The sequence below is a fragment of the Vibrio sp. R15-SG3-ISO1B genome, assembly GCF_059833835.1.
This window is the reverse complement of record NZ_JCBDGG010000025.1, coordinates 1-41,122: the sequence shown is the minus strand read 5'-3', so window position 1 is coordinate 41,122 and position 41,122 is coordinate 1. Positions and strand designations below refer to the sequence as shown.

The window sequence follows — 41,122 nt, the reverse complement described above, 5'->3', positions numbered from 1 at the left end:
CAGTAAGGAACTTTGACAATGTAGACACGGTCTAAGAACGCCTCATTGTTTTTGTTATTGCGGAAGGTCTGCCATTCGGATTCGTTGGAGTGCGCGAGAATCATGCCATCAAACGGCAGCGCAGATAGCCCCTCAGTACCGTTATAGTTGCCTTCTTGCGTTGCGGTAAGCAGCGGGTGAAGCACTTTGATTGGCGCTTTAAACATCTCAACGAATTCCATTAAGCCTTGGTTTGCACGACACAAGGCACCGGAATAGCTGTAAGCATCGGGATCGTCTTGGGAGAAGTGTTCTAACTGACGAATATCGACTTTACCGACCAGTGATGAAATGTCTTGGTTGTTTTCATCGCCGGGCTCAGTTTTGGCAATCGCACGTTGGTCCAAAATGGATGGGCGCACTTTCACAACTTTAAATTTGGAGATGTCACCGCCGAATTCATGTAGGCGCTTGGCTGCCCAAGGCGACATGATGGAGCGTAGGTAGCGGTTTTCGATGCCATACTCTTTTTTCAGAAGCTCACCATCTTCATTGACGTCAAACAGACAGAATGGATGGTCGTTGACTGGGCTACGGACACCGTTGGCAGAGAGCACGTAAATGGGCATCTGTTGCATCAAGGCTTTAAGTTTCTCCGCGAGTGACGATTTACCACCGCCCACAGGGCCGAGTAGGTAAAGAATCTGTTTGCGCTCTTCGAGACCTTGCGCCGCATGCTTGAGGTAGGAGACGATTTGCTCGATGGCTTCCTCCATACCGTAAAAATCTTTGAATGTTTCATAACGAGAAATCATCCGGTTGGAGAAAATACGGCTGAGACGGGGGTCTTTCGCTGTATCGATTACTTGTGGCTCACCAATAGCCATCAATAGACGTTCAGCCGCGTTTGCGTAAGCACTTTTGTCGTCCTTACACAGGCTAAGGAATTCTTGCAGTGATAACTCCTCATCCTTGGAGGCTTCGTAGCGTGCTTGGAAATGGTCGAAAATACTCATAATGAAATCCCCTCTGAACCTGTCAAAATGACATTAAACCCGCATTGAAAAGCGTTTCCTCTCTTCCTATAAGACTAGCCCGTATTTGGAATTCTGCTTAAAAAATATGTGTTTAATTGCAAATTGTGATTTTGGGCAGATTCAGCCGCTCTCTTTTCCGACAAGTCCAAAGTGGTGAAATAATCAAGGCGTGAATCATTAATATTTACGACCTATCGATGAGGGGAATGCGTCAGGAAAAGCGCTGGTAAAACTCACCATCTAAACAGAGCGTTAGCCGCTCTTGAGTGTCAACCTTGTGATGAAGGCAGCAAATTAAAACAAAAAGAGTGCGCTCGCTTCCACAAACAAAACACTTTTTTCAAGGCTTTCGACGTGCGTCATGATTTATTTCTATGCGCAAAATATAATGACTGAGATGATCCCATCGCAATCACATTAGAATGAAAGTAACTGCTATATGTTCAATAAAATTTCGTTAAAAAATAAACTCGCGATTTCAGCGAGTGTTGCCATTGTAGTCGGGGGGCTCTTGGTGGAAGCGATCTCTTTTCGTTCCTCATTGGAACGGTTGGATTTTGAGGTCGAGCAGCGCCTAGAGAGTACCGTCTCATCTTACAATCAGTACGTGACAGACTGGATAGGGTCGAAGGGGCGAGCCCTGACGTCTTTATCTCAAGAGTCGGAGAAGGGCGCCATTGTGACCCATCTCAAGCAGTTGCGTGACTCCGCGGCGTTTGACAACGTTTTTCTCGCCTACGCCGATGGTTCGCAGGACAACGCCAATGGAGTGGTACTGCCGCCGGGTAATAATGACCCGCGCAAATGGGGTTGGTATCAGAACGCAGTAAAGCAGCCATCGAAAGTGTTTATGGATAATCCTACCGTCGCTGCGGCAACCGGCGCGAACGTGGTGTCGCTGGGTAAGGCGTTGACGCTGCATGGCGAACAAGTGGTGTTGGGCGCGGATGTTGAAATTACCGATATCCTCACTAGTATGGAGCATGTCATTTTGCCGGGTGAAGGCTACATGTTTATTGCCAACGCGCAAGGCAACGTCTTTGTCCACGCCGATACCAAACTGCTCAATAAACCTATTTCTCAACTAGGCCTTAATATCGATGCGGTTAAGCAAGCAACGCAACGTAGCCAAGTTTCGATGCAAGTCATCAACGGTCAAGAATCGGTCTTGTTTGCACGCAATATTCAAGGCACTGAGTTGTCGACGGTAGTCGTGCTCAATTACGATTCCCTTGTTGCGCCACTGACTAGCGCAGTTTGGGGGCAGCTATTGGTGACCTTAGTGGTCGTGATTGTCTGTGTTGCGCTGTTTAACTGGTTGTGCAACATCTTATTCCGCCCTCTCAACAACGTTTCTAACGCACTCGAGCAAATTGCAAACGGGAGTGGTGACCTTACCCAGCGTATCAAGGTGGAGTCACAAGACGAGGTGGGTCGCTTAGCGAATAACTTTAATACCTTTGTTGGTAGCTTGCAGTCGCTTATTGGCCACATCCGTGAGCAGTCACACCAGCTCAAAGATCAATCAGAACAGAGTGCGTTACGTGGTCAAGATGCAGTGAAAGATATTCACCTGCAACAGCAAGAGATCACCATGGTGGCCACTGCGGTCACCCAGCTCGCCAGTGCGACCCATGAAATTGCTTCTCATGCAGAGCAAACCGCTCAGGCAGCTCACGAATCGACGCAAAGTACCGATAACGGTTATGCGCTGGTGGCGGATACCAAAGGTTCAATCAACAAACTGGCGGCGGAGCTCGATAGTGCAGGATTGGTTGTCAGTGAATTGGATAGACACGCACAAGAGATTTCCACTGTGTTGCAAACCATTCAGGGAATCGCTGAGCAGACCAACTTACTTGCGTTGAACGCGGCGATTGAAGCTGCGCGTGCAGGTGAACAAGGTCGCGGGTTTGCCGTTGTTGCCGATGAAGTACGTGTGTTGTCTCAACGCACACACTCCTCGACTGAAGAGATCAAACACACCATCGATGTACTGCAAGGTACAACGAATAAAGCGGTTTCGATTATGAAGAGCAGCGCAGCGCTCGCCGCTCACTCGGTACAAGACGCGGATCGCGCTGCGAGTGCGTTGGAAGAAATCAAAACCGCGGGTGCACTCATCAGTGACATGGCGACACAAATCGCCACTGCGGCAGAAGAGCAAACGCATGTGACGAGTGAGATTACGCAAAATATCACGTCCATCAAGAATGTGGCGGACCAGTTAGTGGCAGGTGCGGATACCAGCTCGAAAGAGGCGTATCAGGTGAAAGCCAATGCGGAAGCGCTCACCTCGAAAGTGGCCATGTTTAAGCTGAGCTAATCGGCTAACCAACTAAAAAGGGGCGTACGCGCCCCTTTTCTGTTTCTCTATGTCTCTATGTCTCGCTATGCTCTAGTCGCTGGTTGCGCGAGAGCAGTATCGTGCTTGTCTTACGCGCGGAAGATCTGTTTTAGCTCGTTAGCGCAGAGATGGTACTGACGAGGACAGTTGCGCCAAGTGGTCAACATGCGGCGATATTTCTCTAGCATCGGCATCTGCGCATTAAAGTAGTGATCACCTTTATCAAACTGTGGGTAGAGACCTTCAGAGTCCGTTAGGAAACGCACATAGTTGACGAGCTGCGCTTCTGAAGCGATGTCAAAGCCTAGGAACGTAAGACGGCGTTGGTCGACATCTTTTTGCTCTTGCGCCTCTAGCATGCGGTAGGATTCCTGCATGGCATGGTACATTTCCATGATGTCGATAATCTCACGACAGTGTGCTTCGCTCAAACAGCCAAAGTTCTTGTTCAGCTCGTTCATTTGTAGCTCGTAGCCACGTTCAACGATCACCTGCAAACGCTGGTATTTCGCGGCGTTTTCTGGGTCCATTTGTGACATCAAGTAGTATTGGTTTGAAAGAATCAAACGTTGAGCGTTTGTCATTTCCATGCTGGCCTCACTTAAAGAATCTAATACATTTTTAATGTGCTTAGGTTATCCGTTCATTACAGGATGAAACATGATCTCAACACAGGTTTGTGATGAAAAATGATCAGATTTAAACAAAAACGGGGCTTTTTTACCGATTACTTTTTGTGGTAGTGGTTATAAATGTAGTCTCTATCGGAGAACACGCGTAGCCACTCAGGTTTGAATACCGCGAACATTGCCGCGGCCATACCGTTTAATAGCCCTTCTGGAAAAGCGAGGAGAGGTAGGAAGACCAAATAGTGTTCGACGATGGTCGGCCAATCGTGAGGGCCAAGCCACCAATGATGTACGGCGTTGATGAGTAGGTGAGCGCTGCCTGTGACGGCGCCGTTTAGAAAGCCAGCAACGAAAATAAAGACAAAGATATTACGTGGCAAAAAGCGATAACTGACTAAAAACACCCCGTGGCTTATCACGATTGGACACAATACCGAGAAGAGCAAATAGCTAGGGAGCATCGTGAGGGGTAATTCGCCAAACAGAGTCACGGCAAGGGCGGTGAACAGGCCGATGGCGTAAGCACTTCGCCATCCGTAGAGTAGCGATAATGTGGTTAAGCCCAGAAAGTGAATGGAGAGACCTGCTTTAACGCCTGCTTGCGCAGACCACAGCAAGGCCAGCGCGGCGACCACCGCAAAGGTAAAGTGTTGGAAGCCTGATTCATTGCGCAGTTTGGGCAGCAGTACAGTGCGAACATCTCGCCATATCAGCCCGAAACTGGCGAGAGCGATAAACCAAAGATAGAGTTCACTGAGTGCCACATTATCCCCAAAAAAATACCAACCATGCCTGCGTTATGGTTGGTATTTTTTCTGAATTAGGAAACAAATAAAACTAATATTTTACATTTGAGTGATATTGCTCAAGGATGCCAACAATCTTATCCATGGTTTCCTTTGATGGCGGGTTGACACCTTCAAGGGGGTAATCAAGACCGAGCGCTTCCCATTTGTGCGCGCCAAGTTTGTGGTATGGCAGCAGTTCGATTTTCTCGATGTTGTCCATATCCTTGATAAAGTCACCGAGCATGTGTGCGGCTTCTTCATCGTCGGTATAACCCGGGACAATCACGTAACGAATCCAGGTTTTCTGGCCGATTTTGTGTAGGTAACGAGCAAAGTCGAGGGTACGTTTGTTGGAGACGCCGATGAAATCATGGTGAATTTCATCTTTCATGTGTTTCAGATCGAGCATCACCAAATCGGTCGCATCGAGTACCTCATCAATCACCTCTGTGTGCTTACGGATGTAGCCATTGGTATCCAGGCAGGTATGAATGCCTTCGGCTTGTGCGGCACGGAAGAAATCGCGCACAAACTCAGGCTGAAGCATGGCTTCACCACCTGAGCAGGTGACGCCACCACCCGATGCATTCATAAAGTGACGATAACTTTTCGCTTCTTTGATGATCTCTTCAACGGTCACTTCTTTCCCATCATGGGTATCCCAAGTATCTCGGTTGTGGCAATACATGCAGCGCATTAGGCAGCCTTGCATAAACACAATGAAACGAATACCGGGACCATCAACAGTACCACATGATTCGAAAGAATGAATTCGACCAGTTGTAGACATGAGCTCATCTCTTATAAGTGATTTGTTCGTTATTTTATTACAAATGGTAGGGTTTATATAGTGAATTAGCCATTTAATAGAGAGTTTTTATAAATAGCGAAATTGTGCTTTTTTCGTCTAAAATGTATGTTATAAAAAAGTAAATAATGATAATAAAATCAAAATAAGTAGTGGAATTCAACAGGTCAGTGCTCTACACATTCACCTGATGTTAAAGGACTTTTTATGGACAGGCTTGCACTATCACAAAAACAGAGAGGGATTCTCTTTCTTGCAGTGTTGACGATTGGATTTGTTGCACTGGCACTTTTTACCTCTTCCAGATTGAGCGAAATGAGCCGCCAATACCACGCCAGTGGGGATATTGCGGTTGGCTCGCTTTCGATTTATCAAACTCAAGCAAAAATACTGACTCTGAGTAGCAACTTAGACAATTTGAGCGGTGCTCAAGTCGACAGCGTGAAAGGGGAGATTCAGACCATCGTTCAGGATGTGGAGGCCAACATTGGCTTTCTTCAATCCCTCGGTTTTCGCCAAGAGAGCCAACAGCTTGAGCAGGACATTGCCGATTTTGAAGCCGCCGTCACGCCTTGGTTAACCATCAAACAAGAGCTGGGGTTCACTATTGATGAAGGCAAATTGGGTGAGCTTGGGCAATTGGCCACCATCATAGAACAAAAAATCGCCGAGACAGGTATGGTGACGCTCAACTCGGACTTTCAGGCGATGATCAAATCGCAGCAGAACTATTTGCTGCAACCCAATGAAGAGAACTTAAAGCTGTTCAATCGCGCGATGGGCAGCTTTGAAAGTATGTCGAACGTTTATGCGATGTTGGACTTGTATGAAAAAGAGATTGAACAATATAAAGAGACCTTTATTCGTGTCGCCGAGCTATCCGAGCAAGCCGGTGCGATTGAGCAGCAGTTACTGACCACAAAAGAACGCCTCGCTGACTTGATTGCCGCCATTACATCGCAACTTGGCGGAGTGAGTATGAGATATCAAAGCAGCGCGGAAAAAACCTCTGACCAAACCTTGTGGTCGATTATGGCGGCGTGCGTGGTATTGGCGTTATTTACCATTCTTATCTTTGTCTTGCAGAGCTCGTCGCAATCTCGCTTGGTGAATACGACACAGAAGATTTTGCGCAAGCTTTCTAAAGGGGATTTGTCGAGTCGAATGGCTCTCACGAATAACCCAAAAGATGAATTCAACCAACTGGCGAGCAGTATCAATGAAAGTTGTGAAAATCTCGGCTCGTTGGTGAAAGCGGTGCAAAGTAACAGCGATGCGTTATCCGGTAACGCTGCTGAGTTGAACCAGGGCTTGGATTTACTCGCCCACCACCAAAGCGAAGTATTGGGCCAGACGCAGTTGCTCGCCTCTGCCACGGAAGAAGTGAGCGTGACGACCCACGAAGTGTCCAATTCATTGGAGTTTGTCTCGGATTTAAGTCGTCAGTCCAATCAAGCGGCCGAAGAGGGGGCGCAGGTCATTCGAGCCGCGATTGGGTCCCTAGAGGAAGTCGGCGGCATTTTGACCTCGGCGGCCAGCCATATTAAACAACTTGAGGAAGCCTCCTCGAAAGTTGACTCTGTAATGGTGATCATTAACGGTATCGCGGAGCAAACTAACCTCTTGGCGCTTAATGCAGCGATAGAAGCGGCTCGAGCGGGCGAGCAAGGTCGCGGCTTTGCGGTGGTCGCCGATGAAGTGCGCAGCTTAGCAGTGCGAACTGTGGACGCGGTGGGTGAGATCTCGGAAACCATCGATACGATGAAAAAAGAGAGCGCAGAGGTGATTCAATATATAGGGAAATCGGAAGTGACGATGCAGTCGGGCCAGCAGCGAGGTCATGAAGCGATGACAGCACTACGCACTATTACCGAAAAAGCCGACGAAGCATCGCATCAAACAGAGGTGATTTTCTCATCCATTAAAGAGTTGGCGACCACCAGTCAATCGATGGCCGACAGCATGACGCAAATCTCTTCGGCGATGAAAGAGTTAGAAGAAAATAACGCCCAGCTCAAATCCGTCAGTCAGGTGGTAGAAGAGCGCGCCAGCAGCCTAAACCAAGACTGCCAACGCTTTACCGTCTGACGCTAGAAAAACGTGTAGAAATTGATGCCCCCGGCGCCGTAGATGGAATCGGGGGCTTCTTTATAATCGGGGGTTTTGACGGTGGTCGCTAAGGTCGCGCCAAAGCTCTGATTATACCAGGCAACGCCAGCAACGGCGGTCGCTTGCACCTTGTCTAAGGTGACATCGTATAGCGATGGATCGCTAACATCGGGATTATGACGGATGCCTGGTCTATCCCCTTCAATGGTGATGTCATTGAAGCGGTAGCGAGCTTCAATGCCGGCAAAAACAAACCAGCCCTGCTTTGACCCACCCAGCATACCAGCGCGAAATGGATTCTCATTGTCAATATTGGCAGCCCCTAAGCTGCCCGATAGATCTTGTCCCCAACGCAGCATGACACCGGTTGACACATCACTACGAAAATTACCGACGTTGGCTTCAGAAACGCTCGACACTTCCCACTCGGTATTCGCCAACAGCGGCTCGCGCCATAGGTTGATGTGGGTCAGGTAACCGACACTCCCAGCAAACCCTTCATCCACTTGGTTTGCCCAACCGTTAGGATCATCAGAGCCAGTGATGCTGTGGACGAATTTTTGTGCCTCTTCCGACAGTGAGTTTTCACCCACGGTGCCCAAGGTCAGGTTAAAGCGCTGAGCTTGCATTGGATGGAGACTGATATAATTGAACTCGGTGTGAAGATAACCCGCATAAGGGCGATCGTTTTGCAGGGGCTCTACGGCTTCAATATCCGATGGCGTATACATTTTGTGAGCTAGGGTAAATTCCCATTTGTCCAAAGAGGCGGCGCCCCAAAAAGACAAACTTAGCGGCCCAACCCACGAAGGCGGGCGAATCCCTGCGGAGGTGTAAGTGAGGAAAATGCCATTGGTATAGTCTTGATCAACACCAAATACCCCGTCGTTGTCGAGTGAAAAGGCGAGGGTTGACTGCTCTGAAGCCAGTGCAGTGGTGGAGAGAAGAAGCAACGAAAAAGGGAGATAGGAAGAGCGAGCCATAGTGTTCTGTTTTGACGAATAGTGCGGATGATAGTACCGCAATTCGCTAAGGCCACTATAGGAATTCACTGATTGATGTGGGGAAATGTGCGCAAACTCTAAAGCTTACCGAGGAACGATAAGTACAAAAAATGCAGCCCCGCACTAGGCGGGGCTGCATCAATCATTCAACAGCGCTTCTTATAGAGATTCTGTAAATGTACGTGCGATTACGTCAGCTTGTTGCTCTGCAGTTAGAGAGTTAAAGCGTACAGCGTAACCAGAAACACGGATAGTTAGCTGAGGGTATTTCTCAGGGTGCTTAACTGCGTCTTCTAGAGTGTCACGGTTAAGAACGTTCACGTTCAAGTGCTGACCACCTTCGATGCCCGCTTCATGGTGGAAGTAACCATCCATTAGACCTGCAAGGTTAGCGCGCTGTGAACCTTCGTCTTTACCTAGTGCGTTAGGCACGATAGAGAAGGTGTAAGAGATACCATCTTTCGCGTGAGCAAACGGCAGTTTACCTACAGATGTTAGAGATGCGACCGCACCTTTCTCATCACGACCGTGCATTGGGTTTGCACCTGGAGCAAACGGAGCACCTGCGCGACGACCATCTGGCGTGTTACCTGTCTTCTTACCGTACACAACGTTAGATGTGATAGTAAGGATAGACTGAGTAGGAACGGCATCACGGTAAGTCTTAAGCTTACGGATCTTGTTCATGAACACTTCAACAAGTTCACAAGCGATGTCATCTACGCGTGAATCGTTGTTACCGAATTTAGGGTAGTCGCCTTCGATTTCGAAGTCGATCGCTACGCCATCTTCGTCACGGATTGGTTTCACTTTCGCGTACTTGATTGCAGATAGTGAGTCAGCCGCGATAGATAGACCCGCGATACCACAAGCCATAGTACGGTACACGTCACGATCGTGTAGCGCCATCAGTGCAGACTCGTAAGAGTACTTGTCGTGCATGAAGTGGATTGCGTTTAGTGCAGCTACATACTGCTTAGCTAGCCAATCCATGAAGTGGTCTAGGCTGTTCCACACTTCGTCGAAGCTTAGGACTTCTGAAGTGATCTTCGGCATGACTGGACCAACTTGCATTTTCAGCTTCTCATCAACACCACCGTTGATTGCGTAAAGCATGGTTTTTGCAAGGTTTGCACGAGCGCCGAAGAACTGCATTTGCTTACCAACAACCATTGGAGATACACAACATGCGATTGCGTAGTCATCTGATTCCATGTCTGGACGCATTAGGTCGTCGTTTTCGTACTGGATTGAAGAGGTATCGATAGACACTTTCGCACAGAACTTCTTGAAGCCTTCAGGTAGCTGCTCAGACCAAAGAACCGTGATGTTTGGCTCTGGAGAAGGACCCATAGTGTATAGAGAGTTAAGGAAACGGAAGTTCGTACGTGTTACTAGCGTACGGCCGTCAAGACCCATACCACCCATAGATTCTGTTGCCCAGATTGGGTCGCCAGAGAATAGGTCATCGTACTCAGGAGTACGTAGGAAACGAACCATACGTAGTTTCATTACGAAGTGGTCGATCATTTCCTGAGCTTGTTCTTCAGTGATCTTACCTGCAGCAATATCACGCTCGATGAAGATGTCTAGGAACGTCGAAGTACGACCTAGAGACATCGCTGCGCCGTTTTGAGACTTAACCGCTGCTAGGTAGCCGAAGTAAGTCCACTGTACCGCTTCTTGTGCAGTTTCTGCTGGGCGAGAGATATCGTAACCGTACTTAGCAGCCATTTCTTTCATTTGGCCAAGTGCACGGTGTTGCTCTGCGATCTCTTCGCGAAGCTGCATTGTCATTTGAAGATCTTCGCCATTCTCGAACTTCTCTTGTAGAGAAGCAAATTGAGCCAGCTTGTCTTTCATTAGGAAGTCGATACCGTATAGCGCAACGCGACGGTAGTCACCGATGATACGACCACGACCGTATGCGTCAGGAAGACCAGTCAGAACACCTGATTTACGACATTTTAGGATGTCAGGAGTGTAGATATCGAAAACACCTGCGTTGTGTGTTTTACGGTATTCAGTGTAGATTTTTGAGATTGCTGGATCGAGTTCACGACCGTAAACTTTACAAGAACCTTCAACCATGCGGATACCACCGTTAGGGATGATAGCGCGCTTAAGAGGAGCGTCAGTTTGAAGACCAACGATAGTTTCAAGATCTTTTTCGATGTAGCCTGCGTCGTGAGCAGTGATGGTAGAGATAACGTCAGTATCGAAATCAACAGGAGCGTGCGTTGAGTTTTCGATCTTGATACCTTCCATTACTTTAGCCCAAAGCTTGTTTGTCGCTTCAGTACCTTCAGAAACTAGGAAAGATTCGTCGCCTTCGTATGGGGCATAGTTTTTCTGAATGAAATCACGAACGTTTACTTCGTTTTGCCAGTCACCCGCTGCAAAACCTTCCCAAGCTTTAGCAAATTGCTCTGCCATGACATACCTACCTTTTTAGTAGTAAAAACACGTACTGTACTGAACTTATAGTCAACGTGTTGACCATTCAGCATCCTCATTACTGAGGCAGTACACTCTAATGAATAACAATAGGTATAGTCTTAAACCAAAGGAACGCAAAGGACAGGAAAAACTATAACTATTGTCACTAAAAATAATATGGTTATTTCTTACTGTAGTTTCAAGGTTAACTTAAAAAAATCTTACAAACCTTAAACTAAATCAATAAATGCTAAAAAAAGTTGATAAAAATGGGGTGGCTATTTAAGCCACCCACACAAATGTTGAATCTTTATAGCCAGGCTGGAATGCCGTACTGAGCTTCCAGCATACCTACTGCTAGCATAGCAACAAGACAGATAACAAACACGCCTACTGGGATAATGATTTTGTCTGCGAACGACAAACGAGACGCGCGCTCTTTATCACCAATGAGACCGTTGTTATCTAGGAACATAGTCAGTGCCCATGCCAACACAGGGTTAGCGACAACAGATGCAAAGATACAGATACCTGCTGCTTGTGAATCTTTAGTGTCCTTAACCATCTGCATGCCTGCTTCAAGAAGTGGCAAGAATACGCCCACTAATAGTGCAACACGCATCACCGGTGGCCACACCGCGACGTCCATTGGGAAACCAAGAATCGCAACGATGATACACAGTGAACCAAGCAAGATGGCACCCGCTGGGATAGGACGCTTAGCGATCGCTGCTGGGATCATGTAGGTACCCCAAGAAGAGGTAATGTTACCACCACCAACGGCAGTACCAACCATTTGGCGGACTGAACACATGGTCATGGTGTCGTCCACATCCATTAAGACTTTTTCTGTCTTACGAGGGTAGTTCAGCTCTTGGAAGATACGGTGGCCAAGGAAGTCAGGCGACCACATCGCGACAGCCAAAATCGCAAAAGGTAGAGACGCGATAAAGTGTTCAAGATTTGGTAGACCTAGCATCCAACCTTGCTCAGTGCTGCCCCACCAGTAAACAGGGTTAAGGTTTGGCAGACCCATCTCGGTTTCGAAGGTTAAGTCGAAGCCCGCACCCAGACCTAGGGCAATCAAAAGCCCGGTAAAGGCACACACGGGAATCGCCAACCAGCGCATGTTGATTTTTGCTAGGAAAGCGTAAATACCGATGGTGATACCCAATACAATCAGACCCACATAGCCCATGCTACCTGCCGCAACATCAGCAGATTGGAGCCCTGTTGCCCATGACTGAATGGAACCGATCTGGCTCATGGTACCGGTAAAGCCCAAGAAGATAAGCAAGCCGCCGGCGGTGCCTTCTGAGGTGAGGTTGACGAGCTTGGAGCCACCTTTAAAGTAGCTGAGTAGCAAGCCGAATACACCCAAAAGAATCGCAAGTGCAAGAGGGTGAGCACCGGCAAGGGCAATCGAGCCGATCAATGGAATCATCGGACCGTGGTTACCCGCAAGGTTTGCTCGTGGGTTTAAGAAACCGGATGAAATAATACAGAACAGCAGGGCTGGGATGAGCATTTCCACACGAGCCACTTCGATGGCGAACTCTTTACCGAGGTTCACGTGCTCCCATGCGGCGGATAGGCCGTCTGCCCATGACATCATTACCGCTGAGTACATTGCGATAATGCCGATGGTACCTGCAAGTGCAGGGACTAAGTCCTCCAGCTCGAAACGGAAGTCGCGACCCGGAAGGTTAAGACCAAAACGACGAGGCTTCATAATTTGAAGCTCGTGGTCTAGATAATCTGAACGGGTTGCAAACTCAGAGGCAGGGCGGTGCAGCTCCTGGTAGCTCTTGTTTTCGATATCCGAATCAGAGTGCGGTTTGTTCACTGCGTCTGACATAGATTCCTCATATTTCAAAATGTTGATAATTCCAAAAGCTACTCGATAGTGATGATTGTCGATAGCTCATAATCTTGCAATTTGGCTTGCTGCGCTGCTCTTACCTTGTAGCTCGAACATTATGTGCCTAAGAATAGACAAAAGAAAAGGCAGTAAGTCAGTCAAATTAGGCTTTTATGGATGAGGCGAGTTTAACGTGCTAACCCCTTAGAGTGATTGATTTAGATCACTTTAAGAAAGAATGTGAAAGAAAACTACACAACGCCGCATATGCACGTAAGTTACTGTTCATACGCCTGAAAATTAATTTCACATTGCTATTTTTACTAGATATACAACCATTTGCGGCGTGTATGTTTCAGATAAAATTATCAATTACTTGAAGTGGATCTTCTTTTTATAAAATTGTTAAAGGGTCGGGTTGGATATAGTGATGGCGAGATATTTCATTTATGCGCATAAACAAGGTGAATAATCTAAAAGTTGAATAAAAAGTCATATTTTGTAACTTAATATCCCACAATGTCAGGTTAATAATTTGTTGCATGTTGTCCGGACTAGTGCTAGTTTGTAGCGAATGTGGGCCATAGCCCAAGCAGTCAACCGGATTGACGTGAACGTTTTCGTTTATGGGGCACAGTTTTTGCTATCACAGAGGCAAGTGTCGTTCTCAATTTCGCCGCTAGATGGTTTTTGTCAACACAGATGAGCCATAGCTGCGCGAGCGCCGACTCGGAATCGTCATTCGGACAAGAAAAAGAATACAGGGAGTTTGCGCGCATGAAAGATGTACCCGCGCTGGATATTAAAGAACTGCATAAAACATTTGGACAAAATGAGGTCCTAAAAGGCATTTCGCTTGAGGCACACAAAGGGGATGTGATTTCCATCATTGGCTCTTCCGGTTCAGGAAAGAGTACCTTCCTACGTTGTATCAACCTGTTAGAAACGCCTACCGCTGGCGAGATATGGGTAAATGGTGAACTGATTCAGATGAAGCACAATCGTCAGGGGGAAGCCGTTCCCGCCAACGAAAAGCAAGTGCAACGTATTCGATCTCGTCTCGCCATGGTCTTCCAAGGATTCAATCTGTGGTCTCATATGACGGTACTGGAAAACGTGATTGAAGCGCCAGTGCACGTCCTTGGCGTCCCTAAGGCGCAAGCGATTGAAAACGCAGAAATGCTACTAAAGAAAGTGGGCCTTTACGAGCGAAAGGACTATTACCCAGGTCACTTGTCGGGTGGCCAGCAGCAACGTGCGGCGATTGCCCGTGCGTTGGCCGTTGACCCGGAAGTGATGCTATTTGACGAACCGACGTCAGCACTCGATCCCGAGCTTGTCGGTGAAGTTCTCGGGGTTATGAGAGATTTGGCAGAAGAAGGGCGCACCATGTTAGTTGTTACTCACGAAATGGCGTTTGCTCGCGATGTCTCAAATCATGTCATGTTTTTGCATCAAGGATTGGTGGAAGAACAAGGAGACCCAGCTAAACTGTTTACCAACCCAGACTCAAAACGTCTAAAGCAGTTTATCTCGTCTATCTATTAAGGCTTCTTTAATCAAAACAGTCTTTATTATAAGGACACAACAATAAACACAACATACAAAATCACAGGAGTATGGAAATGAAAAAGTGGTTAGTCGTTGCAGCATTGGCTGCGACAGCAGCAACTGGTGTGGCTCAGGCAAAAGAATGGAAAACCGTTCGTTTTGGTATTGAGGGTGCGTATCCTCCGTTTAGCTGGACAGAATCTGATGGTTCTCTCAAAGGCTTCGACGTTGATATGGCCAACGCGCTGTGTGAAGAGATGAAAGTTGAGTGTAAGATCGTACCGCAAGACTGGGACGGCATTATCCCATCTCTGCTAGCACGTAAATACGATGCGATCATCGCTGCGATGTCGATTACAGAAGAGCGTAAAAAGAAAGTGGACTTCACTGGCAAATACGCACAAATCCCAAACAAATTTATCGCTAAGAAAGGCGCAGGTCTTGATTTCGATAGCCTAAGCGGCGCTAAAATCGGTGTTCAGCGTGCAACAACGCACGACAAGTACCTGACAGACAACTACGGTGACCAAGTCGAAATCGTGCGTTACGGTTCATTTGATGAAGCGTACCTTGATCTTGCCAACGGCCGTATCGTTGCAGTACTAGGTGATGCTTCAGCATTGGAAGAAGGCGTTCTGAATAAAGCGGGTGGCGAAGGCTACGAATTCGTTGGTCCTTCTTTGACTGATCCAAAATGGTTTGGTGACGGCATGGGCATTGCCGTTCGTAAACAAGATAAAGATCTAACGCAAAAACTCGACGCAGCTATCCTGTCTCTACGTGAGAAAGGTGTGTACCAAGAGATTGCGGCTAAGTACTTTAACTACGACGTTTACGGTCAGTAATTCTCCTTCGACCGCTGGTGCTCGTTCCTTGATGTAGTCAGCGGTCGATCTCTTTCTATAGCCAGCTCAATGATTCTATTGATGTAGGAAATTGAGTTTAGGGATCAGGAACTCACCTATGCTGGATTTAAAAGGATACGAAGCCTCTATATTGAAAGGGGCCGTGGTGACCATCGAGGTTGCCTTATTGTCACTGCTTCTTGCCATGATTTTAGGCATGCTGGGTGCTTTGGCGAAACTCGCCCCTTATCGCTGGGCAAGAGCTATCGCCACTCTCTATACAACGGTTATCCGTGGTATTCCCGATTTAGTCTTAATGATGCTGATTTTCTTCGGCGGACAGATTCTATTAAACAACAGTCTCTACTCGATCAACGAAACCTTGAATGGTTGGTTTGCCGCTAGTGATCCAAACCACGAGTGGACGTCTTATTTACCTGATTACATCGACGTTAGCCCGTTTATCGCTGGCGTGATGACCATAGGCTTCATCTTCGGTGCTTACATGGCGGAGACATTTCGTGGCGCCATCATGGCGGTAGATAAGGGCGAGATGGAAGCGGCAAAAGCATACGGCATGAGCTCGGTGCTCGCCTTTCGCCGGATCTTACTCCCTCAGATGATACGCCACGCGTTACCGGGCTTTGGTAACAACTGGCTGGTATTGCTTAAAACCACAGCCTTGGTTTCTATTATCGGGCTAGAAGATATGGTGCGCGTGAGCTCGCTCGCCGCAGGCTCAACCAAAATGCCGTTCACTTTTTACATGGCGGTCGCGGTGATTTTTCTCTTTTTCACCAGTGTGTCGACTGGGCTACTTAAAGTCGTCGAGCGCAAATTCAGTATTCATACGAGGTAGGGCATGGATTTTTCATTGATTATTGATAGCTTGCCAATCTACCTAGATGGTTTGTGGACGACAACGTGGTTGGTGGGACTCGCTCTCGTGATTGGTTTGTGTGTCGCTATCCCGCTGGGTATTGCGCGAAATAGCCAACATTATTGGTTGGTAGGGCCAAGTTGGGCGTTTATTTATTTCTTCCGTGGCACGCCGCTGTTGGTTCAGCTCTACCTAATTTATTACGGTATGGATCAGTTTTTCCCAGTGAAAGATACTCTATGGGAAAATGCTTGGTTTTGTGCGTTGGTTGCCTTTGTGCTCAATACTTCGGCGTACACCGCTGAAATCATTCGCGGTGCAATTAACGGGCTACCGAAAGGCGAGGTGGAAGCGGCTAAAGCGTATGGTATGGGCACCTTTTTGACTTACCGTCGTATCATTCTGCCGAGCGCATTGCGCCGAGCTCTGCCAGCCTACAGTAACGAAGTGATCTTTATGCTGCATGGAAGCGCGGTGGCCGGTATTGTCACCATCTTGGATTTGACGGGCGCTGCGCGTCTGGTGAATTCTCGCTACTACGCGCCGTTTGAATCCTTCCTCACGGCTGGTCTGTTCTATATGGCGCTGACCTTCGTGATTCTCTGGGTTTTCAAAGGGGCAGAAAAACGTTTCTTAGCGTACCTGAGACCGCTGAGTTAACCTATCTTGTGAAAGAAAAAATGGCTTCCATCGGGAAGTCATTTTTCTATTCAACGCAAAATCGAATCAACGCAAAATCGAACTCTGGGCACTAAGACAAAATGATGAGCACCGTACCGGCCAGCGTCATCAAGATATTGGCGATGGCGTAGGTACCTGCGTAGCCCAGTGCAGGGATAGTTGATTTGGCGTAGTCATTCACGATGTCCATCGCTGGCGCACAGGTACGCGCGCCGATGATGGCGCCAAACAGCAGCGCACGGTTCATTTTCAAGATATAGGCGCCAACCAGATACGCCAGAGCCACTGGCACTACGCTGACTAAAAACGCCAAACCGAGCACTTGAGGACCCACTTGCGTGAGGTGATCAAACATTTTGCTACCGGCACTGAGGCCAATCCCCACCATAAAGATCATTAGTCCCAAGTCTTTGACCATGTTGAGTGCGCCTTGCGGAACGTAGCCAAACGTTGGGTGGTTGGCACGCAAAAAGCCGAGAGTGATCCCCGAAAGCAGCAAGCCAACGGCATTACCCAAGCCGAACGACACTTGGCCAAAGGTCATGGTAACTAAACCAAACATAATGCCAAGAATGAAGAAGCTACAAAACGCGAGCAAATCCGCCATTTGGCTATGAATAGAGATAAAGCCGATTTTTTCCGCCAGCCCTTGGACGCGGCTGCGCTCACCACTGACTTGGATAATGTCACCCTTGGCAAGCACAATATCCAAGTCCATCGGCATCTCAATTTGAGCGCGAACCACTCGGTTTAGGAAACAGCCATACTCAGAAAGATTGAGGTCGGAGAGACGTTTCCCCGCAATCGCATCGCTTTTGACTACGATCTCCTCTTCAACGATGCGCAGATCGAGCAAGTTACGATCAAACACTTCTTTACCGTGGCGGAAACTAGGATCAAGACGTGCGTGACTATCGGGAAAGCCAACCAGTGCAATCTCATCGCCCTCTTGCAGAATCGCATCCCCATCAGGGTGGGCAAGGATGCCATTGCGACGAATGCGCTCGATGTAACAACCCGTTTGGCGATAGATACCCAACTCACGCAAGTTCTTGCCATCGGTCCAATCAATCAGCTCCGGGCCGACTCGGTAGGCGCGAATAATCGGCAGGTAAACTTTTCGTTGCCCAGAACCGCCCAATCCGCGCTCTTGTGCGATTTGCTGAGCAGAGTCAGATAGGTTCTGTTTTTGCAGTTTCGGCAGGAGTTTGGCAAAGAAAATCATGCTGATAAGGCCAATCAAATAGGCCATCGCATAACCGACAGAGAGGTTTTCTAGCACCAAGGCGAAATCCATATTCTTGGGCAATTCCGCCAATCCTGAATTGAGCGCATCTTGCGCACCGACCAATACGGGTGTTGAGGTCAGCGCTCCTGCCATCATGCCGGCGGCCAAGCCATAGTTGAGGCCCATATAGTGGCTAGCAAAATAGGTAATACTGAGCGCGGCTGACAACACCACCATACTTAAGATGAAGTAGTGCTTGCCGTCGCGAAAGAATATGCCGAAGAAGTTGGGGCCTGCCTCAATACCTACACAGTAGATAAACAACATAAAGCCGATGGTCAGTGCGTCAGCATTAAACATGAAACCTAAATGACCCATGATCAAAGAGGTAATCAAAACGCCAATCGAGTTACCAAGGTGGAAGTTGCCAAATCGAATTTTACCAATCGCTAAACCGATCGCTAATACGACGAAAATCAATAAGATAGGGTTTTGTTCTAACAAGAGTACGACGTCAATGTTCACGGGCTATATCTGTGCGCTGCCGAGGAGTAAGTTAAGTGTGCGAATTGTAGCGAAATATTTCAAAAAGATAAGTGAATTTTTTGAGAGTTTACTCATCGTTGACATTAGACAAAGTAATGTAAAACGCAAGCACAAAAAAACCGCGATATTCGCGGTTTTCGTACAACAGTGTGAGTGGGTGACGTTTAAGCGTCAAACAAACCCAAGTGCTCTTTTGCGTATGCTTCGAAATCATCGCAACCACCGATGTGCTCTTGATCGATAAAGATCTGTGGCACTGTTTCCACTGGCTTGCCGACGGTTTTCTCTAGGTCAGCTTTGGAAATGCCTTCTGCGTGAATATCCACGTAGCGGTAGTTGAAGTCGTCGCGCTTTGCTTTTAGCGTTTCTGCGTGTTCTTTTGCACGAACACAGTATGGGCAAGCTGGGCGACCAAAAATAACGACGAACATATCTTTCTCCTTTGATTTTAATAGTGCCACTATGCCCGAATCGTTATAGGAAATAAAGTGGCATTTACCTCTTGGGTTAATAGGGCAGACCTATTGATTGTGTTTTAAACATTTTACTTTTTGCGACGTACAAGGTGAGGTCTTTATCGAGAAAACCATGATTAATTTAAGGTTAAATAAGCAAGTTTGCACTAGCTCAACGTTATTTCTTGGGAGACGGTGCACTCTGTATCCAGTAATGGAATGAATCAAGGAGTCGGCCAATGTTTCAGTTTATGACTTCAACACGGATCGTGTTTGGTGAAGGGGCGTTTGAGTCGTCGCTTTCGCTTGTCAACCAGTTTGGCTACAGCGTGCTTCTGGTCACCGGTAAAAACCTCAATCGGTGCGGACCGCTACTGCATCACCTCAAAAGTCAAAAACTTCGCTACCAACACGTTGCCGTGAGCGGCGAACCCAACATCACCATGATTGAAGAAACCGCGACGGTCGGCCGCCGTTTTAAACCTGATTTGGTGGTGGCGATGGGCGGTGGCAGTGTGATTGATGTCGGCAAAGCGCTGGCGGCGGTGATTCCAAATCAAGGCGATGTGTATGATTATGTCGAGGTGGTGGGCCGAAACGTTCCGCTCAAAACCAAGCCTTTACCTTTTATTGCGATCCCAACCACAGCGAGTACCGGCTCTGAAGTGACGCGTAATGCCGTACTGCGCTCAGGTCAAGAACAAGTGAAAGTGAGTCTACGCAGCCCCGATATGCTGGCGGATGTCGCGATTGTCGATCCGACTTTAACCTATGGGATGGACCCTTACCGCTCTGGGCGAGGTGCAATGGATGCGTTCACGCATCTGATGGAAGCCTATGTGTGTGGCATGCCTAACCCGCTCACCGATATGATCTGTGAAGAGGGGTTAAGACGGTTGAGCCACTCTGTGCTGCCAGCGTGCTTGGAGGACGACCATAAAGCGCGGGCCGACATCTCGTTTGCCGCTATGCTCGGCGGTATGGCCAGTACCAATGCCAAGCTCGGTGCAGCGCACGGATTGGCGTCAGCGCTTGGAGGCAAACTGGATGCGCCACACAGCGTGATCACCGCGCGCTTGGCTCCTTATGTGATGGCGGAAAACATTCAAGCCGCGATGGAATCCCAGCGTACAGACGTACTCGAAAGGTTCACCAAAGTCGCGCAATTGCTGACGGGGCGAGTGAATGCGCATCGAGAAGACGCGATCTTATGGGTCAATATGATGCTCGAAAAATTGAACATCCCAGAGTTGAGTCAATTTGGGGTTTGCTCGACAGCGTTTGATGTGGTCGCGGCGGATGCGCTGAAATCAACGTCAATCAAAGGCAATCCGCTACCACTGACCAAAGAGCGACTGATGGCGATTTTAGGCCAAGTGTGCCAATGCCAAGGTGAGTGTACCGAGCACAGTTCGGTGGGCGAGGACGCGCGGGCTTCTATCGTCTTTACCAGTCATGATATAGAACCATCGCGGCTACAAAAATCCTAATAATAACGGCGCTCATTGAGCGCCGTTATGGATTCTTGCCAGTGGAAGATCTCTAGAACTGAGAAAGCTTGTCGTAGCGAGAGTCTTTCAATACGTCTTTGACGCGACGTAGGTTTTCTCTAAATCCGGTACCGCGGCGCAACGTAAAGCCAGTCGCAAGGACGTCAATCACAGTCATTTGAACCACGCGGCTAGCCATTGGCATGTACACGTCGGTGTCTTCAGGGATGTCGAGCGTGATAGAGAGTGAGCTGGCTTTATCAAGCGGGGAGTCTTTCGCGGTAATCGCGATGACCGTCGCACCGTTTTCGCGCGCTAGGTTGGCGATCTCTACCTGACTTTTTGTACGGCCAGTGTGTGAAATCAACACGATGACGTCGTTGTCTGTACAGTTGATGCAGCTCATGCGTTGCATCACGATATCTTCAAAGCAGGTGATCGGGATGTTGAAACGGATGAATTTGTTTTGAGCATCTTTCGCCACAGCAGACGATGCCCCTAAACCAAAGAAAGAGATGCGCTTCGCTTGTGTCAGAAGGTCGACGGCACGATTGACCTGCATAGCGTCAAGGCTGTTTTTAGCGACATCCAAACAGGCCATCGTGGACTCAAAAATTTTGTGCGTGTAGGCATCTGGGCCGTCGTCTTCTTCGACGTTGCGATTGACATAAGGTGTACCGTTCGCAAGGCTCTGAGCCAAGTGCAGTTTAAAGTCGGGGAAACCTTTGGTGTCCAGGCGGCGGCAGAAGCGGTTGACGGTCGGCTCACTGACATCGGCCATTTTGGCCAACGTCGCGATGCTGGAATGAATCGCTGTCTGAGGGGAAGCCATGATGACTTCGGCGACTTTGCGTTCAGACTTGCTAAAATTTTCCAGGTTCTTCTGAATTTTTTCTAATGTGTTCATAGTGTTCACGAGGGTATGTAGAACATCTAACTGGATATACCTGATTTTCGTAGTGTAGAGAACAACTTGTTCGCTAAAGGTAATGACAATCCAGCGCCATAAGCTCAGTATAAACCTAAGCCGAACGTTTAAGGCAGTGTTTCCGTCATACAAATGATGAGAATATGACAAGCCTCAAACTAAATTTTGTTTAAACTACGGAAATACGCTTAAACCCCGACCAAAAATCGCATTTTCGATCGGGTGTTGATAAATGAATTACAGCTTTTCAGAAAGAAAATTTCATCTGGTGAGAATGTTTTCGGCAAGGGCATCGATTTGCGCCATTAAGTTTGGCGCTTGTGTTGCGATATGACGCTGCTCTTCCAACACGGATTTCAGAATATCACAATGCGTGAGCGGGTTCGCCAGAACCACACGAAATACGATGGTGTGCTCACGATTCCAACGCTCAGGATTGAGTCGTGTTCGTGAAACGAAGGATTTGCCGGTTTCACGCTGGCGCTTCTGGATAAACTTAGTGAGCTCGTTAAGCAAATTATTCAGCTCATGGGTTTGAGCGTCATTGGCTTGTTCTAGCGCCGCGCGCACCTTCTCAGGTAGATAACGGTAGGTGAGTAAGCACAGCTCAGGTTCAGAGATTAATTCGAAATCACGTTGCTGCTGAATTAAGTCCGCAAAGAATTTCGCTTTCTCGATGCTTTGATCGATCAGCAGTTCATAACCGGGACGGCTGATAATATGCATAGCCGCATAAACGAGCATGGCCATACCTGAGCGTGAACCTTCTAATGTATGGCTACCGAGATCTTTGGAGCCCTTGCGCAGTATGTACTGTGCGTGGTGCTCGATGGATTTCATCGCATCTGGCTGCTTAAACAGCACCATGCCCGCGCCCATTGGAATGTAGAGCTGTTTATGTGCATCTATGGTGACTGAGTCGGCCAACTCAATACCATCGAGTAGGTGACGATGGTTGTTCGACATCAATGTTGCACCGCCCCAAGCGGCATCGACATGGAAATGACAGCCTTCTTCTTGGCAGATCAGCGCCACTTCACGTAGAGGATCGATATTGCCCGTTTCTGTGGTGCCTGCAACGCCGACAACGGCAAATGGCTTGATGCGTTTAGCTTTGAGCTCAGCAATTTGATGTTTCAAATCTTGTGGGCAGATCTTGTTATCCGGCCCAGTCTTCACCGAGACCAAACCATCTTGACCAATCCCGAGGACATCCGCCGCTTTTTTCAACGAGTAGTGGCCTCGTTCAGAAACCAAAATTGCGAGCCCTTCATAGCCATAGTGCTTCATGGCTTTAAATAGGCCTTCTTTTTCGACGCCAGTGAAGGCACCGTCAGGGCGTAGCGCATTGTTTCTCGCCACCCACAGCGCGGTGATGTTCGCGACGGTGCCGCCCGAGCAAAACGCACCTAGAGAGTGGTTTGCGCTGTGCATCCAAGTCGCATAAAAGTCGTCACTGCGATGGTAAATCAGGCGATGGAGCATGCCGAGCACTTGCCTCTCAAGGGGCGTAAATGCTTTGGACGTCTCGATTTTGACCAAGTTCTGATTGAGTGCAATCATGATCTTGGAGAGTGGCATCAGGAAATAGGGCAGAGCAGAGGTCATATGACCAATAAAGCTCGGTGCTGATGTATGAACAGATTGAGAGACGAGCGTGTCGAGCAAATGCTGTGTGTGGTCTGAGACAAACTCAGGTTGCTCTGGGATAGAGGCGTTGGAGAAGTCTTTCTCTATGTCGAGTAGAGGTTTTTCTTCCGCAACGATGTGCTCTCGCAAAAACTTGTTCAAGTTTCGCGATAGTTCCTCTTCTATCTTGGTGAGTGTTGAGTCTGGCCCTTCAGGTACTGTAAAGATTCGAAGTAAGCTTTCGAAACTCACATCTGCCGTTTTGTGTTCCGATACCATACAGCTACATTGCTCTAATATTTTTTGTTGCAAGCGCGACAATCTAAACGAAAACGGGCACAAAGTCCCGTTTTAATTGATGGATCTCAGTTTGCATCACTCAGTCACAGATGCCGGTAATAGCGTGAATGTTAACGAGTGAGTACAGACGAGATTCGGTTTACTGACAATCAATCGATTCAAGCGCTTGAATCGATTGATTGTAGCGCTTGAGCGCTGCATCAATTTTGGTTGGGTGGCTCAGTAAATCGGCAAACGCAGAGCGTAGCTCGTAGTTTTTCTCGTGCGGCTTGGCTTGGCGATCATTAAACGTCACGCTCGCTAATTGGCCTAGCTCGTCACTGCGCGAGGTCAGTACCTTGATGTCTTTTTGATCAAGCTGCAACCACGCTTCTACTGGCTGCGCAGTCGCCACTTTTGAGGCGTCATGCTCTAGATAGTATTTCACCGCAGCGCGATTAAGCTCAAAGTGATGCTGGCGCCCTTGTAGGAACCACTCACTGACTTCGGTCAACTCTGGGTATTGCTCTGAGGTAAGCTGAGACAAATCTTCATACCAATGCAAAGACGCATCGATATAAGCGTCGTATTTTTTTTCTAGGCAAGCGTTGTCTGCTGCCAACGCGAAATGGGAGGTAGCAGCGAGTGCGAGGGCGACAATGGTGCGTTTCATAAGCATTCCTTTAAAGACGTATTCTTTGGGCCAACTTCTTTGATTGGCCTTTCATCTCGGCATCGTCATCATTAGGTGCCGAACGGGTTTCCTTCACTCGGATGGACGAAGCAAAGGGACAATATAGTGGATTGTTTCTGGCATTCCTGCGATCTAACCTGCAAGTGAGACAAAGAACAGCATCATGACCGGGACTAATAGGCTAAGAATAAAGCCACTGACAATAGCTACAGGCACGCAGCGCACGCCGCCGGTGGTTTGGATGACTGGCAAGGTGAAGTCCATCGCCGTTGCACCCGCGTAGCCGATTGCCGTACAAGGTTTAGTACGAATAAAGAGGGGGATCAGCACCAATGCAATCAATTCTCGCAGCAACTCAATCATAAAGGACGCGCCGCCGTAGATAGGGCCAAAGGCGTCCCCCATCAAGATGCCGGCTAAAGAGTACCAGCCAAAGCCGGACGCCATAGCGAGACCTCGATACCAATCAATCTCGAGAATCCAAGCGGCAATCAGACCGCCCACCATAGAGCTGGAGATGATGGCACAAGCGATCAACATGCCGTGCTTGTTCAACAGGATTTGGCGCAGGGTCAAGCCGCTATTGCGCAGTTGAATGCCAATAAAAAACAGCAGCAAAAAGAGGATCCACTCGCTTGCGGTATCCACCCAGCTGAGATCCATCGACACCACTAATCCAACTAATAGTCCACCCCCCACTACAAGGATCAACTTTGCGGATTCGAGCGCCATTTGCAGCAGCGGCACTTTATGCGATGCGCTGTCTGTTTTTAGTGGCATCAGTTTATCGATCAATGGCAACACGCAAAGATTAGCGGCGCTCAGGCTACAAAAAAAGACCGCAGTGAATTTCAGGATAATTTGTAGATTGGTTCCCAAATTATCCAGCGCTGCTAAGCTCAGCCCCATCAGACTTAATATGACGTAAATCAGATTGGACGTAGTGGTATTAATGGTTTGCAGTCGAGCAGGATTAGAAATAGAAATGAAATACCCCACAAAAAGTGGGGTAAAAATAAACAACATCCCTGAGAACATGGTACTTCCTGTGTTGAACTTTATAAGCCGCTGGCGTTCATCAATTCGCCTATTTGAGTATTGAACTCACTATCACTCATATTAGTCAACTTGTACAGTATATCTGCGCCGGTAATATCAAATTCGACCACATGTTCATCTAGGTTTTCATCATGCCTGCGGAACATTAATATATGATTGGCCATTCTCGCTACATCGAGATAACTCACGGCATGAGTCACTTGAGCGATTTTATGATTAGCTGAGACTTCGAGGAAGTCGTTGTCAAACCCCCAAGTCTCGAGCACCAATTTACTGGCATTGGCGCACTGGTTGTCGAAAATCTGAAATGCGATCTGCTCGTTAAGGTAGTTGCCTTGCTCAAGGTAGTGATGGTACTCATTTACGATGCAGAACAGGCCAATGTCTGCAAGCAAACCGGCCAGAAGTGCTTTGTCGCTCTCTAAGTGGGCGTAGTAGTTTTCGCCTGATTCCTGAAAGCCTTTAACGACCATGACCATAGTCGCGGCTAATTCACGGGAGTTGGCGGCGCTATTGACCAACATGCGCTTACAGTTTTTACTTAGGTTGACGTTGTGCTTGAGTTGTTCAATGGCTTGTGCAGTGACAATATCGCGAACGCGAAATATCCCTAAACGTGACACGGCGGTAACAATATCGGTGCACGTGATGTTACGCCGATTAAAGATCACAGAGTTGGCCACGCGGATAACCACAGCGGCAAGGCCTGGGTCTTCGAGTAGTGCGTCGGCGATATTGAGTACCGTTGTGGTGTCTGACGTACAGAGCTTCTGAATTTTGAGCACAACGTCTGGGATCGGAGGCAGAGCAATTTTGCGCGATTTGATCGCTTTTTCGATCATCTCAGAAAACTCAGATTCAATCCCTTGAATGAGGAGCTCTTTATTTTCTGGAAGCCAATAGAAAGATAAGTGGTTCATACGTTGTCATTATTTTTGTTCGCTCGTCACAGTTTACCGTTGATGCGTCTGGATTAGCAATTGCTGAACTGCGTTTTTCTATTGAACTGGGAGCGCGGTTTGTTTTCGCTGCGCAGTGATCTTGCACAAAAAGCGATGTTGCCCTCACTCTGAATAGCTTTTGACCACCCCAAAACCGATTATGCGCCTAGTTACATTTAAAAAATGTGAACTGGGCACGGACTTATTTTGCGTCGTTAACTATCATCTGATTAAGTGTCGTGAGTCAAACAAATACAAATATAGCTCTAACGTTTGATTGACACTCCTTTTTTCGCTTTCTTCTGCTGCTATCTGGTGATCACTACTAATCGGGGTTTTTAGATTAAGGATCAATGGATATGACAGAGCAATTGTTCATTCAATATATCGCTAAGTTTGGCGACTACTATAAGCGTGCAATGTTTGGCGGCGTAGGGCTGTTTAAAGATGACGCCATGTTCGTGCTGATCAGCGATAACACCATCTATTTGCGTGGTGGTTCATCACTTGACCAACGTCTCATGTCATTGGGCTGTGAAAAATACGTTCATGTGAAAAAGCAAACCACCGCGACGGTCAATTATTACGACATCACTGGATTGTTCGAGAGCGAGCACCCTCAGCTTGACCGATTAATTCATCGTTCACTCGACGGTGCGCTGGCGGCAAGAAAATTGAGATTGTCTCCCACCAATAAACGCTTGCGTGATTTGCCCAACATGCAATTGACGTTGGAGCGAATGGTGAAAAAAGCCGGCATCGATGATGTGGATACTTTCGTCAAGCTCGGCGCGCCGACGGTCTACGCCAAAGTGAAGAAAGCGTACGGCAGCGATGTGGATGTGAAACTGCTGTGGAAGTTTGCTGGCGCTATCGACGGCATTCATTGGAAACTCATTCAAGAGCCGCGCAAACAGCAACTGTTGGAGAGTTGCCGTTAGCGCATGATGCCTTGAAGAGCGGATAGCAGTCAGTTTCAGACATTAGCCAAACAAAACGCCCCTCCTAATTGGAGGGGCGTTCATGTATCTGCTGTTCAAACGATGTCTAGACCGACACTCGGTCAGTTTTTCCAGTCATTGAGCTTGAATGTGAGCGTATGCGCAGCCCCTTTTAACTCCAGTCCTTGGTTGGTGAGAGTCATTTCACTCCAATCCGACAGTGTTTGTGAGAAGGCTTGCTCAACTTGCATGGCGTCATCACCACACATCTTCATTGTCATCCCCATTTTTTCAATGCGGAACTGGTTGTCTTTTAACTCACCTTGACCAAAGAAGTTGTTACATCCAGCATGGCCGTTCGCTGTCATTTTCTCACCGATTTCAAGACGCGGTGTAGATTCACCTTCTTCAAGGCTGATGGCTTGACCGTCGATAGCGAGCAGTTCCCAGTTGTGGTGCTGAAGATCTTGCGTTGTTATTGGGGTAGGGGCGTCTTGACTGCTTGCACACGCTGTCACGACGAAGGGCAGTGCGGTTGCGGCAAATAGCGTTTTTAGACTAAGCTTCATGATATCAACTCCAAAAATCAAACGTGTCGCAAAACGCGACGGTGCTTGGCGAAAGTATAATGCAAACCAAGCGGTTAATGTCAGAAGTGAGTCATAGTTTAGCGGCGGTTGTTCACTATCTTTGCGATCAACAAGCCAAGTTGCAGCGGACAGAGTGAATTAAGGCGTACTATGGAGCAGCTCGAGTTTTTTCAAGTCCCCAGTCCTTGCGTTGGTGTGTGTACCGTGGACGAACGTGGCTATTGTCAGGGGTGCATGAGAAAGCGTGAGGAACGTTTCAACTGGTTGTCGATGTCGCCCGCTCAGCAGTTGCATGTGATCAAGCTCTGCCGTCAGCGCTACCTGCGAAAAATCAAGAAACAGGGCTCAGACGCATCACCACCTGAGCCTCCTGTCGATCCGCAACAATCGTTATTTTAGTCCCCACTGGTCACTCACCCAACCACCAGCATGTTCGTCAAAATGACAGCCGATAAAGCGTCGATTTGTCTCAGGGGAGGCATCGGCTTTGGGTTTTGCATCTAACATGTGCTGGATATGGTTCACCATGGGATCGCCGCTGTGTAAGCGTTCTTGCCGAGTTGCGACTTCTTTAATCAGTTGCAGACGGTACGAGTTACTAGCACGTTTCATTTGGGCGATCCTCCACGGTTATGACACTAATATGAAAAATTAGTTACTGGTTAAAAAAACGTCAATGCGCCGAAGGGATGAATCGAGGAAATTTCTCAAAAAAAATGTGTTTTAGAGTGGGTCAAAAGAGAGACATCATGAGGTAACCATCGGGAATAGTTAGCCTTCTGTTTCTCGCTTGAGTCTCCGTGATTGAAATAAAAAGTTCATAATTTATTTTGCTTAACGCAATCAACTTTTGGGTGAGGGGCAATCAAAAACGCCTTGCGATAAGCAAGGCGTTGGATAGGCGTTGTTGTTAGGATTGGCAACGCTGCGACGTAATCAATTCATCGATCATTAACTGACCGCGAGTATTACGAATCTTGATGCGATAACTCAGTCCGACTTCCATATTGGCTTTGGTGTCTGGGTTAGTGCAGTAGACATTGATACTTTGGTTGAGCAGTTGTGAAGCGGGTTTTGCGCCTCGAGCATCCGTATTGTAGACCATCATGATTTCAATCGTCGTCCCACTTGCGCTTGCTCGCAAGATGGAGAGTGGCCCCGCCTCAAGTGGTAGTTCGGCAGAGAGCACGCTCGCGCGGTTCTCTGCAAGCAATTCGAGGTTACGTTGCTTTTCCGCATTGGATGAACAGCCCGCGAGCGTCATTACCATTAGCCCGAGCAAAGCCGCCGAGCGGCGCAGGATAGCCATGACCACTAAAACACTTTTTTAAAGGGTTTAACGATAACAGACTGATAGACCCCAGCGGTAACGTAAGGGTCGGCATCCGCCCAGGATTGCGCTTGCTCTAAACTGTCAAATTCGGCGATGACGGTTGAACCTGTAAAGCCAGCTTCACCTGGATTCTCTGAATCGATGGCAGGCATAGGGCCGGCGGTTAACAGTCGGCCTTCGTCTTGCAGCGCTTGCAAGCGTTCTAAATGCGCAGGACGGACACTTAAGCGTTTTTCGAGTGAATCTTCAACGTCTTGAGAAAAAATGACGTACCACATAGTCAAAATCCTTATCGTGTGGAATAGGGAATTAATGTACCTTAAGTGTGGCGAAAACGACGCGCCGACACTAACAATTTGTGAAGCGAATCATCGCTCTATTGCACGAGGTCGCCCTTCGCTATCAATCGCTACATAGTTGAATGTGGCATCACAGACCATGTATCTGTCTTCAACGCCGTGCTCTTTGACGGGCTTGACCCACACTTGCAAATCAATGCTCATCGAACTGCGGCCAATCTTTTTACATTCGCCGTAGCAGCAGACCACGTCACCGACGCGGACGGGCTTTTTAAAGGTAATGCTAGAGACCGAGACTGTCACAATTCGGCCACTGGAAATCTCTTTTGCTAGGATCCCACCAGCAAGGTCGAGTTGAGACATGATCCAACCGCCAAAAATATCACCGTTGGCGTTGGTGTCGGCTGGCATAGCTAACGTTCTTAGGAGTAGTTGGCCCTTTGGGGCATTGTAGGTGTTGTTCATATTTTGCGGACATCGACAAACAAAACAGCGACCGGGGAGGCCGCTGTTAAATTGGAAAGTCAACAGTTTAGCAAACTTTGCGCTGTGAAGTCAGCTTATGAGTTGCTGGTGTTTGACTCATCTTTAGGCATTTGTTTGTAGATGTAGACGCCTGTAAGCAGCGTAAAGCCAAAGGTGGCCGCCAAAAGGCCGAACACCTTGAAGTTAACCCAGACATCAAGCGGCAGCTCATAGGCGACGTAGATATTGAGTGCGGCGCAGAAAGCAAAGAAGCCGACCCAAGCCCATGTGACTTTAGCCCACACGCTGTCGGGCAGAGTGATCTCTTTACCAAGCATGCCTTTGATCGCCGATTTGCCCATGGCGTGGCTCACCGCGAGTCCAATCGCGAAAACGGCGTAGACAATCGTCACCTTCCACTTAATAAAATTGTCATCGTGCAGGAAGATGGTCATGCCCCCGAATACCGCAACCATCACAAAGGTGATCAACTGCATTTTCTCGACTTTTTTGTAGACGAAATAAGTAATGGCAATCTGGATAGCGGTCGCGACTATCAAAGCGCCGGTGGCAGCGTAGATGTCGACCATTTTATACAGCGCGAAAAAGATGATCAGCGGAATGAAGTCGAGCAATTGTTTCATATCTAAATTCTATGATTGGGTAAAATTGCCCTAAGTCTAACCAAATTCAAGCGTCGGACATAGGGCTTAGTGACAATCTGAAACAACTCAGTGGGGTAGCTGTCGTTTGAAGTCCTCTAAATAGCCCTCTTCGCGCAGGCTCTCAACCGTAAACAGCAACTCCTCGTCACTCATGGCAAAGCAGCTCGATTTACCGGTCATCACATTAAGGTACTCGTGATATTCGAGTTCGCTGTAGTGGCCGAATCGGTCTTGAACTAGGGTCTTAATACCGTGGTGGATTAAGCGATAATAGGTGTGGCGATGATGTTCCATAACAGACCTCGTTTTTCACTCTGGTCACAGTGTGGCTATGCCTCACTCAACCTTGTCTAGAACTAGTAGAGACGAAGCATAGAGAGTGCCAACTTGTCGATGAGGTCTATCTCTTTGAATTATAAGATGAGTGCCAGAGTGCATATGTCATAAAACTGGCACGTCTCAAATTGCGAACCAAATTGAGATTAAATTCGGTTGTCGCCGGTGCTGAATGCGATGATCTGACTGATTTGTGTGAGGCTGCGTCCGCTCTCTTGCTGCCATTGAGTGAATGCGTCACTGGCGGCCTGTAACGAGCGCTTAGTGTCTTTGCCTCCTTCAATGATTTTGCATTGGCGCAAATAGGCTTCTACATCGCTGGAGAGAATGAAGGTGTCAACCCCCATTTGGCGCAGGGTGTAAGGACCAGTGTTGCCGCCTAGACGCTGTCCATGAGTTTTTAAGTACCCCCAAAGCTCGGTGATACGCTCACTTGGCCACTGCGCGACCATCTGACCAAACGGTCCGTGTTGCAATGAAGCCTCGTAGATCATTTGTGCGTTGGCTTGTATCGATTTCACTTTCGCGTGATGGCGAATGATACGCGCATCCTCAGACTTTGCATCCCAATGCTCATCACCTAGCATCAATAGCCGTTCTATGTTGAACCCAAAGAAGACCTCTTCAAAGTTTGGCCACTTGTTGTGCACGACTTTCCAACTGATGCCACTTTGAAACACCTTCATGCTAAAGGCGGAAAGCCAACGATCGTTGGGTATCGCGGCAATTTCGTCACGAGAAAGCGGGTGAGAGAGCAGAGATTCCAACTGCGTGATGCCGCCTTTTCGCGCTGCTGCTCGCGCCTCAATGTGGGTAAATTTTTCAATCGTCATACCATGATTCCTTGTGTTTAGCGCTGAGCCAATGACGCTCAGCGATCACGATTTAATCAGCGTTAACCCGTGCGGCAGTGCGTCACCAAACACGCGTTTTGACTCTGTGTCTGACAGTTCGCTAACGTACTCAACCAGGGTTATCCAAGCTTCAGGCAACTTGCTTTGTTTAAGTTTCGCGACGACCTCGGCGCGAAATTCGTCTGAGATATCGAGCTGGCGATCGCCGGTTTTACGGCACATCATTACGGCTGCAAAGGCCACCATGCGATCTTGTTGCCAAGGCTGGTCAAGCAAGGTGGGCAGCCATTGCTGAATCTGCTCCCGAGCAATCACATTGTGCGCACTGCCATAGAGCGGAGTGCGGGAAGCAAGGCGGCCTAGCGCCCACCAGTGGGCATCGTTGAACTGGTTTTGATTGAGCGCATTGCTTAAAAACCAGTTGGCCAGCAGCGTCTTATCTTCCACCTCTAAATGTTCCAAAGAGGCGGCCAGTCTCACCATCGACTCATACCCCATCTCTTGCGCGGTTTTGGCCGATTGCGGGTTTTTCATCGCACCGGGATGCAGGTACTTAGCAATATCGGCGAGCAGTTGCTCTTGCTGCTCTAGATTGAGTCCGCCAGCCACTCGGCGCCAGAACACCCACCAATCCGTCCAGCCTTGGTGATTTTTAAATTGAATCGCTTGCGAGTAGAGCCCCCACACTTGCTCGATCCGCCAATCATCGGTGACATCGCCAAAGCCGGGGCGTAGCGTATAGCCAGCCAAACGTAACCACTGTTTCTCGTGTGCTTCTGAGCGGCGGCGACGCTTTCTTCCTTGAGCCAAGGTGTCAAACAGCTGCCGAAGCGTGGTGAAGTCCCACTCATCGCGTTTGCCCAGTTGACGTTCAAGGGATTTACTCAAGGTGCGAATGTCCGCCTCCTCCGCACTTTTTTTATTCGCGCTGTAGAGTTTGCTGATCAGTGCTTGGCAGTGCGGTAAGTTCGGGTGCAGGCTGTGTGATTTCTGTTCTTCTTTTTGATGACGAACTTCAAATTCCACTGCCCACCGTTGCTGCTCGTCTGCGACGCTCACACACTCCATCTTCAATGTACCGACTTCGGTCAGTTGGCACGCCAGTTGAACTTCGACCCGCTCTTTTTGATTGGCGTGCAACTGTGCCCCTTGACTGTCCAGTGTCACGACATAAGGAGGCAAAGGCGAAAGCTTGTCAGGGTCAACGTCAACCATCACTCCATTTTGCAACGCTTGATCGTCGCGAATGCGATCATGGGTTGAAGTCAGAAGATTGAAGCGTACCGGCTCGCCAAGAGTCAGGGAAAAGCGACGTCCTGTGAGTCGGATTTCCTGGCCTTCCTCTGAGCCCTTGGCCAATAAGCACAGTGCATGGCCCAAACGTTGTTTGTCTGGTAAATGGAGGAAATAGGAACGTGCGACTCCGCCGCCGATCTTAAGTTGTGCACCGCGGCGCGCTTTACCAAATGCCACGGCGCCCAGCGCCACTGCCCAATCGGGGTGTGGGTTGTCCAGCAGTCGGACAGGCTCGCCGCGCCATTGGCTAAGCAGCGTCTCCAATCGTTCGCTGATAAGTTCACTGTTAAAAACACCGCCATTGAGTAGCAAGCCAACCGGGACGGCCGGCGTGTTGTCTGGTGCTGTGCTTAATGTGTGTTTGAGTGCGTCAAGAGCGACACTTTGATGTTGCTGCAAGAAAGCGGCGACATGTTTACTCACCGCAGGATCGGAAACATAGGGCAGTCCGAACTCGACGACAGCGCTGCGGCGTTTGTCTGGGCCCTCGTTGATGTCACTGAGTGGGAAAAAACCTTCCAGCGCAATTTGGTGTACTTCATCTTTGCCAAGCGCCACACTTTTAGTGCCGCCAAGCAGCTTAGAGCCACTGCCTAGCATGGTGATTTTGACATCATTGGGCGCTTGGCGACTCAGCAACTGCTCTTTGGCGCTGCGCGTCTGCTGAATTAATTTGGACAGCGACGCCGCATTGAGTTTTTTACCGCTGTTTAGACGCTGCTCCGCCAAATGGGCTAGGGCGAGATCGAGGTTATCTCCGCCGAGCATCAAGTGCTCGCCCACACCAATGCGGTTTAATGTCAGCGCATGGTCGTCACTGACTTGTGCGGAGATTAAACTCAAATCCGTGGTGCCACCACCGACATCACAGACGAGAATCAAAGGTACGTTCGATAGCGCGTCGGCGGCGTTTTCTTGATGACGTGCATACCAGTCATAGCAGACCGCTTGCGGCTCTTCGAGGAGTACCACCTTGTCTAACCCTGCGAGTTCGGCGGCTTCGAGAGTCAATTTCCGCGCAGTTTCATCAAAGGAGGCCGGTACGGTGATCACCACATCTTGCGCTTCAAGCGGGTCACTCGGATGGCGGTGATTCCAAGCTTGACGTATATGATTGAGGTAACTGGCGCTCGCAATTAAGGGGGACACTTTGGTGACGTCATTGGCGCCCGCCCAAGGTAATATGTCAGAGCGGCGGTCGACGCCTTGATGAGAGAGCCAGCTTTTAGCGCTGGCCACTTGGCGACCTTCCACTTTCGCGCCAAGCTCACGGGCCCATTCGCCAATAATGACCTGATCCATATCGCCAGAGACTGGCTGATGTTCCCATGGTAACGTCAAATCGCGCTCGCCAATCTGCCCCTTCGCGGGATGATAGCGAAAAGAGGGCAGCAGCGGTTTACGCACCACCTCACCGGGACCAATCAACTGGTCTATATCGAACAGCGCCACTGGGGAGGCGTTGAGATCCGCGGTGATTTCACAATACGCCACCACAGTATTGGTGGTGCCAAGATCGATACCCACTAAATAACGAGCCGTGGTCATGTTGAAAACCTTTTCAATGTGCAGATAGGTTGAAATCAGAGTAAAAACGGCATCCAAGGGATGCCGTTATGGGATTATTCTTCGCGTACGTCAAATTCAACGTGCCATTTTTGGCCGTTATCATTGGCAATGGCTTCAAGATACAAAGTACCGAGCTCAGTGACCCGTGAAGAGAGGGTGACGGGCACCACTTCGCCTTCTCTACGACCTTCAGAGACGGGCAGCGTGACCTGAATCTCCGGCAGCTCTTCGAGCTCATCGGGTCCCCAATGGTCAAGGTGAGTACCGGCCAGATCGTCTCGACGCACGGTAGAACCGAAGAACTGGAAGTTGACCGGCTGGCCAATGATCAAACCAAAGGCTTGGCTAGGTACATCCACGCTTGAGCCTTCTTCCATACCAAAAGGTGCCACACACAGTGCTTCCATCGGCGGTGCCATCCCTGGTATAGCTGGCATGGCACTTTCGATACCGACATAAAAGCTTGAGGCGATACCACCGCGAATACGCACGCCTTGACCACGACGCACCGCGCCATAGTAGGCTGCGCCGCTGGCAACCGCCAGATCAAGGTCGACACCAGTCAATCGCTTGGCCGCAGGCGCATTGGCCTCAGTGAGCCAATTATTGAGTGTGCTCTCAAGACGTTCTGCCAAAAGAGGCGACTTCAATACGCCACCGTTGAACAGCAGCGCCGTAGGTTTGATAAAGCTAAGCGGAGCAGGGTCCATACCCGGAATACCAGCAAATGGCATGGCACTCTCTGACTCATGTTGGCCACTTTGTGCGCCTGCTTGTTTGACGAGAAAAGCCGCAATGTGACGAGTGATACCCGCATCTTGGGCGTACGGCAGACCCATTTGGGTCAATGCGCCGCGCGCACGTTGAACCGGGTGCTCATCAATCCCTACTTGCGGGAAGAAGCCATCCACCAGTGTTTGCTGCACTTCTTGCTGAGTGAGTTCTGTTTTGAGTGTCGCGCCCAATAGTTTTGAGCCTCGACTCGGCACGACAATCGGCATGCTCGCCAGATCCGCATCGTTGAGCAACGCTTCTTTCGCATCACGACAGGCGTGAGTCATGGCTTGAACTTGCCAAGGTTGCAGCTCTTTGCCTTCTTGGGCAAGTTTCATCTTTAATCGATAGGCGAGGGCCAGATCCATGTTGTCACCGCCGAGGAGGATATGCTCGCCCACCGCGATGCGGTTTAGCGCGAGGTTACCCTCTTCTTCGGTCACTTCAACCAGAGACAAATCCGTGGTACCGCCGCCAATATCGACCACCAGAACCACATCACCGACTTCGACTTCATCACGCCAAGCGTCTTGGCTGTTGTCTATCCAGTTGTAGAGCGCCGCTTGAGGCTCCTCAAGCAGTGTGAGGTGTGTGAGGCCCACATGACGCGCCGCTTCCGCCGTTAAATCGCGCGCGGCAGGGTCAAACGAGGCGGGCACCGTTAAGGTTACGTCTTGCTCTTCTAGCGGGTACTGAGGATGGCGATGATTCCACGCCGCTTTGAGGTGCTCAAGGTAGAGCTCAGTCGCACGCAAAGGCGAGACCTTCTCGACCTCTTCCGGGCTACCTGCGGGCAAAAACGCGTCGCGACGGTTTACGCCGCCGTGACAAAGCCAAGATTTGGCACTGGCCACTAAGCGAATCGGGGTTTTGGCACCGAGGTTACGAGCAATAGCACCAACCAAGGCTTTAGGTTCTGAAGACCAAGGAAGAACGCGCGCAGCAGGGTTCATCTCATGCTCATGGGGCTGATAGAGAAACGAACCCAGTTGAGTATGGGATTCTACCGTGCCCGGGGCAGTCAATTGTGGAATGGCCATCACCTCGACACGCGCATCTTCGACGCGCGTATCAACAAACGACATGACACAGTGAGTCGTGCCTAAGTCAATACCGACACTGAAGGTCGGTGCGTTTGTTGTCTGTTCCATTACAGCTCCACCTCTGCTGGTGCAATGATCGACGCATCATAGTGATCCGCCAACTTAGGCAGCGTCATCGCGCTGGCTTTCCAGCCTTTGTGGACCAAAGTGCCATGGAACGGCGCTTGGCCGGTCACGTTGCCTGTTAGACGAACCTTTTGCGGATCAAAGCCGTCTTCCACAGTAATGCGGCTCTCTTCCTCTTCTTGACGTATCGGCTCAAGGGTCACGTACTCTGCGAGTACTTTTTGCCCGCCGCTGTGAATGACGCGCGCAGCAGCGCCAACTTCTTCATCAGAAAACGCACTGACGTCTTCTTTGAGGAAGTCAATTAAACGCGCTTCTTGTTGTAACAATGAAAGCAACTGCATCGCGGAATCGGTTGACGCCGTGGCCAGTTTTGACTCCACTTCCACCACTTTCTCAACGATCTTTTCGACTTCAACGACTTTTTCAACTTCGACGATTTTCTCGACCGGCTTTTCTATCTCGACAATTTTCTCAACGGGCTTTTCAACCATTTTCTCAATCACCTTAGACTTGCGTGAAACCGCAACAAGTAACAGTAGAACGCTTGAGGCGGTTAATCCGGCATGAAGCATGTCGAAGGTTTGAGGAATCATTTGTAAATCGAAAGTCATAATCATTCTCTTGGAAACTAAATTTTGCGCCGAGCTAAACACGGCTGCCTGTGTTGGCTGCCTTGGCAGCGGCACAATCATTTGACATGAAATTGGGGCAAATATAACACATTCAAGTGAAACCGCTTGTGTCAAAGCAAACTCGCACCAGATTTGGCGATGTATTTGCTCTCTTTTTAACCATGCCAACGTAATGAATGGTGAAAACGGGCGCAGAAACAGCAAATAAAATCGCGCCAAATCGGTTTAAGCGATGCAATGCTAGTCAGCGCGAGGTCGAGTTTTGCGCCCAGTTAGGGTAGAATTCGGCGCTTTGTTACTGTCACAATAGCGAACCTAAAGGCGAGTCATGAACCACAACCGAGTAGTCTGTTTCGATTTGGAAATGTGTTGCTGGAATGAGAACGGTGTCGGCACCACGGGCGAGATCATTGAAATTGGTCTGGCGGAAATCGATTTGGCCAAAGGCGAGGTGGTTAAGCGAGCGCAATACTATGTCAAACCCGAGCGTGATGAAGTTTCACTGTTTTGCGCGGAACTGACAGGCATCACACCGCGCAAAATTGATAAGCAAGGTCGCCCTTTAGCCGAGGTGATCAAGTCGATGATTAAAAACTTTGGCGGTAGCAATAAGATTTATGCCTCATGGGGGCGAGACGACCAGATCCTTGCGAAAGAGTGCGCAGAGAAAGGCATTGAGATGCCGTTTAGAGAGTTCATTAACCTTGCGACCCTGTATCGAATTCAGCATCGCCTGAAAGACAAACGTATTGGGCATCGCGCGGCACAAGAAAGTCAAGGCATTGACTGGGAAGGGCGCCAGCACTCAGGCTATGTCGATGCCTACAACCTTGCCAAATTGGCGTTGACCATGCTCTAGATAGCGAGATTGAGCGTGTGTCGAGATTCAATTCGATAGAGAGAAACAAACAGGGAGCCGAGGCTCCCTGTTTGCGTTGATTACGCGTAGCCAATCAACTCCGGTAACCAAAGAACGATGCTCGGGAAGGCGATCAATACCGCGATGGTAATGACATCGGCGACAAAAAATGGCGTACATCCGCGAAAGACATCTTGTACTGAGCACTCGGGGCGCACGCCAGCCACCACAAAGCAGTTCAAGCCAATCGGTGGAGTAATGAGACACAGCTCTGCCATTTTCACCACGATAATGCCAAACCAGATTGCGCAGCCAATGCCAGACACACCGAAGGCGGAGTCTGCCGCGGCGACATCCATTCCGCCGTTTAAGGCAATAATGGCAGGATAGACCACAGGTAACGTCAGCAAAAGCATGCCGATGGCGTCCATAAACATGCCAAGGACGGCGTAGGCGCAGAGGATAAGCAGCAGTGTCAGCATCGGGCTTTGTTCAAGGCTGACAATCCAGTCTGAGAAGGCGCTCGGCAAATCGGCAAAGCCAAGAAAACGCACGTAAATCAACACGCCCCAAATGATGGCGAAGATCATCGCCGACAGTTTCGCGGTCTCCATCATTGAGCTTTTCAGCTCTTGCCAGCGACTGCCGTGATAGAGTGCGACAAACAGAATGGCGGTCGCGCCAAGCGCGCCTGCTTCGGTGGGCGTACCCACACCACCATAGATACAGATCATGATGATGGCGACAACAAAGAAGATCGGTGCAGCCGCAGGCAGTGACTCCATGCGCTGTTTCCAAGTGTAGCCGCGCACTGGTGGACCGAAGTTTTTGCGCGTCATCGCAAGGAAGATGACTAAGCCGCCATAGATGAGTGCCGAGACCAATCCGGGAATAAAGCCCGCCATCAGCAGCGCGCCGACATCTTGCTCAACAATGATGGCGTAAATTACCAAAATAGCCGAAGGGGGGATCAAGGAAGCGAGTGTGCCACCTGCGGCGACCACGCCTGCAGCAAAGCGCTTGTCGTAGCCGAGTTTGAGCATTTCAGGGACCGCGATACGCGCAAACACTGCAGAGGTGGCTACAGACGCTCCCGACACCGCGGCAAAACCTGCGGTAGAGAAAACCGTCGCCACCCCCATGCCGCCTGGGAGCCAGCCCACCCAACGCTTCGCCGCCTCAAACAATGATTTGGTGAGACCTGCGTGATACGCGAGAAAACCGATCAGAATAAAGGTTGGGATCAATGAGAGCGCCAGCGATGACACTTTAGAGTGAGGGATGGTGCCAGCCATTTTGATCGCAACCATAAAGCCGCGCTCAAAACCCAGTTTGGCACTAAAGATCCAAACCAGACCTAAAAACCCCGCAATCGCAGCGGCAAAGGCGACGCGCACACCGAGAAGAACAAACAGGAGCATGGCTCCGGACACCCACAGACCGATTTCGATACTGTCCATGTTGCCCATCGTAGTAAATAAATCAGACAAGATAAGGCTCCTAGTTGTCGTGACCGCTGACACTTTCAGCTTCTTTTGCCGCCACTTCCGCAGCGGACTCAATCAAAGGCACGGCTACTGGCGAGTCGCCGCCTTGCCTTAGCGCACGTGCATAACCCCAGAGTTGTAAACAGAGACGCAAGGCGAGAATCGACAGCGCCGCAGTGACGACTAATTTGGCTGGCCACGTGGGGAGATTGATGTCGAGTGAGGAGTCGCCAATCGAGTAAGCGCGCCAGAAATGCAGGTAAGAGCCGTAGATCAGTACGAAAGTGACCATCAGCATCAGCGCGGTCGTCAGCAGTTCAGTAAACCACAGCCATCGACCGCGAAACTGGCCGACAAGAATATCCATGCGAATGTGGCCACCCATTCGCTGAGTGTAGGCAATGCCAAGAAAGGCGATAAACGCCATCGCTTGTTCCACCCAATCCACATAACCGCTGATAGGGGCACTAAACAACCAACGGCCCAAGATGTTCACAGTGGCAAGAAAAACCAATAAAAATATGGTGATGCCACCGAGTAAGTTCAGTAGCGATTCAAAACGGAACAACCAGCGATCCACTCGACTGAGCAGAGAGTGATCTTCTCGTACGGACGCAGCAGCCGACATTTCGGCCTCCTTTTGTCTCAGACATTCATCGAATAGCGATTTACGTCATCAAAATAAAATCAAGGTGAAGCAGGAAACGTTGGGCTCAGATTGAGCCCAACGAGCTTAGTGTTCAGTTACTTTTGTGCGAATAACCCGGCGGTGAAATCAAGGACCGCTTGAGAGTCAAACTGATCTTTGTACTGCGCCACCCACTCTTGACGTACGGACTCAGAGAGCGTGTTCAACTGCTCGGTTTGTTCGGCGTTGAACGTCACCATGGTCAAACCTTGCGCTTTAACTGCGGTTTCGTATTTTGCAGTGGTGTTCTGTTCGTAGTTTTGAACGTAGAAATCGAGCGCTTCGTCCACAGAACCAATCAGCGCTTCGCGGTGACTGGGTTTGAGCATCTCTAGCGCTTCGGTGTTGACCACCACCGGACAGTTAGCAGAACCTAAGTTGAGGTTGGTGGTGCCCCACGTCGCCACTTTGTAGGAGTTGGTGGCGAGATGCGCGTGCGGCGCAAATGAAGCCGCATCGATAACATTAGAGTCCATGGACTGACGAACTTCGGCAAACGGAACACCGGTTTTGATCGCGCCCAGTTTACTCAACACACCCATAATACCGCCCGGGCCGCGGACACGCAGACCGTCAAAGTCTTCCAGTGACGTTAGCGGATCGCCTTTACTGACGATGTTGTATTGCGGCATTGGTGTAGGCATAAGGAGCGTGGCATTCCAGCGAGCGAGGTCCTTAACCACGGCCGGATGCTTGAACAGTTCCATGTAGATTTCGCTCACGCGGCCAAGCGATACATCTTGAGAGAAGGGTAATTCTGCCACCGTGATGGTGGGGTTTTTGTCTGCGTGGTAGAAGGCACAAAACTGCGCCATTTCAAACGCGCCAAAAGAGATGCCATCGAGATTTTCTCTTGCTTTTGATAAGCCACCGTAAGAAATATTGAGCTTGAACTCGCCGTTGGTTTTCGCCTCGACCAGCTCAGCCAGCTTTTCGACGTTTTCGGTAAAAGCGC

The 41,122-nt window shown here is 49.2% G+C and carries 38 protein-coding genes; 10 read left to right on the top strand and 28 right to left on the bottom strand.

Annotated elements, in window-relative coordinates; translation table 11 throughout:
• Positions 1-995 (bottom strand): PrkA family serine protein kinase (locus AC6R0S_RS06710; protein WP_500637499.1); only part of this gene is annotated, 995 nt, incomplete at its 3' end.
• Positions 996-1,455: 460 nt separating this feature from the next.
• Between AC6R0S_RS06710 and AC6R0S_RS06705 the strand changes: the two genes are divergently transcribed.
• On the top strand, positions 1,456-3,342 hold the full coding sequence (locus AC6R0S_RS06705) for a methyl-accepting chemotaxis protein (protein ID WP_500627972.1): 1,887 nt from the start codon (positions 1,456-1,458) through the stop codon (positions 3,340-3,342).
• A gap of 110 nt (positions 3,343-3,452) precedes the next feature.
• Here AC6R0S_RS06705 and AC6R0S_RS06700 read toward each other — a convergent pair whose 3' ends face one another.
• The 3 genes from AC6R0S_RS06700 to pflA all read right to left on the bottom strand — a co-directional run bounded on the left by AC6R0S_RS06700 (position 3,453) and on the right by pflA (position 5,570).
• On the bottom strand, positions 3,453-3,953 hold the full coding sequence (locus AC6R0S_RS06700) for a YfbU family protein (RefSeq protein WP_500626135.1): 501 nt from the start codon (positions 3,951-3,953) through the stop codon (positions 3,453-3,455).
• A gap of 137 nt (positions 3,954-4,090) precedes the next feature.
• Positions 4,091-4,756, bottom strand: a complete 666-nt coding sequence (locus AC6R0S_RS06695; protein ID WP_500632657.1) for a hypothetical protein — start codon at positions 4,754-4,756, stop codon at positions 4,091-4,093.
• A 73-nt stretch (positions 4,757-4,829) separates the two neighbouring features.
• Positions 4,830-5,570, bottom strand: a complete 741-nt coding sequence (gene pflA / locus AC6R0S_RS06690) for a pyruvate formate lyase 1-activating protein (RefSeq protein WP_500632656.1) — start codon at positions 5,568-5,570, stop codon at positions 4,830-4,832.
• A 225-nt stretch (positions 5,571-5,795) separates the two neighbouring features.
• Here pflA and AC6R0S_RS06685 point away from each other — a divergent pair, with 225 nt between their 5' ends.
• Positions 5,796-7,676: a methyl-accepting chemotaxis protein gene (locus AC6R0S_RS06685; RefSeq protein WP_500637498.1), complete on the top strand. Its 1,881-nt coding sequence runs from the start codon at positions 5,796-5,798 to the stop codon at positions 7,674-7,676.
• A gap of 2 nt (positions 7,677-7,678) precedes the next feature.
• Here the strand turns inward: AC6R0S_RS06685 and AC6R0S_RS06680 are convergent, their stop codons facing one another.
• The 3 genes from AC6R0S_RS06680 to AC6R0S_RS06670 all read right to left on the bottom strand — a co-directional run bounded on the left by AC6R0S_RS06680 (position 7,679) and on the right by AC6R0S_RS06670 (position 12,998).
• Entirely contained in the window at positions 7,679-8,680 is a 1,002-nt protein-coding gene (locus AC6R0S_RS06680) for a lipid A deacylase LpxR family protein (RefSeq protein ID WP_500637497.1), read from the bottom strand.
• Between the two features lie 180 nt (positions 8,681-8,860).
• Positions 8,861-11,137 (bottom strand): formate C-acetyltransferase, encoded by a 2,277-nt coding sequence (gene pflB, locus AC6R0S_RS06675; protein ID WP_500630270.1) that lies wholly within the window; start codon positions 11,135-11,137, stop codon positions 8,861-8,863.
• Positions 11,138-11,450: 313 nt separating this feature from the next.
• Positions 11,451-12,998 (bottom strand): DUF3360 family protein, encoded by a 1,548-nt coding sequence (locus tag AC6R0S_RS06670; protein ID WP_334552484.1) that lies wholly within the window; start codon positions 12,996-12,998, stop codon positions 11,451-11,453.
• Between the two features lie 780 nt (positions 12,999-13,778).
• Here AC6R0S_RS06670 and AC6R0S_RS06665 point away from each other — a divergent pair.
• From AC6R0S_RS06665 to AC6R0S_RS06650, 4 genes are all read left to right on the top strand, one after another.
• Entirely contained in the window at positions 13,779-14,549 is a 771-nt protein-coding gene (locus tag AC6R0S_RS06665; RefSeq protein ID WP_500626141.1) for an ABC transporter ATP-binding protein, read from the top strand.
• A 77-nt stretch (positions 14,550-14,626) separates the two neighbouring features.
• Positions 14,627-15,397 carry an ABC transporter substrate-binding protein gene (locus tag AC6R0S_RS06660; RefSeq protein WP_334552482.1) on the top strand — a complete coding sequence of 257 codons (771 nt, stop codon included), beginning with the start codon at positions 14,627-14,629 and terminating at the stop codon, positions 15,395-15,397.
• Positions 15,398-15,515: 118 nt separating this feature from the next.
• A complete protein-coding gene (locus AC6R0S_RS06655) occupies positions 15,516-16,256 on the top strand; it encodes an ABC transporter permease (protein ID WP_500637496.1) in 741 nt (246 codons plus the stop codon).
• A gap of 3 nt (positions 16,257-16,259) precedes the next feature.
• A complete protein-coding gene (locus AC6R0S_RS06650) occupies positions 16,260-16,937 on the top strand; it encodes an ABC transporter permease (RefSeq protein WP_334552480.1) in 678 nt (225 codons plus the stop codon).
• A 91-nt stretch (positions 16,938-17,028) separates the two neighbouring features.
• Here the strand turns inward: AC6R0S_RS06650 and AC6R0S_RS06645 are convergent, their stop codons facing one another.
• Entirely contained in the window at positions 17,029-18,711 is a 1,683-nt protein-coding gene (locus AC6R0S_RS06645) for an aspartate:alanine antiporter (RefSeq protein WP_334552479.1), read from the bottom strand.
• Between the two features lie 185 nt (positions 18,712-18,896).
• On the bottom strand, positions 18,897-19,163 hold the full coding sequence (locus AC6R0S_RS06640) for a GrxA family glutaredoxin (protein WP_334552478.1): 267 nt from the start codon (positions 19,161-19,163) through the stop codon (positions 18,897-18,899).
• 263 nt (positions 19,164-19,426) lie between these two features.
• Between AC6R0S_RS06640 and AC6R0S_RS06635 the strand changes: the two genes are divergently transcribed.
• Positions 19,427-20,677, top strand: a complete 1,251-nt coding sequence (locus AC6R0S_RS06635) for an iron-containing alcohol dehydrogenase (RefSeq protein WP_500637495.1) — start codon at positions 19,427-19,429, stop codon at positions 20,675-20,677.
• Positions 20,678-20,729: 52 nt separating this feature from the next.
• Here AC6R0S_RS06635 and AC6R0S_RS06630 read toward each other — a convergent pair whose 3' ends face one another.
• The 5 genes from AC6R0S_RS06630 to AC6R0S_RS06610 all read right to left on the bottom strand — a co-directional run bounded on the left by AC6R0S_RS06630 (position 20,730) and on the right by AC6R0S_RS06610 (position 26,186).
• Complete coding sequence (locus AC6R0S_RS06630; RefSeq protein WP_334552476.1) at positions 20,730-21,584, bottom strand: MurR/RpiR family transcriptional regulator; 855 nt, start codon at positions 21,582-21,584, stop codon at positions 20,730-20,732.
• 282 nt (positions 21,585-21,866) lie between these two features.
• Positions 21,867-23,513 (bottom strand): pyridoxal-dependent aspartate 1-decarboxylase PanP, encoded by a 1,647-nt coding sequence (gene panP / locus AC6R0S_RS06625; RefSeq protein ID WP_500637494.1) that lies wholly within the window; start codon positions 23,511-23,513, stop codon positions 21,867-21,869.
• 160 nt (positions 23,514-23,673) lie between these two features.
• Positions 23,674-24,186, bottom strand: a complete 513-nt coding sequence (locus AC6R0S_RS06620) for a hypothetical protein (RefSeq protein WP_334552474.1) — start codon at positions 24,184-24,186, stop codon at positions 23,674-23,676.
• 153 nt (positions 24,187-24,339) lie between these two features.
• On the bottom strand, positions 24,340-25,245 hold the full coding sequence (locus tag AC6R0S_RS06615) for a LysO family transporter (protein WP_500630379.1): 906 nt from the start codon (positions 25,243-25,245) through the stop codon (positions 24,340-24,342).
• Between the two features lie 20 nt (positions 25,246-25,265).
• Entirely contained in the window at positions 25,266-26,186 is a 921-nt protein-coding gene (locus tag AC6R0S_RS06610; protein ID WP_500637493.1) for an HDOD domain-containing protein, read from the bottom strand.
• A gap of 374 nt (positions 26,187-26,560) precedes the next feature.
• Here AC6R0S_RS06610 and AC6R0S_RS06605 point away from each other — a divergent pair, with 374 nt between their 5' ends.
• Positions 26,561-27,148, top strand: coding sequence for a TfoX/Sxy family DNA transformation protein (locus AC6R0S_RS06605; protein ID WP_487901165.1), 588 nt, complete (start codon positions 26,561-26,563; stop codon positions 27,146-27,148).
• 122 nt (positions 27,149-27,270) lie between these two features.
• On the opposite strand, the gene AC6R0S_RS06600 is transcribed toward AC6R0S_RS06605, so the two are convergent.
• Entirely contained in the window at positions 27,271-27,717 is a 447-nt protein-coding gene (locus AC6R0S_RS06600; protein ID WP_500633771.1) for an META domain-containing protein, read from the bottom strand.
• Positions 27,718-27,888: 171 nt separating this feature from the next.
• Here AC6R0S_RS06600 and AC6R0S_RS06595 point away from each other — a divergent pair, with 171 nt between their 5' ends.
• Positions 27,889-28,137: a DUF1289 domain-containing protein gene (locus AC6R0S_RS06595; protein WP_500628533.1), complete on the top strand. Its 249-nt coding sequence runs from the start codon at positions 27,889-27,891 to the stop codon at positions 28,135-28,137.
• Here AC6R0S_RS06595 and AC6R0S_RS06590 read toward each other — a convergent pair.
• The 10 genes from AC6R0S_RS06590 to AC6R0S_RS06545 form a co-directional block, all read right to left on the bottom strand.
• Positions 28,129-28,350: a hypothetical protein gene (locus tag AC6R0S_RS06590; RefSeq protein ID WP_500626149.1), complete on the bottom strand. Its 222-nt coding sequence runs from the start codon at positions 28,348-28,350 to the stop codon at positions 28,129-28,131. The two genes, AC6R0S_RS06595 and AC6R0S_RS06590, sit on opposite strands and share 9 nt — an antisense overlap.
• 298 nt (positions 28,351-28,648) lie before the next feature.
• Positions 28,649-29,047, bottom strand: coding sequence for a GspS/AspS pilotin family protein (locus AC6R0S_RS06585; protein WP_487901245.1), 399 nt, complete (start codon positions 29,045-29,047; stop codon positions 28,649-28,651).
• Between the two features lie 5 nt (positions 29,048-29,052).
• On the bottom strand, positions 29,053-29,349 hold the full coding sequence (locus AC6R0S_RS06580) for a YciI family protein (RefSeq protein ID WP_500628535.1): 297 nt from the start codon (positions 29,347-29,349) through the stop codon (positions 29,053-29,055).
• 90 nt (positions 29,350-29,439) lie between these two features.
• A complete protein-coding gene (yciA, locus tag AC6R0S_RS06575) occupies positions 29,440-29,835 on the bottom strand; it encodes an acyl-CoA thioester hydrolase YciA (RefSeq protein WP_334552465.1) in 396 nt (131 codons plus the stop codon).
• A gap of 95 nt (positions 29,836-29,930) precedes the next feature.
• A complete protein-coding gene (locus AC6R0S_RS06570) occupies positions 29,931-30,479 on the bottom strand; it encodes a septation protein A (protein ID WP_500626151.1) in 549 nt (182 codons plus the stop codon).
• A gap of 87 nt (positions 30,480-30,566) precedes the next feature.
• Positions 30,567-30,794 (bottom strand): hypothetical protein, encoded by a 228-nt coding sequence (locus tag AC6R0S_RS06565; protein WP_334552463.1) that lies wholly within the window; start codon positions 30,792-30,794, stop codon positions 30,567-30,569.
• A 188-nt stretch (positions 30,795-30,982) separates the two neighbouring features.
• Complete coding sequence (locus AC6R0S_RS06560; RefSeq protein WP_500637492.1) at positions 30,983-31,669, bottom strand: DNA-3-methyladenine glycosylase I; 687 nt, start codon at positions 31,667-31,669, stop codon at positions 30,983-30,985.
• Positions 31,670-31,714: 45 nt separating this feature from the next.
• Complete coding sequence (locus AC6R0S_RS06555; protein ID WP_500637491.1) at positions 31,715-34,534, bottom strand: Hsp70 family protein; 2,820 nt, start codon at positions 34,532-34,534, stop codon at positions 31,715-31,717.
• A gap of 74 nt (positions 34,535-34,608) precedes the next feature.
• A complete protein-coding gene (locus AC6R0S_RS06550; RefSeq protein WP_500637490.1) occupies positions 34,609-36,480 on the bottom strand; it encodes an Hsp70 family protein in 1,872 nt (623 codons plus the stop codon).
• The gene (locus AC6R0S_RS06545) at positions 36,480-37,112 is read right to left on the bottom strand and encodes a DUF2760 domain-containing protein (protein ID WP_500637489.1); all 633 of its coding nucleotides are present in this window, start codon (positions 37,110-37,112) and stop codon (positions 36,480-36,482) included. Before AC6R0S_RS06545 ends, AC6R0S_RS06550 begins: the two co-directional genes overlap by 1 nt.
• A gap of 349 nt (positions 37,113-37,461) precedes the next feature.
• Here AC6R0S_RS06545 and AC6R0S_RS06540 point away from each other — a divergent pair, with 349 nt between their 5' ends.
• A complete protein-coding gene (locus AC6R0S_RS06540) occupies positions 37,462-37,992 on the top strand; it encodes a 3'-5' exonuclease (RefSeq protein WP_487901174.1) in 531 nt (176 codons plus the stop codon).
• Positions 37,993-38,072: 80 nt separating this feature from the next.
• On the opposite strand, the gene AC6R0S_RS06535 is transcribed toward AC6R0S_RS06540, so the two are convergent.
• The 3 genes from AC6R0S_RS06535 to dctP all read right to left on the bottom strand — a co-directional run.
• Entirely contained in the window at positions 38,073-39,482 is a 1,410-nt protein-coding gene (locus AC6R0S_RS06535) for a TRAP transporter large permease (RefSeq protein WP_334552457.1), read from the bottom strand.
• Positions 39,483-39,492: 10 nt separating this feature from the next.
• Entirely contained in the window at positions 39,493-40,107 is a 615-nt protein-coding gene (locus tag AC6R0S_RS06530) for a TRAP transporter small permease subunit (protein ID WP_500637488.1), read from the bottom strand.
• Positions 40,108-40,223: 116 nt separating this feature from the next.
• Positions 40,224-41,122, bottom strand: an 899-nt coding sequence (gene dctP / locus AC6R0S_RS06525) for a TRAP transporter substrate-binding protein DctP (protein WP_500637487.1), incomplete at its 5' end; no start/stop codon positions are given.

Bases quoted from the DNA above. Each gene is read 5' to 3' on its own strand.
- AC6R0S_RS06705 (WP_500627972.1), top strand. From the start codon at position 1,456: ATGTTCAATAAAATTTCGTTAAAAAATAAACTCGCGATTTCAGCGAGT.
- AC6R0S_RS06700 (WP_500626135.1), bottom strand. From the start codon at position 3,953: ATGGAAATGACAAACGCTCAACGTTTGATTCTTTCAAACCAATACTAC.
- pflA (WP_500632656.1), bottom strand. From the start codon at position 5,570: ATGTCTACAACTGGTCGAATTCATTCTTTCGAATCATGTGGTACTGTT.
- AC6R0S_RS06685 (WP_500637498.1), top strand. From the start codon at position 5,796: ATGGACAGGCTTGCACTATCACAAAAACAGAGAGGGATTCTCTTTCTT.
- AC6R0S_RS06680 (WP_500637497.1), bottom strand. From the start codon at position 8,680: ATGGCTCGCTCTTCCTATCTCCCTTTTTCGTTGCTTCTTCTCTCCACC.
- pflB (WP_500630270.1), bottom strand. From the start codon at position 11,137: ATGGCAGAGCAATTTGCTAAAGCTTGGGAAGGTTTTGCAGCGGGTGAC.
- AC6R0S_RS06670 (WP_334552484.1), bottom strand. From the start codon at position 12,998: ATGTCAGACGCAGTGAACAAACCGCACTCTGATTCGGATATCGAAAAC.
- AC6R0S_RS06665 (WP_500626141.1), top strand. From the start codon at position 13,779: ATGAAAGATGTACCCGCGCTGGATATTAAAGAACTGCATAAAACATTT.
- AC6R0S_RS06660 (WP_334552482.1), top strand. From the start codon at position 14,627: ATGAAAAAGTGGTTAGTCGTTGCAGCATTGGCTGCGACAGCAGCAACT.
- AC6R0S_RS06655 (WP_500637496.1), top strand. From the start codon at position 15,516: ATGCTGGATTTAAAAGGATACGAAGCCTCTATATTGAAAGGGGCCGTG.
- AC6R0S_RS06650 (WP_334552480.1), top strand. From the start codon at position 16,260: ATGGATTTTTCATTGATTATTGATAGCTTGCCAATCTACCTAGATGGT.
- AC6R0S_RS06640 (WP_334552478.1), bottom strand. From the start codon at position 19,163: ATGTTCGTCGTTATTTTTGGTCGCCCAGCTTGCCCATACTGTGTTCGT.
- AC6R0S_RS06635 (WP_500637495.1), top strand. From the start codon at position 19,427: ATGTTTCAGTTTATGACTTCAACACGGATCGTGTTTGGTGAAGGGGCG.
- AC6R0S_RS06630 (WP_334552476.1), bottom strand. From the start codon at position 21,584: ATGAACACATTAGAAAAAATTCAGAAGAACCTGGAAAATTTTAGCAAG.
- panP (WP_500637494.1), bottom strand. From the start codon at position 23,513: ATGGTATCGGAACACAAAACGGCAGATGTGAGTTTCGAAAGCTTACTT.
- AC6R0S_RS06620 (WP_334552474.1), bottom strand. From the start codon at position 24,186: ATGAAACGCACCATTGTCGCCCTCGCACTCGCTGCTACCTCCCATTTC.
- AC6R0S_RS06615 (WP_500630379.1), bottom strand. From the start codon at position 25,245: ATGTTCTCAGGGATGTTGTTTATTTTTACCCCACTTTTTGTGGGGTAT.
- AC6R0S_RS06610 (WP_500637493.1), bottom strand. From the start codon at position 26,186: ATGAACCACTTATCTTTCTATTGGCTTCCAGAAAATAAAGAGCTCCTC.
- AC6R0S_RS06605 (WP_487901165.1), top strand. From the start codon at position 26,561: ATGGATATGACAGAGCAATTGTTCATTCAATATATCGCTAAGTTTGGC.
- AC6R0S_RS06600 (WP_500633771.1), bottom strand. From the start codon at position 27,717: ATGAAGCTTAGTCTAAAAACGCTATTTGCCGCAACCGCACTGCCCTTC.
- AC6R0S_RS06595 (WP_500628533.1), top strand. From the start codon at position 27,889: ATGGAGCAGCTCGAGTTTTTTCAAGTCCCCAGTCCTTGCGTTGGTGTG.
- AC6R0S_RS06590 (WP_500626149.1), bottom strand. From the start codon at position 28,350: ATGAAACGTGCTAGTAACTCGTACCGTCTGCAACTGATTAAAGAAGTC.
- AC6R0S_RS06585 (WP_487901245.1), bottom strand. From the start codon at position 29,047: ATGGCTATCCTGCGCCGCTCGGCGGCTTTGCTCGGGCTAATGGTAATG.
- AC6R0S_RS06580 (WP_500628535.1), bottom strand. From the start codon at position 29,349: ATGTGGTACGTCATTTTTTCTCAAGACGTTGAAGATTCACTCGAAAAA.
- yciA (WP_334552465.1), bottom strand. From the start codon at position 29,835: ATGAACAACACCTACAATGCCCCAAAGGGCCAACTACTCCTAAGAACG.
- AC6R0S_RS06570 (WP_500626151.1), bottom strand. From the start codon at position 30,479: ATGAAACAATTGCTCGACTTCATTCCGCTGATCATCTTTTTCGCGCTG.
- AC6R0S_RS06565 (WP_334552463.1), bottom strand. From the start codon at position 30,794: ATGGAACATCATCGCCACACCTATTATCGCTTAATCCACCACGGTATT.
- AC6R0S_RS06560 (WP_500637492.1), bottom strand. From the start codon at position 31,669: ATGACGATTGAAAAATTTACCCACATTGAGGCGCGAGCAGCAGCGCGA.
- AC6R0S_RS06555 (WP_500637491.1), bottom strand. From the start codon at position 34,534: ATGACCACGGCTCGTTATTTAGTGGGTATCGATCTTGGCACCACCAAT.
- AC6R0S_RS06550 (WP_500637490.1), bottom strand. From the start codon at position 36,480: ATGGAACAGACAACAAACGCACCGACCTTCAGTGTCGGTATTGACTTA.
- AC6R0S_RS06545 (WP_500637489.1), bottom strand. From the start codon at position 37,112: ATGACTTTCGATTTACAAATGATTCCTCAAACCTTCGACATGCTTCAT.
- AC6R0S_RS06540 (WP_487901174.1), top strand. From the start codon at position 37,462: ATGAACCACAACCGAGTAGTCTGTTTCGATTTGGAAATGTGTTGCTGG.
- AC6R0S_RS06530 (WP_500637488.1), bottom strand. From the start codon at position 40,107: ATGTCGGCTGCTGCGTCCGTACGAGAAGATCACTCTCTGCTCAGTCGA.